Source organism: Micromonospora sp. NPDC005206, from assembly GCF_040608175.1.
Lineage (GTDB): Bacteria > Actinomycetota > Actinomycetes > Mycobacteriales > Micromonosporaceae > Micromonospora.
Window position 1 is genome coordinate 6,662 of record NZ_JBEXHU010000017.1, and the last position, 57,671, is coordinate 64,332.

The window sequence follows — 57,671 nt, forward strand, 5'->3', positions numbered from 1 at the left end:
GGGGGGGGGGCGGCGGCTCCCGGGTTGTTTTTTTGTTGGATTTTCACTCTGTTTTGGGTGTGGTGGGGGGGGGGGGGGGGGGGGCGCCGCCACCACGAAGGGTCAGCCGCAGGCGAGCGCGCCGAACGGCGCCTCGAACGCCGCCGTCACCGGCTGGCCGTCCACGCTGCCGGTGGCCTTCACCGTCGCGACCCCGGCCGGCACCGACTCGGCGCGGGTGGTGAACGCCTGGTAGGCGGACTTGCCGGGGGCGACGCCGGACACCGTGCGCGAGCCGTACGGCGTGATCAGCTCGATGGTGAGCGGCACGTCCTCGGCGTTGCGCGCGTTGACCGAGACGTAGGCGCGGGTGCCGATGCACTGGGTGCGCGCCTGCACCTCGACGTCCCACGTCGGGGTCTCCGGGGGGTCGCCCACGGTGAGGGTCAGCGTGGTCCGCGTGGCGCCGGCCTGGCTGACGTAGTCGGGCAGGATCAGGTTGCCGATGATGGTGTAGCGGCCGGGGGTGTCGACGATGTCCTCGTCGAACTCCCAGTCGACGCCGATGGCCTGGTTGTCGCGGGAGCCGTCGTTGTAGGAGACCTCCACCTTGTCCGGCAGGTGGGGCAGCTCGCCCACGTCGACGGAGCGCTCGAACGTCTCCGCGCCCTGGATCGAGATGCCGCCCGGGGCTGTCTCGGGACGCACGTACACGCGGGCCTCGGCGATCAGGCCGTACGCGTCGTTCGTGCCGTAGACCACGAACGGTTCGACGTTGGTCTCCGCGACCATCGCCGGCGTTATCTCCTGCCAGTTGAAGGCGACGGTGCCGCGCGCACCGCTGGCGTAGACCGCGTCGAGCGTGCTCGGCAGGGTGGGCACAGCGCCCACGGTGGTCCGGATGAGCACCGGAGAGCGCACCGAGTCGACGGTCTCGCCGTTGGCACGCCACCGCAGCACGCCGGTGCCGGCGCCGCTGCCCATGAGGCCCCAGATGCGGATGCGCAGATAGCTGGTCGTGACCGGTTGGAAGTCGAAGTGGTTGTAGGTGTTGGTGGCGAGCCCGTCGGCGTACGTCGAGTCCCCGGTGAGGGTGACCGGCGTCCAGGTGGTGCCGTCCGCGGAGCTCTCGATGGCGTACGTCGTGCCCGTGGGCCGGCGGGTGCCACCGTTGTCGTCGTACCAGTAGATGTCGGTCGACGACAGCCGCACCGGTGCGGTCCACCGGTACTGGATCCACGCCTCCCGCTCCGGGCTGGTGCCGTTCTGTGTCTGGCCCCAGTTGCCCCAGCCGTTCCCGGCACCCGGGTTCGAGCTGTTCGGGGTGGTGCTCTCCTTGACCCGCTGGTGGTTCTCCCACGACGCGGTGCCGCTGGTGCTGACCGTCGCCGAGGAGCCGAACTCGGCGACCACCTCCCGCTTGGCGAGGGTCACCGCCACGGTCGCCTCCGACCGCTTCTCGCCGTCGCTGGCGAAGAGGCGGAACACGTAGTCACCCTCGACCGTGCCGGTCACCCGGGTCGTCAGTGCCTTCGGGTCGGAGAAGATGACGCCCGCTCCGGGCGGGGCCGAGACGGTCTCCCAGCCGAAGGTGAGCTCGCTGTCGTAGGGGATGCCGTCGTCGGACGCCGTGCCGACCAGCCTGGTGGACAGGTTGCCGTCCGCCGAGCCGTCGCGCGCGGCGGTGACCACGGGGGCCTGGTTGGAGACCTCCGGTACGTCGCGTCCCGAGTCGAAGACCTGGACCTCGGAGATCGCCGTGTAGAACGTCGGGTTGTTGGTGAAGGCGATGCGCAGTTTGCTCGACGTCACGGTGTCGAACAACGCCTCGTTGAACTTCGCCGACGGGACGGTCGGGTTCTTGAACTGGCCCGGTACCTCCTTCCAGCCGCCGTCGCCGTCGGGCACCTGCACCCACCAGCGCGCGGGCTCGCGGTAGCCCCCGGCCTGGCGGTCGCTGACGGCGTACACCTTGACGTTGTCGAAGGATTTCGCCGACCCGAGGTCCAGCTCGATGTAGCCGTTCTTGTCGGTCGTGCCGTAGTTGCCCCAGTACGGCTCGTTGGCGGTGACGCCGTCGGTCACGGCCGCGAGCGACACGGGCCGCTCGGTCTCCTTGATGGCGCCGGGTGTGTAGTTCATCGAGGTGGTGCTCCAGCCGGGCGTGTGGAACTGCCGCCACGGCGTCGGCCGCACGCCCTGCTGGGTGTACGACGAGCTGAGGTTGGCGCCCGCGGCCAGGTTCGGCGCGTCCTCGGTGAGGTCGATGCCGGCCGTCTTCAGGTACTCGACGACGCGGGTGTCCTCGATCGGGGTGTCGACCGCGCTCGGGACGTCGGCCCCGGTCGTCGCGGTGAACGTGACGGTCAGGCCGGCCTCGGCCTGGACCTGGTTGGTGCGCGGGTCGTAGGTGAGCTTGCCGATCTTGTCGGTGCTGACCTTCTTCTCGCCGTTGAGGAACAGGCTGTAGCCGGCGCCCAGGCCATACTTGCTGCCGTCGGGGTCCCAGACGATGGTGACGTCCTGCCCGTGGTAGCGCAGGTTGTTGGCCATGAAGTGGTCGTAGCCGAATTTGATCGGCGATAGCTCGATCTTGTCGTCGGAGCGCGGCTGGAGGCCGGCCATGTCCTCGACGAAGATGTAGTTCATGTTGCCGAGCATCACGTGGTTCGGGTTGTTGCGGTTGTAGGTCTTCGCGGTCGGGTTCCAGTTGGAGTAGTACTCCGCCTGGTTCGGGGCGCGCAGGTCCGCGTTGGGGTAGATGCTCCAGGCCATCCAGTCCAGCAGCCGCTTGGCGTACGCCGGGGTGATGTACTTCTGCTCCGGGTCGTAGTGGCGCAGCGCCGAGCGGACTCCGCGGTACTGCACGGTGAAGTTGATGTTGGAGAAGTTGTTGGAGCCGCCGATCCCGTAGGCCGTCCGGTCGTACTGGTTGGCGGTGTAGAACGGGAAGATCGGGAAGTTGTCGCCGTAGGTCAGGAAGCGGTACCCGTCGACGTAGTTCTGCCACTGGTCGTACGGGATGAGGTTCTCGGCGTAGACGTCGTAGAGGTTCGACTCCCGGGCCGGGATCAGGTCGCGGGACGTCGCGGGCAGCGGGTTGGGCCGGCCGTTGGCGCTCGCCGCGCTGGTGGCGCCGTGGGAGGTGCCGGCGAGGAACATCCGCATGTCGGGGCTCCACAGCCGGTCGAGGATCGCCGCGCGGATCGCGTCGGCGCCGCCGGCCATCTCGTCGACCTTGCCCTGGTCGGCGCCGGCGAGCTGGTAGAGCTGGCGGGCGGCGTCCAACGCGCCCCACACGTACGCCGACTCGGGGCGCTCGATGGTGCGCGCCCCGGGTGCGCCGGCGTTGCTCTTCGGGTAGCCGAAGGTGATCGCGTCGGCGTCGTTGCCCGGCATGTAGTTGGTGTCGTAGGCGATGAGCTTGTCGTCGTTGCCGTCGTAGTGCTCGAGCTGACCGACGCCGTCGCCCTCGAAGTAGCGGGCGAACTTCCGGGCGATCTCCTTGCCGCCGCCGTGCACGTTGTAGGCCTCGAGCCCGGCGGTGCCGATGTACTGCGAGTAGTGGTTGTTCCAGCTCGTGTGCCCCGGGCTGTCGAGGAAGGCCGACGAGCCGGACAGCTCGCCGATGTTGAGGACCTGGCCGTACGGCAGGTAGGGCGTGCGCAGCCACTTGGTGTCCTGCAGGTGCATCGGCTGGGTCAGCGCCACGGCGTTCTGGTAGAGGTTCACCCCCTCGATCGTCGTGGGGTACTGGTAGACGTGGCCGGGCGCGTTGGCGTCGAGGGTGTTGTACCGCTCGCCCCACCAGCGGTAGACGATGGCCTTCTCCAGCGCGGGATCGGGCACGTTGATGTAGGGCACGTCCTGCGCCCAGCGGCGGTTGAAGGCGGTGATGCCGGTGCGCACGGCCGTGGCCGGCGACATCTCGGCGTACTCCTGGTAGCTCTGCACGGCCCTGGTCAGGCTGGCCGAGGAGACGGCGCCGACCACGGACAGCGACACCGAGCCGCCGGCCGGCACGGTGATCTCGCGGTCCAGGTTCGCTCCGGTACGACTGAAGCCGGCACCGGTGACGTCGACTCTGATCGAATCCCACGCCGTGTCGACGAGCCCGTTGTTGGCGCCACTGGTGATGGTGCGCGTGCCGGTCAGCGCGGCGGCGCCCGGTCCGGCCTGGGTGGCCAGCGGGGACGCGGCGCGGACGGTGAAGGTGGCCGACGCGTCGCCGGGGTTGTCGAAGTCGAGGGCGGTGACGGCGACGTTGTCCTCGGTGATGAACTTGGTCTGGTTGGCGGTGACTCCGGTGGTCCCGATCGTGTACCGGCTCTTCGCGTGGCTCGGCGCGTTGAACCGGTTGGCGTTGACCTCGGCGACGGTCTGCCCGGGCACCGTGACGGTGTACAGGTTGCCGAGGTTGTTCGGGCCACCGACGTACGCGCTGCCGGCGAAGCCCATGACGGTGAAGTTGTTGTTGCTCGCGCCGCGCATGTAGAGAGAACGGCCCCGGCTCATCAGCACCGCCGACCCGATCGTTCCGGGGACGCCCAGCACGCGGTCGAGGTAGTAGTCCGTGCCGCCGGCGGCCAGGTCCTTCTCGAAGATCGACTGGTGCATGTTCCCCGCGGTGAACGGCACGCCGGGCTTGAGCTGGTTGGCGACGTCACCGACGTTGCTGTAGGTCGGGTCGCCGATCTCCATGGCATGGTTCTGCCCGTTGGTGTAGACCCCGACGTCACCCTCGTTGCCCGGCAGGACCGGGCTGGCGGCGTGGGCCGGAGACGGTACGCCGACCGCCCCTCCCAGCACCAGCGCGCCCAGGGCGGCCCAGAGGGGCACCCTCCTCACTCTTCTATGGATCATGTCGTTTCCTCCCTGTCGTCGGTGCGGCTGAACGGGCGAGGCGCGTACGGGCGTTAGCGCTAACATCAGGGAGCCGGTCGGCCCCTGACATCTCGTCAATGCTCTGTCGGGAGCCAGACGCGCATGGTCGAGGGCCCTCGGTTGGCCCAGTCGTGGTACTCCACCAGCGCCACCTCGTCGACGCCCTCGTCGACCACCGGCGCCGACTCGGCCGCGTCGGTCCGGTACGGCCAGTCGTGCTCGCGTGGATGGACGCGCCGGCATTGCACGGTGACGCGGCCGTCGACGAGGCGGGGCGGTTGGCTGGTGTCGACGCGGAGCTCGTCGACCGTCTCGACGTCGGGCACGTCCACCGACTCCAGGGCGAGCACGAGGGGGCCGTGCTCCACCGCGACGCAGCCACGGACCGCGTCGATGCGGGCGTCCGGGTAGGTGAACCGGGGCGCCATCGGCAGGGACAGAACGACCTCGTCGTCCCGTCGCCACGTCCGGTTCTCCGTGACGAGGCCGGGACCGACCGCACGGGTTTCTCCGTCGACGGTCAGCGTCGCACCCTGGCCCGCCCAGCCGGGCACCCGCAACGACAGCGACCAGGGGCGGTCGTCGTCGCTCTCGATCCGCACCCGGACCTGCCCGCTGTGCGGGTAGTCGGTCGCGATGCGCACGCACAGGTCGCGCCCGTCGGCGAGGCGGTGCTCGACGGTGCCCGGCAGGTACTGGTGCAGTTGCAGACCCTCGTCGTCGGACGTCGCGACGTAGGCCGCCAGGCTGGCCAGGGTGCGGGCGACGTTGGTCGGGCAGCAGGAGACCTCGAACCAGGGCGCCCGCAGCGAAGCCGCCGCGCGCAGGCTGGGCCGGTCGGCGTCGGGAAGGCTGCCGAGCTCGCGGCGGTGCAGCGTGTTGGTGTAGAAGAAGCTCCGTCCGTCGGCCGACGGCGAGGTCGACACCACGTTGAACAGCGTCCGCTCGATGACGTCGGCGTACCGGGGGTCGCCGTCGGCGAGCAGCAGCCGCCACGCGAGCATCACCGAGCCGACGCCGGCGCAGGTCTCGGAGTAGGCACGGTCGGGAGGCAGCACCCAGTCCTCGCCGAACGCCTCGTCCTGATGCCGGGAGCCCTGCCCGCCGGTGACGTACGTGCGCCGGGCCAACCCGTTGCTCCACTGGGTGCGCACCGCGTCCAGCAGGCTGGCGTCCTTCAGTTCGACGGCGACGTCGGCGGCGCCGGCCGCGAGGTAGTTCGCCCGTACCGCGTGCCCTCGCAGGACCGTCGCCTCCCGGACGGGCCGTTCGTCCTGGAAGTACTCCCGCCCGAACTCCACATCGCTGAGCCGGCCGTGACCCCGCCGGTCGACGAAGAGCGCGGCCTGGGTCAGGTAGCGGTCGTCACCGGTGACCCGGGCGAACTCCACCAGCGCGGTCTCGATCACCGGGTGCCCGCAGATGCCGTCGACGCCGTCCGGCCCGAAGGTCTCGCAGACGTTGTCGGCGGCACGGCGGGCGACCTCGAACAGCCCGTCGTCCGCACCCGGACGCGTTCGGGCGCGGGCGACCGCGGCCTGCAGGAGATGACCGACGCAGTAGAGCTCATGACCCCATTCGAGGTCGGACCACCGGGGCGCCTGCCCCGGGCGACCGAACCTGGTGTTGAGGTAACCGTCGGCCTCCTGCGCCGCGGCCACCCGTCGCACGAAGGCGCGAAACCGCGACTCGAGCCCCGCATCGCCGGTCCGGCCGATCTCCCACGCCGCCGCCTCCAGGAACTTGTAGATCTCCGAGTCGGAGAACTCGCGTCCACGGCGATCGCGTGACAGGTCGCCCCGCACGGCACGGTCGAAGTTGCCGATCCAGCCCGCACGCTCGAGCCAGTGCGCGATGTGCGGCAGAGTCGCGGCGGCGTTGATCGACTGACGCTCGGCCCAGAATCCCCCCGTGATCCGGACCTGGTCCAGCCCGAGCGGCCGGAGCCGGCCACGGATCGGCAGGACAGGGGCGGCCGTAGGTGCGGTGCCGCTCATGGTCATCCTTTCATCGCGCCGGACATGAAGCCGCGCACGTAGTGTCGTTGGAGCAGCAGGAACAGGACGATGCACGGAAGGGCGAGAACGACGACGCCCGCTTCGGTCGCCCCGTAGTCGACGACACCCTGGACCTGGCCCCGCAGGTTGGACACAGCGAGCGGAAGGGTCATGCGCTCGCTGTCGTTGATGAGGATCAGCGGTGCCATGAAGTCGTTCCACGCGGTGAGGAACGCGAACAGCCCGACGGTGATCAGGCCCGGCTTCACCGCGGGCAACAGCACCCGCCACAGAGCGCTGAACGTCGAGCACCCGTCGACCATCGCGGCCTCGTCCAGTTCACGTGGCACCGCCTCGAAGGAGATACGCATCAGGAAGGTGGAGAACGGCAGCTGGAACATCGTGAGCACGAGGGCCACGCCGACGAGGGAGTTCTCCAGCCCCACCTGGTTGAGCAGCACGTAGAGCGGGATCAGCAACGTCGCGTACGGGACCATCAGGATGGCGAGCGTGACCAGGAACAGGATGTTCTTGCCGGGGAAGCGGAACCGGGCGAACGCGTAACCACCGAAGAGCGAGATCAGCAGCGTCAGGGCGACCGCGAGCAGGGCGACGAAGGCCGTGTTCGCGAGGTAGCGCCAGATGCCGGCCTGATAGTTCGCCAGCGTCTCGTAGTTGCCGAAGCCCCAGCCGTCCACCTGGTTGGTGCCGGCCCGCGGGCCCACCGAGGCGACCGCCGTCCAGAGCAGCGGAGCCAGGAAGATGAGGCCGACCGCGCCGGAGAACACCCAGTACGGCGTGCGCAGCGCGATGCCGGCGATGGTGACGCCCCTGGGTCCGCCGCGGCGACCGGGCGCCGCGGCGGGTGGCGGAGCTCCGCCGGGATCGACGCGGGAACGGGATACGGCGATCATCGGGGTCAGCTCTCCTCGGATCGGAAGGCGCGCAGTTGCAGCGCGTTGATGAGGACCAGGGCCAGCAGCACGATGAGGGAGAGGGCGGCCGCCACACCGAGGTCGTTCTGACCCTGGAACGCCACCATGTAGATGAGCTGGACGACGGTGATCGTGCTGTTGTCCGGACCGCCCTTGGTCAGGATGTAGAACTGCTCGAAGGCGAGCAGGGAACCGGTCACGCACAACACGGTCGTCAGCGCCAGGGTCGGACGCAGCAGGGGCAGGGTGATCTTCCGAAAGGTCTGCCAGCGGGTGGCACCGTCCGCGCGGGCGGCCTCGTACACGTCCGCCGGGATGCCCTGGAGGCCGACCAGCATGAGCACCATGTAGAAGCCCGCGTAGCGCCACACGATGAGGAAGGTCGTCGAGATGAGCGCCGCGGTCGGTGAACCGAGGAAGGTGACGCCGAGACGGTCCATCACCGGCGCCAGCGGGCTCGCGTACGGCGAGTAGAGCACGTAGAACAACAGGGACGCCGACGCCAGCCCGAGCGCGCTGGGAATCAGGAACGACGCACGGAGCAGGTTGTTCCACCGGCTCGACTCCTGCACGAGCAGGGCCAGCCCCAGGCCGAGGGCCAGGAGCAGCACGGTGGCGAGCACGGTGTACTTGACGGTGAACACCACCGAGTCGGTGAAGAACCGGTGGTTGACCGCCTTCACGAAGTTGTCGGGAGCGTTGATCCCCTGGTCGCCGGTCAGCAGCGGCCATCTCGACACCGACATCCTGATGACGAGCAGCAGCGGTACGGCGAACAGCGCCACGACGAACACCGCGGTCGGTGTCGCGTAGAGCCAGCCCAGCAGGGCCTGCCGGCCGCGTGGGCGGGCACGGCCCCGCGTCGCCGCACTGGGCGGGCGAGACGGTGCGGTGACTCTCATGGGAACCTCTCGGTCGGTCGACGGCGGGCGGTCGTGGACACGCGGGGACGTGTCCCGCCGCGGGCGTGTGCCGGCCCGGGAAAGCCGTTGGTCGGCACACGCCCGCGATGGGCAGCTACTGCTTGAGCACGGCGGTGATCTCGCCGTTGTCCTTCTGCAGGTCGCCGCTGCCGTTCAGCACCTGATTGCGGACGAGGGTCAGCCATGGGCTGTTCGGCGCGTTGAACGCCTGCTGGAAGTTCAGCGCGACGGGGGTGTCGCCCTTGCCGGCCGCCTCGTTGATGGTGACCAGTCGCGGGTCCTCGGCGGCGTACTTGTTGGCCGCGAGGTCGGCGCGGGACACCACGTCCTTGTTCTTCGCCAGCACCTCGACCTGGGCGTCCTCGGACATCATCCAGCCGAGGAAGTTCCAGGCCTGAGCCGCCTTCTTCGAGTCCTTCGACACGCCGATGCCGTCCCCGCCCACGAAGGTGGAGCCACCACCGCTGGGGCCGGGGATCGGGGCCACGCCGACGTCGAACGGGGTCGAGGAGAGCAGCGTCGCCGGGTAGAGCATCAGACCGACCTTGCCCTCGGTGAACGGGGCGGTCCAGGTCGGACCCGTCTCACCGGCCGAGGCGGGCAGCACGGCTCCGGACTTCCACAGGTCGTTCCACGTGCGGTAGACCTTCTGGGCGGTGTCGTCGGCGAGCTTGGACTCGGTGCCATCCTCGCTCAGCACCTCACCGCCGCCGGCCCAGACCGACGGGAACCAGGTGAAGACGAGGCAGCCTCCGCAGTTCAGGCCGGTCGCCGTGCCGTAGACGCCGTTCTTCTTGGTCGCCTGGACCGCCTTGGCGGCAGCGGCGTACTCCTCGAGCGTCGCCGGGGCCTTCTCCGGGTCCAGCCCGGCGTCCTTGAACAGCTGCTTGTTCCAGAACAGCATCGACAGGTCCAGCACGAAGGGCAGGACGTGCTTCTTGCCGTCCACCGTTCCGGCCGAGAGGTGCCCCTTGTTGATGGAGTCCTTGAAGCTCAGGCCGTCGATGTTGGCGCTGAGGTCCTGGAAGAGGCCCTGATTCACCCAGTTCGGCACGTAGACGATGTCCGCGGCGAAGAGGTCCGGAAGGCCGTCCGAGCCTGCGGCCGCGCCGACCTTCGCGACGTAGTCGTCGTTGGGAACCACGGTCAGCTTGACCGTGTTCTGGTGGCCGGCGTTGTACGCGTCGACGAGGAGCTTCGCCTGCTTCTCCAGCGGCGCGCGGGTCCACAGGGTGAGCTCACTGCCGTCGTCGACGCCGTTGGGGCCGGCCTCTGCCGCGCTCGTGCCGCCGTCGTCGCTGCTGCACGCGGCCGTGGCCACGGTCAGCGCGGCCACGAGGACTCCTGCCAGTGAACGCAGAGCGGTGCGCCTGCCCAAGGTTCTAATCATGGTTCCTCTCCTAGGGGTTCATCGTTCGGAGAAAGCCGCTACGCGGGTCCCGCGAGCGAGGATCAGTCCGGTTCCTTGGTTCGTTCGTGTCGTCGGGGCGGGCCGCAGCCGCTACACCAGAGCGATGACATCGGCCACCGCGGTCGATCACGGTGGCCGCCGGGCGGGTCCCGCGGATCGGGTCGGCAGCAGTGCGGACCGGTCCACTACGGACCATCCGGCACGTCGCGAGATCGCTGGTCCTCATCGCGCCCCCCGCCTCCCGCCGGATCCGGCGCGGCTCGTGCAGCACGTCGTTACCGCCGCGACCGGGGTGGTGGATGTCACGTTCCGCCGCTAGCGTCGCGCACGAAAACGGTTTCGGCAAGATGTCAGGCGGGTAAAACCTGAACCGCTTTCGCTGGCGTCCTTACCGTCCTACGTGGGCAGACTGGGCACCTGGCCTGCCAGGGGTCGGAGTCCGCGAGTGACTGTCGGGTTCCCTGAAAAGCTTGCGAAAAGGTTTCGGTAGACCGGCAGGCAGGTCGACCAGGTGTCCGCGGATCCACACGGCTCCGCGTCCCACGCCGTCGGTTCTCACCGACCGCCAGCGGCCAGCTCGGCGAGCATCCCCTCACAGCTGCGGACGACGACCTGCGCGCCGCGCCGCTGGGCCAGTGGGAGCAGCGGGTCCTCGGCCCGGTCCCGCCACCGCCACTGCGCATCGGCGGCGACCTCCCAGAGCCGCTGCACCGTCGCCTCGTGCTCGACGCCGAGGCGGGCCGCCAGCCCGACGCCGTCGCCACCGATCAGCCGCTGCGCCTCGGCGACCAGCTCGGCGTCGAACCCGAGCCGGCTGTTGCGTAACGCCACCAGCAGACGAAGCTCCCGAAACTCGTGCGCACCGGCGAGGATCTGCTCAATCGTGCCGACCAGCTCGTCGGCGCCCCGGACGGGCTCGGCGCGCACCAGCGCCTCCACAGCGGCCAACGCCGACCGGGCCTTCAGCGTGTCGCGGCGATCGATGAAGCAGCGGGTCATCGACTCGCGCAGCTCGGTGAGCCCGCTACGCCGGATGAGTTCGGCGGACAGCTTCACCCGACTGTCGAACCCGCTACGGACCAGGACGGCCGCCAACCGGATCCCGAAGAGCCCGAACCGATCCAGCAGTGCCGCGCGCACCTCGGGGTCCAGCCGTACCGGCAGCTCGCCACCGAGGAAACGGTCGGCGGAGAGCAGGTGCGGCTCCAGCTCCGCTCGGGGCACCCGGGCCAGCGTCGCGAGCGCCACGAAGTCCGACTCGCTGAGCATCCGACCCGCCAGACCGATCGCCCCGCTGCACGCCACCACGTTCACACAGAGCGCGCCGACCCGCGGATCCCGGTGGTGGCGGCGGGCGAGCTGGCGGGCCGTGAGCAGCCCGTCGATCCGGCCACCACCGGTCTCGTCGGCCCGGGACAGCACCATGATCACATTCACCGGCGCGGCCTGCCCGACCGCACTGTCCCGGCCGGACTCCAGCACCCGCAGATCACTGTCGCGACCATCGCGGGTCAGGTACAACACCGCGTCCGCGTCCCGCAGCACCCGGTCCATCACCGGCACGCGACCCTGCTCCCCGGTGCCGGCGACCGCCGGAGTGTCGATCAGGGTCACCTGGCGCAGTGCCCGGGTCGGCCACCGCACCACGATGTCCCGCACCTCCCCCGCGCCCCAGCCGAGGTCCACCCGCATCCCGGTCGCGGATTTGACCACCGTCAACTCCTGCGGAGGCTGGCCGGCCGGGTAGGCGGTGGCGCGCGGTTCGACGCCGTCCTCGTACCAGGTGAAGACGCCGTCGGCTCCCTCGACCGGCGCGACCTCCTCCCCCATCAGCGCGTTCAGCACCGTCGACTTGCCGGAACGCCAGGGACCCGCGACCGCGATCCGCAACGGTTGCTCCAACCGGGCCACCTGATGCCGCAACTGCCCGACGACCCGGGGATTGTCCTGGTAGAGGTCGATGGCCTGGTGCAGCAACCCCCACGCGGCCTCGTCCAACCGCAGCCCGACGGTCACGCCCGAGGCTCCAGCAGCACCGGGGCCGCGCGGGTGCCGCTCAGCTGCTGAGCCTGCTCGTAGAGCGTGGCCAACCGGGTCATCTTCAGCCGGATCTCGCGCTGCCGCTGGTCACGCAGGGCGGCATCGGTGTCCGCCTCCTGCTTTGCGCTGCGGAACGACTGGACGATGGCCTCCTGCAGCTCCTCGGTCAGCCCCGTGAAGTGGTCCCGCAGCATCCGCTGCACCTGCCGGGCGGCGTCCCGGCAGTCCCTGATCATCCGGACGAAGAAGTCGTCGACATGCCGCTGGATCGCCGTCTTGACGGTCGCCTGCCGGCGACGCAGCAACTGCTTGCTCTCGTCGCGGATGCTCTTGCCGCCGAAGAGCGCCCCGATGCCGACCGAGACCGGATTGATCATCGGCATCCCGGCCAACGTCGTCGCCAGACCGAACATCAGCATGCCGCCGTACGAGCCCTTCATGCCGGTGAACAGCTTCTGACCCGTGGTGAACCGGTCGATCTTCGGCCGTTCCAGCTCCGGCAGCCGGCCACCGATGTCCTCCGGCATCGTCATCGACCAGGGCGGCAACACGTCGTAGCCGTACCGGGCGAAGTTGGCGGCCACCCGCCGGGCTATCCAGTCACAGCGCTGGATCAGCCACTCGTGATTCGCCTCCGCCGCCTCCACCAGGCTGCGCTCCAGCCAGTCCTGGAAGGTGTCCCAGGCGACCAGCGGATCGGCCGTGTCGAACGCCTCGTCCACCGTGCGCAGGATCTGCCGGGTCCGGTCGCGCAGGTCGTACTCGATGTCCGAGAGCAGGTCGGCCATCTCGTCGGTGAGGGTGTTCTGCCACCGGGTGGAGCAGCGGCGCAGCTCGTCGACCTCACGCTGTGCCGCGTGCAGCCGGGAGATCGGCCCGGACTGCTCCGCGGCCTCCTGGGTCGCCAGCTCGGCGCGCAGCGGCGCGGCCAGCTGCTCCACCACCGTCCGGGCCACCCCCTGCACCGAGGCCCGGGCCAGCTGATCGGCCTTGCCGGACAGGTCCCGCTGCAACCGGGCGATCAGCGCGGGAAAGCCGGACTCGGCGTTGAGGCCGCGGTCGTCCGCCGCGGCCGCGCGCAGCCGCAGGGCCGCCGAGACCGGGATCACCGGCGCGGGGACACCGGCGTCGGCCAGGTGCTGGCGGTTGCGCTCGGCGATCGCGCGCCAGTCCGCCACGAGATCGGTCTTGCTCTGCACCACGACCACGTTCGGATGCGAACGCATCACGTGCAGCAGCATGTTCAACTCGGTGACCGAGAGCTCCCGCGTGGAGTCGGAGACCAGCAGCACGGTGTCCGCGCGGGTGGGAGCGGCGACCGCAGCGTTGCCGCCCAGCGCGGCGATCTCGTCGGCGCCGGGAGTGTCCACCAGCACCAGTCCGGCACCGAGCAGGGCGCGGGGCAGCCCGATCTCGACGTACGCCGGGCCACCACCGGGCCGACGCCCGACCGCGCCGGCCACCCCCGCCGCGACCTGGTCGAGCGCCACCGGCGATCGCTCGAGGATCGCCGCGGGCGCGGCGCCGGCGGGCCGGCCCGGAGCCGGTGGCGGCGCCTGGATCACGGCCGCGGACGGAACGTCGGCGTGCTGCACCACGGTCGGCAGGACGGTGGTGCGGCCGTCGCCGACCGGGCACGCCGGCGCGTTGATGATCGCGTTGATCAGCTGACTCTTGCCCTGGTTCGGCTCGCCGATGACCAGGACGCGGAGCTTCGGATCCAGCAGTTGGGCGCGCTTCTGCCGCACCGTCTGGAGCAGGTCACCTCGGCCGTGTGCGTTGCACGTGCGGGCGATCTCGTCCAGCACGTCCAACCAGATCCCCGCCATCACCGCACCAAGTGTGCGGATTTCGGCTCAATTATCAAGAGGGACCGGATGTGGAACCGGAGAGGGCCGGACCGCCCAGGGCGATCCGGCCTCCCGCTCCTACCGGGAATCCCCGTCAGAGCAGACCGCCGGTGATGCCCAGCAGTCCGTTGTCCGACGCGGCGTGCCCGCCGTCGTGCGAGTCGCCCAGCACGCCATCGGTGAGGCCGCCGGTCACGTCGCCGACCGTGCCGGTGACACCGGGCACAAGCCCGTCCACCTGGTGCGTAACGCCGCCCACCACGGACGGCACGTCGAGCGGCGGGACCACGCCGCCGACACCGTCACCGTGACCCAGGCCCAGCCCGCCCAGGGTGTCGTCGACACCGAGGGAGCCGACGACGCCGTCGAGCTGACCGCCGGTGCCGGAGAGGAGCCCACCGGTCAGGTCGCCACCGTGCAGGCCCGAGTCGGCGGTGCCGACCAGGCCGGTCGGGTTGCCCACCGTGCTGGTGACGTCACCGAGCACCGGGTCCACGATGCCGTCCACCGGCGCGACCACGTCGGCGTCGAGGGTGTGCGCCACGTCGTTCACACCCGTCAGGTCGGTGTCGAGCCCGTTCGGGCCGACGCCGAGGCCGATCCCGGGCAGCACGGTGACCCCGGCGGCGACCGTTGCCGGATCGACCGCGATGGCGCCCAGCACGCCGGCCTTGACGTCCAGGCCGGTGGGAGCACTGGTGATGCTGATCTGCTGCGCCACGCTCTGGAGCTGGCCGACCACATCGGTGGCGTCGGTCACCAGCGGGTCGAACCCGAGCTGCCCGACCGGGGACAGCGGCGCCAGGCCCTGCCCCGGGGCGTAGTCGACCACCAGCGGAACCACGTCCTGCACGTCGGCCGCGGTGATGTCGGTGAGGCCCGCGGCGTTCAGCGCGCCCTCCGGGTCGAGGTCGAAGGCCGACCGCGCGTCGGGGTTCGTCAGCAGGTCGAGCACGAAGTCGTGGAGGGTCTGGTTCGAGTCCATGTGCCGGTTTCTCCTCGGATGTGGCGTCAGCGACCGTCGTTCGTCGACAGTGACGTTATTGCGCGGAGCCACCCCGGACATCGGGGCTCGGCCCGCATCCCGTCCCGCTGCATTAGGGTCTCCGCAGCCTCGTACGTTAGGGGGACTGGGGGAAACCGTCCCGGTCAGATTAGGGTCCCGACCAGGGAGCGATCTCTGGTACGAACGTAGGAGCCCGCGGGGGTTCGCCGGGGGTGGGTCGCCGGGCAGCGCCGAAGCGGTCGCCACCGGCCGGCCAACTCACGGGGAGAGATGAGACGGATGCCGTACGTCCTGGGGATAGACATCGGAAACACCAACACCGCCGCCGCCGTGGCGCGGCGACACGGTACGACCTGGACGCGTCCCGAGGCGGTCCCCCTGCACGCCGGCTCGGCCCTCGTACCGTCGGTGCTGCACCTGTCGGAGGACGGCTCGCTGCACGTCGGAGAGCCCGTGACCGACGACGGCAGCCGCACCACCAGGGACTTCGTCCGCCGGATCGGCGATGATGTCCCGCTGCTGCTCGGCGGCGAAGCGTGTGCGCCGCAGACGCTGACCGCCGAGTTGGCGACGTGGGTGGTGGAACGGGTGTACGCCTTCGAGGGCGGCCCGGCCGACGCGATCGTGCTCAGCCACCCGGCGGGCTGGCGCCCGTACCGGCGGGAGTTGCTGCACCGGGCGCTGTTCGACCTCGGTCTGCGCAACGTGACGCTGCTGCCCCACACGGTCACGGTGGCCGAGAGCCACGCGGCGCGCGGGTTCGCGGGCACCACGGCCGCCGTCTACGCGCTGGGTGGCAACAGCTTCGAGGCGGCCCTGGTGCGCCGCACCCCGCGCGGCACGTACGAGAGCTTCGGCGTCCCGCAGGGTCTCGATCCGATCGGCGGGACCGACTTCGACGAGGCGCTGGCCGGGCACGTACGGACCGTGCTGGCCCGGGAGCTGGCCGGCACCGCACGCCGGGGCGCCCAGGCCGCCCTGCGCGGGCTCCTCGCCGAGTGCGACCGGGTCAAGCGGGAGCTGACCGTCGACCTCGCAGCCGATGTGGTGCTGGCCCTGCCGACCGGCCCGGCGCGGGTCCCGGTGACCCGGGCGCAGTTCGAGGCCATGATCCGCCCGACGGTGCAGGCCACCGTGGACCTCCTGCTCCGGACCGTGCAGGGCGCCGGCCTGGCGCCGGCGCAGCTCGACGGCGTCCTGCTCGCCGGCGGTTCCGCCCGCATCCCGCTCGTCACCGAGCTGATCACCGCGGCCCTCCCGGTCCCCGTCGAGGTGGAGCCGGACGCACAACTCACCGCTGCCACCGGGGCGGCGATGGCCGCCTGCCAGGTGGTGTCGCCGCGCCCCCGCCCGCCGGAGCCGGTACGCGAAGCAGCGCCGACCTCCGGCGCCGGCCGGGCCACCATCCCGGCGACGCGCCGCCCTCACCACGACACCATCGTCCCGGGCGATCCGCCACCCCGACCCCCGGTCCGGATCCTCCCACTGGAACTGCCGAAGGCGTCCCGCCTGGCGCTGGCCCGAAGCCGGGGACGCGAAGGATGACCTTAATGATCATGAATGACGTCGCCGGGTCCCGGCTGGTCCTGGGCAAGGGGCCGACAGCCCTGCTGGAGATGGTCGCCGAGGACCCGACCGGCCCGCTCACCGTCGGCCTGGCCGGGCCGGGCGGCCATGGCAAGACGGCGCTGCTCGCCGAGCTGGCGCGGGTCCACCAGCAGGCCGGCATCGCGGTGCGGATGGGCGTCCCGGAGCCGAGCGAACCGGTCGACCCCGACGCATTGGTGCTGGTCGACGACGCGCACCTGCTCGACGACGCGCGGCTCGGGGCGCTGCTGCGTCTGGTGGCCACCCGCCGGCACCGGCTGGTGGTCGCTTACCGCCCGTGGCCCCGGTCGGCGGCCCTCATGGAGCTGGCCGACGCCCTGCGTCGCGACGGGCGGGCCCTGCTGCTCACCGCGTTCACCCGGGAGCAGACCGCGGCCCACCTCGCCGCCGTGCCCGAGCTGGGCCGGCGGAGTGACCTGGTCGACTTCGTGCACGCACAGACCGCCGGCGTGCCCCGGGACGTCGAGCGGCTGGCCCGCGGACTGCGCGGGCCGGAGAACGGCGCCGGCGTACCGGTCGAACCACCCCGGTCCGTCGTCCTGGAGTTCGGGCCGGACCTGGAGGTCCTGCCGGCCGATGTCCGTCGACTGCTGCTCGCCGTCGCGGCGGGCGTGCCACTGCCGGTGAGCATGCTCGGCGCGCTCCTCGGCCGGGAGCCCGAGGCGGTGGACGAGTTGATCGCGACGACCAGGGCGGCCGGGCTGCTCGGCGCCGATGGCCGGCTCGCACCGATCGTCCGGCGGGCCGTCACCGCGCTCAGCCCGGCGACGGACCGCACCGCCGTCTGGCGCCGGCACACCGAGTTGCAGCTCGCGCGGGGCGGCGCGGTGCTGCCCCTGGTCCGGTCACTGCTCGCCGTCGGCGTGCTCGGTGACTGCCCGGCCCCGACGTTGGCAGCCGCCGCGGAGGAGGCACTGGCCGATGAGCCGGCCTTCGCCGCCGAGTTGTTCGCGGCCGCCACGGCGGCCGGGTGGCCAGCCAGCGCCCGGCAGGCGCTCGCCGCCGCGCTCGCCGGCAACCTCGACGGCGCCCTGCGGCTGGCGGACCGCCTCCTGGCCGCAGCCGCTCCCGCCGACCGCACCGAGGCCGCCATCGTGGCCGCGACCGCCCTGGCGCACCGCGGTCACGCCGACCGCAGCGTGGAGCTGTACCGGTGGGCGGGCACCTCCTCGTCGATCGCGTTCGCCACCGTTGGGGGGCTCGCCACCGGCGACCTGGCCGCCGCCACCGAGCCGCCGGCGGGCGACCCGGCCGGCGAACCACCCACGCTGCACGCCAGCGCCGCCCGCCTGATGGCCGACGGGGTACGGGAGAGCGTCGCCGGCACGCCCACCGGGGCGCTCTCCGCGCTCGTGCAGGCCGCCGCGCTGCTGGAACCGGACGGGCGGGCCGCGCTCCTGCCGGACAGTCCGGCCGCGCTGGCCGCCCTGACCGCCGTGCACTGCGGTGAGCTGGAGATCGCCGAACGGGTGCTGCACCGGGCCCTCGCGGCCGGTGTCGGCGGCCCGCTGATGGCGCGCCGTCACCGGCTGTTGCAGGCGTGGATCTTGATGGTCCGGGGTCAGACGCTCGCCGCGGCCGAACACCTCGCCACGGTCGCGCTCGACGGGCGACCGCTGGAGTCACGCGACCAACTCTTCGCCGCCGCGCTCCAGATGGGCATCGGCCGGCGCAACAGCGACCTCGGCGCGCTCAAGCGCGGCTGGGGGCAGGCGCTGGAGGCGGTCGTTCGGCACCCCGTCGACCTGTTCGCGCTGCTGCCGCTGGGCGAGCTGACCATCGCGGGCGCCCGGCTGGGTGACCTGGCCCGCCTGGAGCCGTACCTGCGGGAGGGCCGAACGCTGCTCGGCCGGCTCGGGGAGCCGGCACTGTGGAGCGTCCCGCTGCACTGGAGCGGGCTGCACGCCGCGATCCTGACCGACGAGCCGGCGACCGCCGACGAACACGTCGCCGCCCTGCTCGCCGCCGCCGGCCACAGCCGGTACGCGGCCGTGGTCGCCGCGGCCGCCGAGAGCTGGGTGGAGGTGCTGCGGGGTGTGGTCGACCCGGTCCGGGTGGAGGCCGCCGCCCGGGGGCTGCACGACACCGGGCTGTGCTGGGACGGCGCTCGCCTCGCCGGGCAGGCCGCGATCCGCACCTCGGACCGGCGCGCGATGACCAGCCTGCTGGAGTGCGCCCGAGTCCTGCAGGGCCGCCCGGCCGGCGCCAACGGCGGGCAGCGGCCCGCCACCGGCGAGGGCGCCACCCAGGTCGCCGACGCCACCACCGGCCCCACCCAGCAGGGGCTCAGCGACCGCGAGTACGAGGTGGCCGAGCTGGTGCTGGCCGGGCTGACCTATCGGGAGATCGGCGACCGGCTCTTCATCTCGGCCAAGACCGTGGAGCACCACGTGGCCCGGATGCGCAACCGGCTCAACTGCGCCAACCGCGCCGAGCTGCTGACTCTGCTTCGCGCGATGGTCGCCGACCGCGCCAGCAACGCGGCCGGCCAGCCGTGGCCGCAACGGACGGCCCGATGAGGCGGCGACAGGGTCCACGCCGGCCGGCCGAGCGGAGCGGAACGTGACGGGGCCCGAGGACCGGCGGACGCGGACCCGGCTCGTCGCGCTGGCGGCGATGCTGGTCACGCTCTGGTCGTACGCGGCCTACCTGAGCGTCCAGGACGCGGCTGACCTGCTGCGGGTTCGGGCCCTGGCGGACACGCTGGGCCAGCCCATCGACCGGCTGATCCTGAACCTGCAGACCGAGCGTCGGCTGACCGCCGAGACGATCGCCGGCGCTGAGGGGCCGGGGACCGCGCTGGCCGGGGCACGTGCGGGCACCGACCGGGCGGCCGCCGAGGTCCGCGCGTTCATCGAGGGCCGTGACCTCCGGCTGCTCACCGCCGGCGCGGTCCGCGACCGGGCCGACGAGCTCGGTCGACGGCTGAACGGCCTGAGCGCCGTCCGGTCCCGGGTGGACGCCGAGCGGCTCGACCGCGCCGAGGCGGTCGACGGGTACGACCAGCTCGTCGACGCGGCCTTCGCCGTGTACGGCCCGGAGTGGGGCGCGTACGAGAGTGCGCTCGCCGCCGACACCCGCGCGGTGATCGGCCTGGCCCGCGCCCGGGAGCTGCTGGCCCGGGAGGACACCCTGGTCAGCGCCGCCCTGGCCGGCGACCGGATCTCACCCGACGAGCGGCGCCGCCTGGCCGAACTGGTCGGCAACCAGCGGTACGCGGGCGCCGAGGCGACCGTCGGGCTGCCGGCCGACGGCCCGGGAGACCATCAGCGACTCACGCAGGGCCCGCGGTTCGCGAACCTGCTCGCCCTGGAGGACGTGCTGCTGCGAACGGGCAGCGCGAACCCCCTGAGCGGAATCACCGGGCCGGCCTGGCGGGCGGCCGCGGACGCCGCCCTCGGCGCGCTGCACGAGCTGGTGACGACGACCGCCCGCAGCAGTGTCGAGCGGGCCACGCCGGGTGCCGCCGTGATCGTCGCGCGTACCGGCGCCGTGGTGGGGCTCGGCCTCATCGCGGTGATCGTGGTCCTGCTGGGCTGGGCCGCCGCCGTCCGCCGGCTGACCGACCAGCTGGCCCGTTCGGGCATCGACCGCCGCTGGCCGGAGCCACCGGCCGGCGCGGCGCTCGCCGGCCCCGACCCTTCAGCGGGCGTCGAGACCTCGGCCCGGCCCCGGGGTGCCACGGCGACCGAGCACGCCACCCGGGACCTGTTCCTGCGGCTCACCCGACGCAACCAGGTCCTGCTACGTGATCAGCTCGGTCTGCTGGACGGTATGCAGCGGCGGGAGCGGGCCGCCGAGGAGGCCGACGAGCTGTTCCGGCTCGACCACCTCACCACCCGTGTCCGGCGCAACGTGGAGAAGCTGATCGCCCTGGCCGGCGCGGCGCCGGCCCGCCGGTGGCGGCATCCGGTGCCCCTGCTCGACGTCGCGCGCGGTGCGGTCGCCGAGGTGCCGGACTACCACCGGGTCCTGATCGCGCCGCACTGGCCCTGGTCGCTCGCCGGCCCCGCCGTCACGGACGTCATCCACCTGCTGGCCGAGCTGATCGAGAACGCCCTCGCCTTCTCGACGACGGAGACCACCGTCCGGGTCGCCGGCGAGCACCGGCCGCAGGGCTGCGCCATCCTGGTCGTCGACGACGGCCCAGGCCTCGACGCGACCGCGCTGGCCGGGGCCAACCGGTTGCTCGGCAACCCGCCCCCGGGCGGCCCGCCCGCCGGCCAGGCCGGGCTGTACACCGTCGCCGTGCTCGCCGCCCGCTGCGGCGCACGGGTCTTCCTGCGTCACAGCCAGCGCGGTGGGACGACCGCGGTCGTGCTCCTTCCGGCCAGGCTGGTCACGGTCACCGGAGCCGTCGGCGGACCGGCCGCGCCGCCCCCCGACCCCGCGCACCGACCGGCCCGGGCCGGAGCCGACGGGCCGGGCCCGGGCGACCACGGCGAGCTGCCGGTGCGGACCCGCCAACCCGGTCCGACCGGGCCCGAACCCGGCACCCCCGGCCCCGAGACCGTCGAGTTGCCGGTCGCGAGAGCAGCAAGGAGACATCGATGACGCATGCAGTGGTCACCGGAGACAGCCTGACCGGCGCCCTGGACCGCCTGGTCGCCCGGGTGCGTGGCGCGGAGTTCGCCGTGGTGCTCTCTCCGGACGGGCTGCCGTTGGGCGGGTCCCGGCATGTCGAGGCGAAGCTGGCCGAGCAGATCTCCGGCGTGGTGGCCGGCCTACTGGCGCTGGGTTTGGCCGCCACCCGGACCTGCGACGCGGGCGGCCTGCGCCAGATCGTGGTGCAGATGTCGCGGGCGTTCCTGTTCGTCGCCACCATCCGCAACGGGACCATCCTCACCGTTCGGATCGCCGGAGACGAGGCCGAGATCGGGGACATGGCGTACGAGGTGGCGCTGTTCGTGGGGCAGGCCGAGCGGCACCTGCCCGTCACCCTGGAACCAGCCTCCGCGGCGAGGAGCGGGGACACAGGTGCACACCTCCGACACCGCTGACGAGGCCTGGTACGACGACGACGCCGGCCCGGTGGCGCGTCCCTACACGATGACCGGCGGGCGCACCGCATCCGATCGCGGGCGATTCGACCTGATCTCACTGGTCGTCGCCCGGCGGGGCGTCACACCCGATGCGCCGCTCTTCCCCGAACAGGCGCGGATCGTCGAACTGTGCCACCATCCGATGTCGGTGGCTGAGGTCGGCGCCGAGTTGGACCTGCCCCTGGGGACCGTCCGGGTTCTCCTCGGTGACCTGCTCGCGGCCGGGCTGATCGAGACGCACGAACCGCCGGCGCTGTCGGAGCTGCCGACCGCGGACCTGCTTGAGGCGATACTCGTCGGGCTTCGCGCGCTGTGAACTGGACGGTTGGCCCCCGACCGGGGGGCGCAGGCGCGTGTCCGGTGACGAATTGAACGGGAGACCTGTAGTGCCGGCAACACCGCCCCAGCCACGGCGAACTGTGGTGATCGTTCTGCTGGACCGGATCGTGGCCGTCGCCGCGTCCGTACGGCTGGTGCTCACCGGCCGGGGCGACGTTTCCCGGGCCACCTGGGTGGCCGTCATCGCGGCCCTCGGGGTGCTGATCGCCACGGCGGTCTCCGTCATCGGGGTGCTGCGCACGCCGGAAGGGCTGACACCGGTGGCCCTCGACCCGCCGCCATCCGCCGACCAGGTGGGCACTATGCCGACCGACACGCCCAGGGCGGGGCAGGCGAGACCGGCGGCCACCAGCCCGACGAGGCCGGTGCCCCCGCAGGCCACGGCAGCCCCGCCGACCCCTGAGCCGTCGACGAGCACGACCGCGCCGACCCCCGTGACGGCCCCACCCACACCGGCCGCCCTGCGCGCCGACTTCGCCATCGCGGAGAACGCTCTGCTCAGCTACGGCGCCGCCGTGACCATCAGCAACCCCGGCGAGGCGCCGGTGGCGCGGTGGAAGCTGGCCATCACCCTGCCCAGGGAATCGCTGCGCGTCAGCTCGGTCGAGGGCGCGACGGCCAGCCAGGACGGTGCGGTGTGGACGTTCGTGCCCGACGGCAGCGCCGGGCAGGTGCCCGGCAGCCCCTCGGTACGGGTGACGTTCCGGGTCAACGGCTCGTCGATCGGCTCCACCCCCACGGCGTGCACCATCGACGAGGTCGCCTGCACCGGCCTGCCGCACTGACCGGCCTTCCCGGAGGCGGGCCGGTCCCTCGGTAGGGGTTTCCCCACCGCCGAGATCATGGGTCGCCGTGTGGTCCGGAAACGTCGCCTCGACCAGGCTTTCCGCTATGCGAAACAGCGATGTGACCCCCGCTCGCGGGCTGGTCGTCGAGGTGCTCGACGTGACGAAGACCTATGCCGGCGGGGGCGGTGTCCGGGCGTTGAATGGCGTGTCGGTCGCCTTCGAGGCCGGTTCGTTCTGCGCCGTGATGGGCCCGTCGGGCTCGGGCAAATCGACGCTCCTGCACTGCGCGGCGGGCCTGGATCGGCCGGACAGCGGCCGCGTGCTCCTCGCCGGTCAGGACATCGGCGGGCTGCGTGAGCCCCGGCTCACCGAGGCACGGCGGCAGCGGGTCGGGTTCGTCTTCCAGTCGTACAACCTGATGGACTCGCTGTCGGTCTGGCACAACGTCCTGCTCCCACAACGGCTGGCCGGAACACGACCGGACCGGGACTGGGCGCGGGAGGTGATGCGCCGCGTCGGGCTCACCGGGCGGGAAGACGACCGGCCCGGCCAACTGTCCGGCGGTCAGCGGCAGCGGGTCGCGCTCGCCCGCGCGCTCGCCAGCCGGCCGGAGGTCATCTTCGCCGACGAGCCGACCGGCGCGCTGGACCTCTCGACCGGCCGCGAGGTGCTCGGTCTGCTGCGTGAGGCCGTGGACCAGACCGGCACGACGATCGTCATGGTGACGCACGACCCGGCCGCCGCGGCGTGGGCCGACCGCGCGGTGTTCCTCGCCGACGGGCGGATCGTCACCGAACTCGCCGACCCGACCGCCGAGAAGGTCGCGGCGCAGATGACGGCGGTGACCGTCCGATGATGCGGCTCGCTCTCGGCACCCTGCGCCAGCACCGTGGCGCCTACGCCGGCACGTTCTTCGCCGCGCTGTTGGCCGTGGCCCTGCTCGCCGGCGGCGGCCTGCTGCTCGCCTCCGTGCTCACCGCGAAGCCGCCGGCCGACCGGTTCGCGGCAGCGCCGATCGTCGTTTCGGGCGACCGCGACGTGACCCTCGAGAAGGTCACCACCAAGCAGAAGAAGGACAAGGTCAAGGTCAAGCGGAAGGTCAAGTCCGAACGGCTCACCGGGGCCGGCTCGCTGCCGGTGGACCTCGCCAGCCGACTGGGTGGCCTCCCGGGTGTCGCGGCCGCGGTCGCGGACGTCGCCTTTCCGATCCAGGCGAGTACGCCGGACGGACGTCCACTGCACGGCGCCGACGAGGCTCCGGTGATCGGACACGGCTGGGCCTCCGCACCGCTGACGCCGTACGCGCTGCGCGTCGGCGAGGCGCCCGGCCGGGGCCAGGTGGTCATCGACGCCGACCTGGCTCAGCGGTCGGGCACCGTGGTGGGTGGGCGTCTCGTCGTCACCACGAAGACCGGGGTCCACACCATGGTCGTCTCCGGCGTCGCCGCGCCGGCCGGCCGGGACGGGCTGCCCGCCCAGGGCGCGCTGTTCGTCGCCGACGGCGAGGTGGCCGCGGTGTCCGGGCTGCCCGGTCCGACCGCGGTGGCCGTCCTCACCCGACCCGGCACCGACCCGGTCGCGCTCCGCGACGCCGTCCGGGGGGTTGCCGGGAACGCCAAGGTGCTCACCGGCGCCGACCGTGTTCGGGCCGACCTGCCCGGTGCTCTGCCGGACTACATCGGACCCATCTCGATCTTCGGGTTCGTCATCGGCATCACCGCGTTCGCGGCCGTCTTCGTCCTCACGGGCACGGTCACGCTCGGCGTCCGCCAGCGGCTGCGCGAGCTGGCCCTGCTGCGCACGGCCGGCGCGACTCCCGGTCAGTTGCGCCGCCTCCTCGGCGTGGAGAGTCTCCTGCTCGCCGGGGCCGCCGCGCTCCCCGGCGCGCCGCTGGGTGTGGTGTTCGCCCACGTGGTGGCCGCCCGGTTCCGCGAGCTGGGCGCGGTGCCGGCTCAGTTCGTCGTACGGACCAACGTGATCGTGCTCGTCGCCGCCGCGGCAGCCGGGATGCTGGTGACCTTCATCGGTGCCCGGATCGCCGGACGTCGAGCGGTGCGGATCGCCCCGACGCAGGCACTCGCCGAGACCGCGAGCGCACCGACCGGCGGACTGGTCCCCCGGACAGGCGTCGCGCTGGTGACCACGGCCGGCGCGATCGCCCTGCTCACCTTCGTTCCGCTCGACGGGCCGCTCGGAATGGGCATGACCTTCGTGTCGTCCGCCCTGCTGCTGTGCACGGTCGCGGCCCTCGGACCGCTGCTGGTCCGGGCGCTGACGACGCCCGTGTCCCGCCTCGTCGGCGCCGGCGGCGCGACCGGCTGGCTGGCCGGCCTGGTCACCCGGGCCGAGCGGCGACGGGTCGCGGCGGTCGCTGTCCCGCTCGTGCTCATGTTCGCGATCAACGCCACCATGCTGCTCAACAGCGCCCTGCTGGGCCAGCTGGCCGGGCGGGAACAGGCGGAGCGGACCGCGGCCGCGACGGCGCAGGTGACCGCACCGGGCGGGCTTCCGCTCGGTACCGTCGAACGGCTCGTCGCTCTCGACGGGGTGACCGGTGCGGCGGCGACGCTGCCGACCCGGGCGATCGTCGAGCAGGGTGGCAAGCCCGAGGACTTCGCCGGCCAGGGCCTGCTGATCGCCGGCACCGAGGCCGCGCTCGACCTCGACCTGCGCGCCGGGACGCTGCCCGGCACGGGCACGTTCGCCGCCAGCGAGTACCTGACCGGTCAGTACGGCTGGCGGATGGGCGACGACGTGCGGATCTGGCTCGCCGACGGCCACCAGGTCGACCTGCGTCTCGCCGGGGTGTACGCCCGGGCTCGTGGCTTCGGCGACCTGGCGCTGCCCGCGGACCTGGTGGCGGCACACGACCCACGCGGACTGGTCAGCACGGTCGGGCTGCGCTACCGAGGCGACGTCCCGGGCCGGATCGCCGCCTCGTGGCCCGGCCTGCGGCTGACCCCCACGCTCGGTGCGGCACCCGCCGGTGACGCGCAGAACCAGCAGGGCGCCTGGGAGCTCATGGTGGTCGTCTCCCTCGGCTTCACGGCGATCGCGGTCGTCAACACCTTCGCCATCGCCACCGTCGCGCGCCGCCGCGAATTCGCTGAGCTGCGGCTGGCCGGGGCGACGACCGGGCAGCTGCACCGGCTGGTCGACCGCGAGGCGGTGATCACGGTCACCGTCGGGCTGGTGCTGGGCGCACTGGTCACCGGGATCGTGGTCGGCGCGTTCAGTGCCGCGCAGGACGGCACGTTGCGGGTGTTCGTCGACGCTGGCACGTACGCGGGGATGCTCGGCGGTGTCGCGGCACTGGGGCTGGTCGCGGGTGCCGTGCCGGCCCGGGTCCTGCTGCGGCGGCGCAGCCTGCCGGCCCTGAACGACGGACGCTGACAGGTGCTTCCGAACGGATCGCCGCTCGGACCCGTCCTCCGGATCGTCCGGGGCCGGGTCCGGCCGGTGGCCGTGGGGGGTGCCGCCGATAGGATCGCCAGGATGATCCGCACAACCGCGTCGGCGCTGGCGTACCTGCTCAGCAGCCTCGTCGCCGGTGTCGTCGGCCTCGCCTGGAGCCTCGCGTCCACCCTCGCCGTCGGCCTGCTGTCGGTCACGCAGCTCGGTGGCCCGGCGTTCCTCGGCGCCACCTGGGTCACCCGGCGCCTCGCGGACCTGGAGCGGCACCGGGCCGGTTGGGTGCTCGGCTCCGCCATCGCCGCGCCGTACCTGCCGATCGAGGGCGGCAGCGTCCGGCAGCGGGTCCGCGCGGTCGCCGTGCAACCGGCCACCTGGCGTGACCTGGCCTGGCTGGTCGCGGTTTTCCCGCTGGGCCTGGCGGGCGGCATCGCCACCATCGTGGTCACCGTCGTCGATCTCGCCGCCGTCGTGGCGCCGGCGTGGGCGTGGGCCGTGCCGAACCCGCACGCACCGTTCCCGATGCGTCCGCTCATGACGACGGTGCCGGGCCGGTTCGGTCTGACCGTCCTCGGCGTGCTGCTGTTGCCGGTCACCGCGTGGTTTCTACGGACCGCCGGACGCGCCCAGGCCCGCGCGGCCCGGGGCCTGCTGGCGCCCGGCGCGCACCGACAACTCGTCGAGGAGGCCGCTCGCCTCGCACAGACCCGCCGTCGGGTCGTCGACGCCCAGGCGGCGGAGCTGCGTCGGATCGAGCGGGACCTGCACGACGGCGCCCAGGCCCGGATCGTGGCCGCCGGAATGACGCTGGCGCTGGCCGCCCGCAAGCTGCGGACCGGTGCGCCCGCCGCATCCGACGTGGACCTCGCCCGCCGGCAGCTCGACGACGCCCTCACCGAGCTGCGCCGGCTGGTGCGCGGCATCCACCCGCCGATCCTCACCGATCGGGGGCTGCACGCCGCTGTCGCCGCCCTGGCCGGCGACAGCCCACTCGCCGTCGAAATCCGGGGCGACCCGGACGACCGGTTTCCACCAGCGGTCGAGTCGGCGGCCTATTTCGTCATCGCGGAGGGTCTCGCCAACGCGGGCAAGCACGCCGAGGCCCGGACCTGCGTCGTCACCCTCGCCCGAGGCGCCGGTACGGTCACCGTCACGCTCACCGACGACGGGCACGGCGGCGCCGACCCGGCCGGCTCCGGGCTCGACGGCCTGCGGCGCCGCGTCGAGGCACTCGACGGCCGGCTCACCATCACCAGTCCACCCGGCGGTCCCACCGTCCTGTCCGCGGAGCTGCCCCACTGATGCGTATCGTGATCGCCGAGGACCTGTTGCTGCTCCGGGACGGCATGGTGCGGCTGCTGACCGACACCGGCCACACCGTCGTCGCCGCCGTGGACACCGCACCCGCCCTGCTGGCGGCCGTCACCGAGCACCGGCCCGATCTGTCCATCGTCGACGTTCGGTTGCCGCCCGGCTTCCGCGACGAGGGGCTCCGCGCCGCCCTGACGCTGCGGGCCACGGACCCGGACTCCAAGGTGCTCATCGTCTCCCAGTACGTCGAACGGGCCTACGCCGTGGAGCTGCTCGCCGACGGCCGGGGCGGCGTCGGTTACCTCCTCAAGGACCGGGTCACCGCCCTGGACGACTTCCTCGACGCGGTGCAGCGGGTCGCCACCGGTGGCACCGCCCTGGACCCCGAGGTGGTACGGCAACTGTTCACCCGCAACAGCCGCAACCACGGCATCGACGGGCTCACCGCACGGGAACGTGAGGTGCTCGGCCTCATGGCCCAGGGCCTGTCCAACGCGGCCATCTGCGCCGCGCTCGTCCTGGCGCCGGTCTCGGTGGAGAAGCACATCACCAACATCTTCGCCAAGCTCGACCTGCCGCCGGCCGAGGACGCCAACCGACGTGTCCGCGCGGTCCTCGCCTACCTCAACCACTAGCGACTCCCCGCGGGCCCCGGCCCCCGCTCCCGGTCGGTACATCCAGCGTTCGGGCGGCAGCCACGCTCGATTGATCATGAGTTCGGGTCCGCTTCGTACCGTCCCGAGCATGACTGTCCTATCCGCATCATCGCCGCTCGGCCGCGCCGCGACGAGGCTCGTCGCCGTGCGTAGCCGGACCACCGCCACCATCGCCGCGCTCGCCATCACCGGCGCTGCCGTCGCGGTGGCCGTCGCGACGTCGTCGCCCGCCACCGCGGAGCCGGGCAACGTCGTCGTCTCGGAGAACTTCTCCTCCGGGTCGCTGCCCGCCGGCTGGAACGCGGTCGACGGCGCCTGGAAGGTGGAGAACGGCCGGCTGTACGGAACCTCCGCCAGCTCGGGCGAGAACAACAAGATCACTTTTGGTCGGCACCTGGCCGACTTTCGCCTCGAGGCGACCATGCGCTTCGAGTCGGTCTCCGCCGCCACCCGCTGGGCGTCGCTCGGCATCGACGTCCCGGCCGACGGCGCCACCCCGTGGTGGATCGCCACCATGCGCAGCGGCACCACCGCCGCCAACGGTCTCGAGTTCGCGCAGCGGACGACGGCGAACGCCTGGGTCGTGACGAACACCGCCTCCGCCCCGTACGCCGCCGGCACAGGTCGGGACGTCCGCGTCGCGGTCGAGGTGCACGGCAACCAGGCCCGCTGGATCTTCGACGGGCGGGAGGCGATGCGCACGAACAGCCTCCAGCGCTCCGCCAACGGCGTCCAGGCGCTCTTCGTCAACGGCGGCACCGTCTCGTACGACGACGTCACCGTCACCGAGCTGCCGCCGAACGGCTACATCCGCCCCGAGGGCAGCCCGTTCACGGTGATCGCGCACCGCGGCGCGTCCGCCGCCGCGCCGGAGAACACCCTGGTCGCGCAGGAGATCGCGCGCAAGGGCGGCGCCGACTGGATCGAGAACGACGTCCAGCCGAGCAAGGACGGCATCCCGTTCATCCTGCACGACGGCACGGTCGACCGGACCACCGACGGGACCGGCAACATCCGCGACCTGACCGCCGCGCAGATCAAGGCGCTCGACGCCGGCTCCTGGTTCGGTCCGCACTATGTGGGCGAGCGGGTGCCGACCCTGGCCGAGCAGCTCGCGGACCTGCGTACCCGGGGCGGCAACCTGCTGCTGGAGATCAAGGGCCGGCACACCCGGGACGAGGTCGCGACGATCATCCAGGTGATCCGGGACGAGCAGATGATGGGCCGGGTGTTCGTCCAGAGCTTCGAGGTCGACGCCCTGAAATACACCTACGAGCTCGCCCCCGAGCTGCCGCTCGGTCTGCTCCGCAGCAGCCTCGACGCCGATCCGGTGGCGATCTCCAGGGAGCTGCACCTGACCGCGTACAATCCGGACGGCAACGCGCTGCTGGCCAAGCCGGAGGTCGTCGCCCCGCTGCACGCCGCCGGGGTCGCCGTGATGGCCTGGACGATGGAGTCCGCCGGCCTGTGGCAGCGGTTGGAGCGGATCGGCACCGACGGTGTCATCACCAACCGGGCGTCCGAGCTGGTCGGCTGGAACTCGGCGTTCATACAGCGGGCCTCGGCTGATCCGACCGTGCAGATCACGTCGCCGGTCGACGGGGCGCGGCTCGACCGGGCCCAGTCCCCGGTGATCGCGGTCGCCGCCACCAACGCGGACACCGTCACCGTCACGCTCGACGGCAGGAAGTCGGCCGCCGGGCACAAGCTCGACCTGGGCACACTGACCGCGGGCAGGCACACCGTCCGTGCCGAGGTGACCGGTCCGGAGGGCACCGCGACCGCGACCAGCACGTTCACCGTGACGGTGAGCCAGGCCGGCCTCGGCTACCTGGTCCTCACCTCGGGCGCCGAGCCGGCCGCGATCAACGCCATGACGGTCAAGCTGGTGCACGCGCAGTACGCCCAGCTGGCCACCTACGCCGAGCGGCAGGCCGGCAAGCTGGTGCCGGCAGCGGTCGCCAGTGTCATCGCCGCCGACGCTCGGACCCTCGCGTTGAAGTAGTCCGTCGCCACACCGGGTGTCCCCGCCGTCGCGACGGCGGGGACTCCCGTCGCCGGGGCTGGCCGATGCTGCCGTGATCCAGTCCGGCCGGCGACAGGTGGGGCGGGGAACTCCTCGTGCCTTCGGCGTGTGAGGATGCGGCGCATGCGTGCGGTGATCTTCGACGAGTTCGGTGCCCGACCCGAGGTCCGCGACGTCCCGGACCCGGCGCCGCCGCCCGGGGGCGCGGTCATCCGCGTCGAGGCGACGGGGTTGTGCCGCAGCGACTGGCACGGTTGGCAGGGACACGATCCGGACATCCGCCTGCCGCACATACCCGGTCACGAGTTCGCCGGCGTGGTCACGGCGGTCGGCGCCGGCGTGCGCGGCTGGCGGCCCGGCGATCGGGTCACGGCGCCGTTCGTCTGCGCCTGCGGGCGGTGCCCGGCCTGCCTCGCCGGCGATCAGCAGGTCTGCGAGCGGCAGACGCAGCCGGGCTTCACCCACTGGGGCTCGTTCGCGGAGTACGTGGCGGTGCGGAACGCCGACGTCAACCTGGTCCGGCTTCCCGACGAGCTGGACTACCCGGCCGCGGCGGCGCTCGGTTGCCGCTTCGCCACGGCGTTCCGGGCCGTGGTCACCCAGGGGCGCGTCGCGGCGGGCGAGTGGGTGGCGGTACACGGTTGCGGCGGGGTGGGCCTGTCCGCGGTGATGATCGCGGCGGCCTGCGGCGCGCGGGTGGTGGCGGTCGACGTCAGCCCCGGCGCGCTCGAGCTGGCCAGGAACTGCGGGGCGGCGGTCTGTCTGGACGGCAGCACCCTGACCGGGCCCGGCGCGGTGGCCGCCGCCGTTCGGGAGGCGACCGGCGGCGGCGCCCACCTGTCACTCGACGCGTTGGGCAGTCACGGCACCTGCGCCGCGTCCATCGAGAGCCTGCGCCGGCGGGGGCGGCACGTGCAGGTCGGGCTCCTCCCCGCCGCGCAGGGCCGACCGGCCCTGCCGATGGATCTCGTGATCGCGTTCGAGCTGGAGCTGCGGGGCAGTCACGGCATGCCCGCGCACGCCTATCCGGAGCTGCTCCGGCTGGTCACCGCCGGCGTGCTGCGCCCCGCCGAGCTCGTCACCCGCACCATCGGCCTCAGCGAGGTGCCTGACGCGCTGGCCACGATGGACCGGCCCGCCCCCGGCGGGATGTGCCTCATCCGGCCGACGACGCCGCGCTGAGTGGGCCCTCGTTCCCGCTGCGATCCAGCGCGGACACGCAGTAGGTGAGCGCACGGTCGGCCGGGGCGGTGCGGTCGACCCAACCCGTACCGCGGGCGGTGCCGACGAGCCGGGCCCCGTCGCCGTCCACCCGGTAGACGGCGAAGCTCGTGGCGTCGTCGCCACGCCAGCTCAGCTCCATTCCGGTGTCCGCGCGCCGTACGCCGGTGACCTCCGGCGCGGCCGGGGGCGCCGCCGGCAACCGTGCCATGGTGGGCACCAGCGCCGGGCCGGCGTAGTGCGCCGCGCTGTACCGGCTGACCGCCCCGAGCTTGTCCGCGCGCACCTGCCGGGCGCTGAAGTGCACACTTCCCTGCACCCCGTACCGGCGGTTCAGGGCGAGCTGGCGGTCCAACTCGGCCGGGTCGCGCCACGCGCCGCGCTCGCCCACCCGGTAGTCGGCCTGGCCGATGTAGAGCTGCACCCGGGTGCCCTTCACGGTGGCCGCCCACCACGGCAGGAGCTTGGCGTAGTCGGCCTTGTCGAACCCGATGTGCCAGTAGAGCTGCGGCACGATGTAGTCCAGCCACTGCTCCCGTACCCAGAGGCGGGTATCGGCGTAGATGTCGTCGTAGCTCTGCAACCCGGCTGTCGCGGAGCCGGCCGGGTCGTTGCGCTTGTTGCGCCAGATGCCGAACGGGCTGATGCCGAACTTCACCCACGGCTTGATGGCCTTGATCCGCTCGCTCATCTCCCGGACCAGCGTGTTCACGTTGTCGCGGCGCCAGGCGTCCCTGTTCGCGAAGCCTCCGCCGTAGCGGGCGAACGCCGCGCCGTCCGGGAAGTCCTGGCCGGCTTCCGGGTACGGGTAGAAGAAGTCGTCGAAGTGCACCCCGTCGACGTCGTACCGCTGGACGGCCTCCAACATCGAGTCCTCGACGAAGGCGCGCGCCTCAGGGATTCCCGGGTTGAAGTAGAGGCGGCTGCCGGGCCGGTCCGCGCTGGGGTAGGTCACCACCCAGTCGCGGTGTCGCCGCAGCGGGTGTGTCGGCGCGAGCTGGTCCAGCTTCGGACCCGGCCCGCCCACCGTGGCCGGCTGCCCGCCGCGGTACGGGTTGAACCAGGCGTGGAACTCCAGGTTGCGGGCGTGCGCCTCGGCGACCATGAACTCCATCGGGTCCCAGCCGGGGTCGCGCCCGTCGCGGCGTCCGGTCAGCCACTCCGACCACGGCGCGTAGCTGGACGGCCAGAGCGCGTCCCCGCTCGGCCGCACGTGCGCGAAGACGGCGTTGTGGTTGCGCCGTACGGCGAGGTCCAGCCAACCCCGGAACTCCGCCCGCGCCGTCTCGGCCGGCAGTCCGCGGCGGCTCGGCCAGTCGATGTTGTTCACGGTGGTGATCCACATGCCGCGCAGCTCGCGGGGCGCCCGGGCCGGCTGGCCGGCACAGGTGGGGATGCCGTCCGCCCGGCCGGCGCCGGGTGCCGGGCTCACGGCGGCCGCGCCGGCCGGCCGCGCGTCGCCAGAGACCCGATCCCGCAGTGACCAGGCGCCGATCGCGACGGCCACGGCGATCGCGGCGACCACGGCGATGAACACCTGGACGCGAGGGCGGCGAACGGCGGCAGCGGGCGGATCGGCGGCGGGCATCGGCTCAGTCTGCCGAGTCCGCCGGCCGGGTGAAACCGGTGACCCGTTACTTAACGGTCAGCTAAGGCTGGCCGGCTGCCGGGCCTCGTCGCCGCGCGGCGACGAGGCCCGCCCGCGTGTCAGCAGTAGAGGTTGGCTCCGGCCGGCACGCCCAGGATGCCCACGAACTGCTGGTACCTGGTGACCCGGCTCTGCACCTGGCCGGGGTTTCCGCCGTTGCACTCGATCGAGCCGTTGATGCTGCGGATGGTCTCGCCGAAACCGGCGCCGTTGACCATCGCGTTGTGGGCGGTCATGCTGCCCGGCCCGTTCTGGGTCATCCAGTACCAGATGGCGGTCTTCCAGGCCACCGCGGCATCGTTCTGCACCAGCCACGGGTTGGTCAGCAGGGGCAGTCCGAGGGCGTTTCCGGCGGCGTTGTAGTTGAAGTTCCAGCTCAGCTGGATCGGCCCGCGCCCGTAGTAGGCGGCCTGCCCCGCCGGGCAGCCGTACGGCTGGCCGGGGTCGCAGTAGTGCGGGTAGTTCGCGGTGTTCTGCTCCACGACATGGACGAGTCCGCCGGTCTCGTGGTGCACGTTCGCCAGGAAGGCCGCCGCCTCCTGGCGCTGGACGGTCGCGCTGCCGGTCCTGGTGAACGCCGAGTAGGCGCTGAGGGCGGCGACGAGCCCGGAGTACGTGTAGAAGGGGTTGCGGCCTGGGAACATCTGGTTGAACTGGGCCTCGCTGACCACGAAGCCGCCGGGGTTGGTGGGCGGGTTGGTGGGCGGCGTCCCGCTGCAGGTGTAGGGCTCCCAGTACCAGGTGCTGATGACGGGGTCGTAGCCGGGATTGTCGTGCTCGGCGATGTAGTACAGACCGTTGGTGTACCGCACGATGCTGCCGGTGGCGTACCAGGTGCCGGCGACCCAGTTCGGGTGGTTGCAGCTGCCCGTGGGCGGCGGTGTGGTGCCGCCCCCGCAGGCGCCGAGGTCCTGCCATACGCCGGTGGTGCCCGGCGGCGCCTCGTTCTGCGTCCACCACTTCGCCTGGTAGTTGCGGCCGTTGTGGGAGACCTGGGCGCCTCCCGTGTAGACGGCCGAGGCCTGCCACGACGCTGCGCAGGCCGCAGCGGATGCGGCGGTCGCCGGGATGATTGCCACCAGTCCGCCGGCGACGACCAGTGCCGCAAGTGCGACCAGGGCCCGCAGTCTCGACATGGGATCACTCCTTCCTGGGATACCACGTGCCGATGACTCGGCAGTACATCGACAGGAGTGACTGTAACACCTACTGTTCACAATCCTTACTAATTCCCGAGGCGAACCACCGCACGGACCGGGCACGGGCGCACGGGATGGCGGCTGCCGATCCCCGGTGGTCTGGGTAGCCTGGACGCCATGATCTTCATTACCGCCAAGTTCCGGGTTCTGCCCGAGCACGCTGACCGGTGGCCGCAGATCGCCGCCGAGTTCACCGGGGCGACCAGGGCCGAGCCGGGCTGTCTATGGTTCGACTGGTCCCGCAGCCTGGACGACCCGACCGAGTACGTGCTGGTCGAGGCGTTTCGCGACGACGAGGCCGGCGCGGCGCACGTGCAGTCCGCCCACTTCCGCAAGGCACAGCAGGACCTGCCGCCCCACCTGGCCGAGACGCCGCGCATCGTGAACGCCACCGTGCCGCAGCAGGACTGGTCGCTGCTCGGCGAGATGGCCGTCCCCGAGGGTCGCTGATCACCACCGGCGCACCGCCGCTGCCCCGGCGTGTGTCCCACGAACGCGCGGAGCAGCGTCCATCGCCACGCGTTTCCGGGCCGGCAGCCAGGGCGGTGACGGCGCACGCGGGTGGCCCGGCCGTCGCCGGCCGGGCCACCCGCTCGGCGTACGGTCAGCCGCCGAGACTCGCGGCGGCCGAGGCGATCGTCGAGGCGAAGTAGCTCACCTGGGTGTAGACGCCCGGGTAGTTGGGCCGGGCGCAGCCGTTGCCCCAGCTGACGATCCCGACCTGGACCCAGGCGTTGCTGGCGTCGCGGCGGAACATCGGGCCGCCCGAGTCTCCCTGGCAGGTGTCCACGCCACCGCTGGCGTAGCCGGCGCAGATCTCCTGTGCGGGGATGATGTCCCCGCCGTAGTAGGAGTTGCAGGTGGAGTCGCTGACGAACGGGACGGTCGCCTTGAGCAGGTACCGCTGTTGCGAGCCACCCTCGCGGGCGGCGCCCCAGCCGGCGACGGTGAAGGTGCCGCTGTCGTACGCGGTGGTGTTCGCGATCTTCAACGTGCTCAGCCCGGTGACGGGGGTGGCCAGCCGGATCAGCGCCCAGTCCCTGCCGTTGCCGTTGTAGCCGGGAGCCCGGTAGACGTAGTTCGACCGGACGGTGATCCGGCTGGACGACTGGAGGTCGACCACGCCGAGCGTCGCGGTGATGCTGGTGTTGGTGCCGGTGGCGCCCACGCAGTGCGCCGCGGTGAGCACCAGCCGCGAGCTGTACAGGGCCCCGCCGCACCCCATCGAGAGCCGGACCATGAAGGGGAACTCGCCCTGGGCGGCCCGGGTGCCACCGACGACGTTGGGCGTCGGAGTGACGTCGGCCGCGGCCGCCGGGGCCGCGACAGTGAGGCTGCCCGCGGTCACCGCGGCCAACACGGTGGCCAGGAGGCCGGTGAGGGTACGCCAACGGACCATGCATTCCTCCGCATCAGGACGGCACGCCTCGTGAGCGCACCTGATTCACGATGCGGTCATCATATTGAGATCAATGGATCGGATAGGACATCCTCTCTGGGTCGTACCGCCGGCGCTATGGATCCCGGCGGGGCCGGCCGCTCCGATCCATCCACAACTCCGGTCAGAGCCGGTGGCGGACCCACACGTTCGGTTCGACGTAGACGCCGTGGTCATGCTCGACGTCGCAGCGGACCGGGACGAGCGCGCCCGGCACGCGCACCGGGCCGGTGCGGTCGAACGGCAGGCCGGTCCACCGCCGCCACTCCTGCAACGTGCCCGGGATGGTCATCGACCGGGGCGCCACGGACTCGATCACCCCGCCAGCACGGACGTGCGTACGCAACCACGGGTCCACCGGCAGGCCGTCGTCGCGGACCCGGAAGGCGTACCGGTCCATCGGCTCATCGGGAACCGCGTGCTTGCCGCTGGGGCGTACCGGCGCGACCAGGGTGTGGTAGCCGAGCCGGCGGGCGTTCTCGCGCATCGCGTCGAGCATCCGGGCGGACAGTCCCCGACCGCGAGCCTCGGGGCGGATGCAGATCTCCAACGCGGACACCGTGTTCGTCGGCATGCCGGCGAGGCGGTTGATCGTCGCCCGCTGCACGACCCGGTCCCATCCGCCCGGCGGCAGTCCCTCCTCGGTCCAGGACAGCGGCACGCTGTAGGCCCGTGCCAGCGCCCGGCCGGGCTCAGCGGGGTCGATGGCGAGCAGGACGAACTCCGGGTACAGCTCGTTGGCCACCGCGTAGTACAGCGAAGCCATCGGATCCCAGCCCATGAACTCCGGCCAGGCGCCGTCGAAGTCGTCCAGCAGCGGCGCGAGCTCGGGGCGCTGCGCGACCGTCACGATTTCAAGATCCATCCGGCGGACGATAGCGGACCGACAGGGCGACAGCACCCGAGTTTTCTCCCCGCGGGTGCACGCTCACGGACGTTGGTGAGGCGTGCCGGTGCTCTCTCGGCGGATCAGCCGGAACGGCGTCTGCACGGTCAGCGGCGCCGTGACCTCGGTACCCTCGATCCGGGCGACGAGGCGGCGTACCGCGAGACGGCCGATCGCTTCCTTGTCCGGCGCGATGGTGGTGAGGGTCGGTGTGCTGAAGCGTCCCTCCTCGATGTCGTCGATGCCGATGAATGCGACGTCCTCCGGCACCCGGTGGCCGGCCTCGGTCAACGCCCGCAGCGCGCCGACGGCGACCAGGTCGTTGTAGCCGAACACCGCGTCCGGGGCTACTCGTTCGAGTCGGTCAACTCTCCCGGGCAGTACCTGCGGCACCAGAACTCGCGGGTACGCAACTCGCCGAACGACGGCTCCGCGCTCACCCGCGCCGACGCCACCTGGTGCGCACGGGTGGGCTTGACCGGCACCGGCGTGTCGCTGGGGTCGTACAACTTCCGGGGCAGGTACCTGCGGCACTACAACTCGGAGGTATGGCTCAGCAACGGCGCCGGCGGCGACCCGTACAACACGCCAACGCTGTGGGCCGCCGACAGCACCTGGACGATTGCCGCCCCCTGGGCGCCCTGACCGGCCAGAGGCCGCGACAGGGTCGTCGCGGCCTCCGCTGACCGGGGGGTCCGGCCTTGCCGGACCCCCCGGTCAGCCGGCCACCCGCGCGCGGCGGTCAGAGGGTCGTCTCGTTGGGCAGGCCGAAGAAGTCGTGCCACTTGACGCCGCCGAGGAAGGCGGTGCCGGCCGAGAGGCCGACGTAGACGTCGTTGAGGCTGCCCCTGGTGAAGGCGATGATGTCGTCCCTGCCGTCGCCGTCGTAGTCACCGAGGTAGGGGAACTCGCCGGCCAGGCAGAAGAAGTCGTTCCACTTGACGGTGGTGCCGGCGAAGGAGGTGCCGGTGGAGACGGCCGCGTAGACGTCGGCGTCGGCGTTGCAGGTCAACGTCACGATGTCGTCGCGACCGTCACCGTTGATGTCCCCGACTCGCGGCTGTTCCGTCCCGACGGCGAACAGGTCATGCCACGTCTGCGCGGCGCCGAACGAGGATCCCGTGGACAGGGCGACGATCACGTCCGAGGCCGTGGCCGGCCCCTGGGTGAAGGTGATGATGTCGTCCCTGCCGTCGCCGTTGACGTCGCCGAGGGCCGGATACTCGCCGGCGATCGAGAAGTACTCGTGCCACTTCAGCGCCGTACCGGTGAACGACGACCCGGCGGACAGCGCGACGTACACGTCCCCGGCGCCGTCGTGCGTGAAGGCGATGATGTCGTCGCGGCCGTCGCCGTTGACGTCCCCCACCGCGGCGACCTCGGTGTTCGGCGCGAACCAGTCGTGCCACTTCGTGGCGCCCGCGAACGACGACCCGGTCGACAGTGCCACGTACACGTCGGCGAGCGAGCCGTGGGTGAACGCCACGACGTCGTCGCGCCCGTCGCCGTTGAAGTCCCCGGACAGCAGCGTCTCGTCGCTCAGCCCGAAGAAGTCGTTCCACTTCACCGACGTCCCGGCGAACGAGGTCCCGGTGGACGGCGACACGTACACGTCGTTCAGCGACCCACGGGTGAACGCGACGATGTCGTCGCGGCCGTCCCCGGTGAAGTCGGTCGGCGAGCCGGCCAGGTACCGGCTGCCGGGCGACCCGCCGCAGTTGTCACTGACCAGGTACTTCTGGTTGTACTGCGACGGGTAGGGGGCGAGCGAGACGCCGTTGATGGCGATCGTCTGCCCGACACCGTTGTAGAGCTGCTCGTAGTGGACGTGCGGCCCGGAGGAGTTTCCCGTGCTGCCCGTGATGCCGATCTGCTGGCCCTGCTGGACGTACGCGCCGTTGGGCACGGAGTAGGCGCTGAGGTGGAAGTGGTAGGTGGTCCAGCCGCCGCCGTGGTCGATGACGAGATAGTTGCCGGCTCCGCTGGGCTGCGAGTAGTGCCGCGCCACCCCCGCGGCGGAGGCGACCTGCGGGGTGCCTCCGGTGGTGGCGCCGTCGGCGCGGACGAAGTCCAGCGCCTGTCGGACCTCGGCGCTGCGGTGGTCGTACGTCCACCGCTGCCCGCAGGGGAACGGCGCCTTGAAGGTCGGTGCGGCGAACGCGGGCGAGGGCGACGCCACCACGGCGGCCAGGACCGCCGCGGCCAGGGTGAGAAGCGCGACCAGGGCGCTACGCGCGGGGGTACGCGAATGCCGGATCATGGCGTGACTCCTGTCGGGGCTCAGAGGGTCGTTTCGCCGTTGAGGCCGAAGTAGTCGTGCCACTTGGTGCCGCCGAGGAAGCCGGTGCCCGTGGAGAGCCCGACGTGGACGTCGTTGGTGGCGCCCCTGGTGAAGACGATGATGTCGTCCCTGCCGTCGCCGTCGAAATCACCGAGGTAGGGGAACTCGCCGGCCAGGCAGAAGAAGTCGTTCCACTTCACCGTGGTGCCCGCGAACGACGTGCCGGTGGAGACCGCCGCGTAGACGTCGGCGTCGGCGTTGCAGGTGAACGTCACGATGTCGTCCCTACCGTCACCGTTGATGTCCCCGACACGCGGCTGCTCGGCGCCGACGGCGAACAGGTCGTGCCACGTCTGCGGTGCACCGAACGAGCCGCCAGTCGACAGGGCGACGATGACGTCGCTCGCGGCGACCGGCCCCTGGGTGAACGTGATGATGTCGTCCCTGCCGTCGCCGTCGACGTCACCGATCGCCGGGAACTCCCCAGGGATCGAGAAGTACTCGTGCCACTTCACGCCGGGCCCGAAGCCGGTCCCGGTGGACAGCGCCACGTACACGTCGGCGTTGGTGTCGTGGGTGAAGGCGATGATGTCGTCGCGACCGTCCCCGTTGACGTCGCCGACGGCCGCGACCTCGGCCCCCGGCGCGAACCAGTCGTGCCACTTCACTCCACCGCCGAAGCTCGTGCCGGTGGACAGGGCCACGTACACGTCGGCGAGGGTGCCGTGGGTGAAGGCGATGACGTCGTCCTTGCCGTCGCCGTTCACGTCTCCGGTGAGCAGGGTTTCACCGGTGAGACCGAAGAAGTCGTTCCACTTGACGGAGGTGCCTGCGAAGGAACTCCCGGTGGAGGTGGCCACGTAGACGTCGTTGAGGCTGCCCTGCGTGAAGGTGACCACGTCGTCCCGGCCGTCACCGGTGAAGTCGGTCGGTGATCCCGCCAGGTACCGGCCCCCCGACCCACCGGCGTTGACCAGGGAGATGTAGTAGTTCCAGTTCCAGTTCGGCCCGGGATCGGTGTGGTCGTTGCCGGGCATCTCGTTGTGCCCCTTGATCGCGTTGCGGTTCTTCGGCAGCCCGTACCTGTCGCAGAGGTAGCGGGTCAGCGCGGCCGACGACCGGTACATGGCGTCGGTGAACCAGGCCGGGTTGTCCACGAACCCCTCGTGCTCAATACCGACGGAATACGGATTCGCCGAGCGCGCGTGGTAGGCCGTGTCGCCCTCGCGGACCATCTGGGTGATCTCACCGTTGCTGGACTTCACGACATAGTGCGCGCTCACACCCGCCGACGGGTTCTGGAACCAGCTCACCGTGCCCGCGTACGACCCCTGGGTCACGTGCACCACCACCGTGGTGATCCGCGACGACCGGCCCGCCTGGTAGTTGCCGCCGTAGGCGGGGACCCACCGGGCCGGTCCGTACTCCGGTACCGCCGCGGCGGCGGCGACGTTCGGGCCGGTGGCGCCCGCGGGGGCGACCCGCGCGTAGCGGCCCAACTCGGGTCGGACCGGGTACGGCGCGACCCATACCGAGCCGGTCACGATGCCGGTTCGCAGGAGGTCGTATACGTGGTCGGCGTAGAGCCGGGCCGTCGCGTCGTTGACGGCGGCGCTGTACCGCGCCACGACCGGATACCAGGCGGAGAGCCGGTCCCGTGCACCCGCCGTCAGGCCTTCGCTGTCGGCCAGGTCGCGGAGCACCGCGGCGCCGCCCCGGACGTTGGCGGAGGTGACCGAGCGCAACCGGTCGACCGGCTCACCGGTGAGCGTGGCCGCCCGTTCGAGACTGTGCTGGGTGGGGTTGCTGACGAGGTGCATGACGCCGTAGCCGTTGGCCTGGCTGGGCAGTCCGCCGTGCTCCTCCAACCGCGACTCACCGTAGGCGACGGCGATCAGCAGGTCCCGTGGCACGTCGTACTCGCTGGCTGCGCGGTCGAACGCCGAGGCGAGTGGACCGGGGGCGACGGGTTGGGAGGCCGCCGCCGGCGCGGCCGTCATCTGGCCGGCGAGTGCCGCCGTCAGGAGCAGGGCGCAGGCGCGCCGCGAGAGTCTGGTCAGTCGCATGGGAGCCTCCAGTTCGCCGGTCACAGCGTCGTCTCGCCGTTGAGGCCGAAGTAGTCGTGCCACTTGGTGCCGCCGAGGAAGCCGGTGCCCGTGGAGAGCCCGACGTGGACGTCGTTGGTGGCGCCCCTGGTGAAGACGATGATGTCGTCCCTGCCGTCGCCGTTGGCGTCGCCGAGGTAGGGGAACTCGCCGGCCAGGCAGAAGAAGTCGTTCCACTTCACGGTGGTGCCCGCGAACGACGTGCCGGTGGAGACCGCCGCGTAGACGTCGGCGTCGGCGTTGCAGGTGAACGTCACGATGTCGTCCCTACCGTCACCGTTGATGTCCCCGACACGCGGCTGCTCGGCGCCGACGGCGAACAGGTCGTGCCACGTCTGCGGCGCACCGAACGAGCCGCCGGTCGACAGGGCGACGATGACGTCGCTCGCGGCGACCGGCCCCTGGGTGAACGTGATGATGTCGTCCGCGCCGTCGCCGTTGACGTCACCGAGGGCCGGGAACTCGCCGAACGGGCTGAAGTACTCGTGCCATTTCAGGCCGGGTCCGAACGAGGCACCGGTGGAGAGGGCGACGTACACGTCGCCGGCGGGATCGTGGGTGAACGCCACGATGTCGGCACGGCCGTCGCCGTTGACGTCACCGACCGCGCCGATCTCCGCGCCCGGCGCGAACCAGTCGTGCCACTTCAGGCCACCGCCGAACGAGGTGCCGTTGGACAGCGCGACGTAGACGTCGCCGGTGTTGCTGTGGGCGAAGGTGACGATGTCGTCCCGGCCGTCGCCGTTGACGTCGCCGGTCGAGGCGGTCTCCCCACCGATGGAGAAGAAGTCGTTCCACTTCACGGAGGTGCCGGTGAAGGAACCGCCGGTGGACGTGCCCACGTAGACGTCGGCGAGAGTGTTCTGGGTGAAGGTGACGACATCATCGCGGCCATCGCCGGTGACGTCGGTGGCGGATCCACCGGCGATGGCGTGGGTACGGGCCGCCTCGTTGAGCTGGGTTCGAGCGGTGGCCGCCACCTGGTCGTACCGGTCGGGGAAGCCCGACCGTTGAACGCACTGGGCGACCTGACCCGCGCTGTAGCCGGGGTTGTTGCGGTCGCAGACGATCGCCCTGGTCACGTACTGGGTGCTGGCGTAGACCGGGTCCATGATCTGCTCCGGAGTGCCCCAGCCGTAGTCCCAGCGCTGCTGGAACACCCCGAGCGACGACTTGTCGCCACACGGCAGGTTGTTCATGTGCGACTCGACCCAGCCCGCCTCGAAGGCGGACAGCGTCACCTTGTCGTTGGCGTTGTGGGCCCGCGCGACCCGGTAGACCACCAGGGTCACGGCGGGGTCGCGGTTGGCGGGGATGGAGGGGCAGGCCAGGATGCCGATCGGGTCGGCGTCGGCCGGCGTCGCGGTGACCGTCGCCGCGGCCACGCCGAGGGCGACCAGCAGGGCCAGGAGAGTACGTCGCACGGTGCTCCTCGCAGGGTCGGGGGGGTCAGCTCGGGGCTTCGCGTACCGGTCTCCGGCGCTGATATCGATTGCCGAGTGTGCCATCAGGGCGATGATTCCTGTCAATGCGTTCCGAAGATTTCCTTCACCATGCAGGCGGCAGCGGGCAGGTATTGACATCGATGGTGGCTGCAGGTTTACTCGCCGGTAATCGATGTCCGGCCGCTCACCAGCAGAGGACCCGCCATGGGTATGCGTCGCCGCTCGTTCATCGGTCGTGTCGCCGCGGTTGGCGCCGCCAGCGCCCTCGGGGGCGCCGGGGCAGTCCTGACGGCGCCCGGGCCGGCCCAGGCCGCCGTGTGGAAGAAGCGGTTGACCGGCGCGGACCTCGACACCAACAGCCGGTGGCGGGTCGCCGGCACCGACCTCGGCATCCCCTACGTGCTGGAGAACGGGTCGATCGGCTACCTCTTCGGTGACACCTTCGACACGCCGTGGCCGGAGGGCCCACCCCTGCCGAACGACTGGCGGTCACCGGTCATGTTGCGCTCCGCCGTCCACCCGGGCGCGCCGGGCGGAGTGGTCTTCGACAGCGCGGCACGGGTCGCGGGCAACGGCCGGGCTCCCGAGCTGATGCACAACGGCCACCACGGCATCGGCATCGACGGTCTCCCGGAGGTGACCGTCATCCCCAACGACGGCATCAGCTTCCCCGAGACCGGCCGGCAGCTCATCTCGTACATGAGCATCGAGAACTGGAACTCGGCCGGCCCGGCGGGACCCCACTGGAAGTCGCGCTACGCGGGGTTGGCCTACTCCGACAACGGCAACGACTTCGTCCGTACGCCCCTGAAGTGGTGGAACAGCTCGGACAACAAGGATCCGTTCCAGATGTGGACCATGCAGCGCGCCGGTGATCACGTCTACGTCTTCTCCGTACGAGCAGGCCGCCAGAACGGCCCGATGATGCTGCGTCGCGTCCGGTGGGACCGCCTCTTCTACCCCGAATCGTATGAGGGGTGGGGTTGGAACGGCACGAGCTGGGGCTGGGGACGGCCCTGCACACCCATCCTCACCGGCCGCTTCGGCGAGCCGTCCGTACGCCGCCTGGGCGACGGCACCTGGGTCATGTCGTACCTGAACTGCCAGACGGGGTGTCTGGTCACCCGGACCGCTCCGGGGCCGGACCAGGTGTGGACGGCGGAGAAGATCCAGGTCACGAGCTGGCAGGAGCCTGCCCTCTACGGTGGGTTCATCCATCCCTGGTCGAGCCGCGACGCCAACGACCTGCACCTGATGGTCTCGAAATGGACTCGTACGCCGGACGGCCGCAGCACCGCCTACCACGTCAGCCAGTTCGTCGGCTCGGCCTGACCCCGGTGACCCGGCGGGTACTCCTACTGCTTGAATTGGATTACCAGCCGTCGAGCCATTAGGGGCCATGCGTGACAGCCTCCCTCCCGTCGGGCGAGGCCGCGCACGACGCCCGCCGCGCACGGCAGTGGTTGTCCGGGCACGCCCGAGGCGAAGGCGTGGACCGCCGGCAGCTGATCGAGCTGGGCACCGCGATGGGCGCGCTCGCCGCCGCCGCGGGCGAACCTCGCCCCGCCGGTGTCGCGCCCGAGCCGACCGCTGGTGCGGCGATCGTCAAGCCGCTCCCCCCGGGCCTGCTCACCCACCACGACAGCAACGCCGAGATGCGGTGGGAGGCCATGGCGGGGCAGGGCCACGTGGTCCCGATTGACCGGTTCTTCGTCCGCAACCACACCAGCACCCCGCGGGTGGATGTCGACACGTGGCGGTTGCGTCTGTTCGGCACCGGCCTGCGGGGCAGCCCGACGCGGGACGACGCGGTCGAGTTCGACTACGACGACCTGCGGACCATGCCCGCCGAGGAGACCACGGCCCTGCTGGAGTGCGCGGGCAACGGCCGCCGCCACTTCGCCTCCCAGCAGGCCCACGAGACGCCGGGGGTCGCGTGGGGTCTCGGCGCGGTCGGGGTGGCGCGCTGGCGGGGCGTACGACTCTCGACCGTGCTCCGCCACGCCGGCCTGACCGACGCCGCGGTCGACGTGCAGCCCGAGGGCCTGGATCCGGACTACGTGACCGGCGGGGTGAACCTCGGCCGGGTGCGCCGACCACTTCCCGTCGGCAAGGCCCTCGACGACGTGTTGCTGGCGTACGAGATGAACGGGACGACACTGCCGGCCGACCACGGCTTCCCGGTGCGGTTGGTGGTGCCGGGCTGGATCGGTATCGCCTCGATCAAGTGGGTCGGCCCCGTGGAGGTCTCCGCCACAGCCCTCTTCTCACCGTGGAACACCCAGTTCTACCGCATGTTCGGCCCCGGTCATCCCGCCGACGGCGACCCTCTGACGACCCAGACAGTCAAGAGCGCCTTCGAACTGCCCTGGGACGCACGCCTGCCGGCAGGCGTGGACGTGCTGCTGCGGGGACGATCCTGGTCCGGAAACGGGCCGATCCGGTCCGTCGAGATCAGCACGGGTGATCGCGACGACTGGCAGCCAGCCACCCTGGAACGCCACGACGAGGGCGGGGCCTGGCAGCGGTGGACGGCCGTCTGGCGCCCGCCGGGGCCGGGCCGGTGGACCGTGCGCGCGCGGGCCACGGACGTCACCGGGGCCGGCCAGTCGGAACAGGCCCGTCCCAATGCCCTGGGGTACGTGTTCGACGGCATCGTCCGGCACCCGGTGACGGTCGACTGACCCCGGCGGCACGGCGGTACCCGTACACCGCGTTTCGCAGTTGTGGAAACGTGGGTCCGGTCCGCTTTCGGCGCTGTCGCTCGCCCACCGGAACCGCGCGTCGCGGCCCCTCGCTCCCACCACGCGGCGGGCAACCGATGCGGCGTCACCTGCCGTCGTGGTGGTCGTTTCCCCGGTCATGAGGGAAATGCGGCGACCTGTTATCCCCACCGTCCGTCGTGGTCGGTCCGATCGGGTCCGTCTCCGTTCGGTTGGCCGCAACGTCGCGGCCAACCAGGACCGGCACGGCGCTCGGCGCCGGCTCCCGGGCACCCCGATCCGGGCCGCTCAACTGCGCCGACGCAGGCAAGGACCGGCTCGCAACTTGCATCCGGCCGGCATTGACCCGTCCGTTGCACCACGCAATTACGACGTCCAATAAATAGACGACTGCCAATCTTGACTTGTGCAGCTCGTCAGCGCACCGTGAAGAGTAAGAGGCAGATCCGCGCCATTATCGGCCCGACTGACGCGGTTCGCTGAATGGGGGCGCTGCCGATTTCACGCCGCGCGCAACAGGAGGCGTTACATGCGGTTGAATCCGTTCACCGGGACCTATCTCAGCGATCCGGCCAGCGTGTGGCGACGCATTCTCGACGATCCCGCCGGGGTGCACTACGCCGAGGATCTGGGCCTGTGGTTGATCAGCAGGCACGAGCACGTCCGGCGCGCGCTCGCCGATGCCGGGACCTTCGGCAACGCCCTCACCCTCGCTCCGGTCTACGAGGTCTGCCCGGAGGCGATGAGCGTCATCATGCAGATCGACGCGCCGCCCACCACCGCCGCCGCGGATCCGCCCGTACACCCCCGCACCCGTCGGGCCCTGCGCGCGACCTTCGCGAACACCCCGGACCGGGTCGAGGCCCAGTACGGCCCGATCGTCCGTCGCCGGGTCGACCAACTGGTGTCCCGGCTGGTCGCCCGCCAGGGCCGGCAGGTCGATCTCGTCCCGGAATTCGCCACCGCGCTTCCCCTGCTGGTCGTCCTGGACATCCTCGGAGTGCCCGACGCCGACATCAGGCGGATCCGGAGTTGGGCGGACGGCCAGATCGCCCTCATCTGGGGGCGGCCCGATCCGGAGGAACAGGTACGCCTGGCGCAGGGTCTGCTCGAGTTCTGGCACTACTGCCAGGAACTGGTCCGCCAACGGGCCAACGGTGGGCACCTCGGCGACGACTTCATCAGCCGGGCCCTGACCTACCGCGACGACGTGTTGACCGTGACCGAGGTGGCGAGCCTCGCCTTCAACCTCCTGGTCGCCGGCCACGAGACCACCGCCGGGCTGCTCTCCCACGCCCTCGACCAGGCGCTGTCCAGCCCGCAGCGGTGGCGGGCGATCGCCGCCGACCCGCTGTCCGTCCCCGCGTTCGTGGCCGAGACGCTCCGGTTCGCACCCGCCATCGACGGCTGGCTCAGGGTGACCCGCCGACAGGTCACCCTGGGGGACGTCACCATACCCGCCGGGGCACGCTGCCTGCTGTTGATCGGAGCCGCCAACCGGGACTCCGTGGTCTTCGCGCACCCGCCTCCGCACAGCACGCCCCCCGCTGAGCCGGACAGCTCTACGGAGGCGCCGACCGAACCGGCCGGGCTCCCCGCCAGGGAGCCCGGCCGGGCCGCGTCTCAGTGGTGGCGGCCCTCGCTCACCCGGTACGTGCGCAGGTTCGGGTCGGCCTTGATCTGCGCCTCGGTGTACTTGATCGTGTCCCAGCCCTTGCCGGAGTAGAGCGCGGTCTGGTCGCCGTACCAGGGGGAGTTCGGGTTGGTCGACTGGGAGTAGGTCAGGATCTGCCGCCCGGACGGCCCGTGCGGGCCCAACTCGACGGCCATCACGAACGACGAGCCGTGCACCACCTTCGGGTAGCCGACGCCCGGCACCCGGTTGTTGATGATCATGTTGAAGATGCCGGCCTCGGCGCGTCCACCATGGATCGGGATACGCCGGTCGCCGCGCGGCTCGGTCTGGATGTCGCCGAGACGGGCGTCGAGCGGGATGCCGGCGAGGCGCTGCACGGCGTCGGCGAGCGCGGTGCGGACGCCCGGGTTGGTGGTGTCGAGCCGGCGCGGCGTGCGCACCGGGTCGCTGACGGCGAAGGTGTCGGCGAAGCGCAGCCCGTTGGCCAGGACGAACTCGGTGAACAGGTGCGCGCCGCGGCTGTTCAGGTCGGCGTGCAGGTCCCAGCGGGCCAGTGCGGTGCAGGCGGCACGCAGGTCGACGGTCGCGCCGTTCGACGCGGTGCCGGTGGGCTGGGCGGTGCAGAGCGCCACCAGGTCGTCGCGGACCAGCTCACCGCCGTACACCCGGTTGCCGAAGACCGTCCGCCACAGCCGGTCGGCGGTGAACCCGCGCCCCGGCAGACCGTCGGTGCCGGCGAGGCGCTGCTGCACCTGGTCGAGGCCGAGACGGGTCCGCAGGCTGCGCGGGGTGCGTTCGTCGCCGATGATCCGCGCGTAGCCCTCCAGCGGGGCCTGCGGGTTGGCCAACCAGTAGCTGTCGTTGGAGTTGGTGACGTAGTCGGTGCGGAAGCGGACCGGCAGGTTCGCCGGGCCGAGGATGCCGGGCACGGCGGCGTCCGGGTCGGCGCCGAGCGCGCAGGCCGACCGGGAGCCGTCCAGGACGGCCTGGCCGCTGCTGGCGTAGAGCGGCTGGAACGGCGCCGGGATGCAGGCGGCGGCGAGGGCGTCGGTCACCCGGGGCACCACCGAGTGGTCGGCGTAGAGCGCCTCACCGCGGGCGTCGGCGGCGATCACGTTGACCCAGGGCAGGAACTGGTAGCGGTCGAGCACCCGCTTCAGGTCGCGGACCGTCTCGGCGCGGCCCATCTGCAACCAGCCGTCGAAGGCCCGGTTGTTGGTGGCGTTGATGTCGGTGATGGCGTACGCGGTGCCGGCGGTCCAGTCGAAGGTGCCGGGCACCACCACGACCGGCCCGAAGTGGGTGTCGTGGAAGGTCCGGCTGACCGGTACCGTGCCACCGCTCGGGCCGGGCACCTGGACGGTGACCGTGCGGGTGGTCATCTGTCGCGGCTTGCCGTCCACGTAGTACGACGTGGGGTCGCCAGGAACCAGCGCGAGGCGGTGCCACACGAACCGCCGGGCGGTGGAGACGGTGTGGCTCCACGCCATGGTGCGATTGTGCCCGATCTCGACGATCGGGTCGCCGATCAGCGCGGCGCCCTCGACGTCGTACCGACCCGGCACCTTGAGGTGCATCCGGTAGAAGCGTTCCGCGCCGTCCCATGGAAAGTGCGGGTTGGCCAGCACCATGCCGCCCCGGTTGGCGGTCGCCGCCTCGCCGAGCCCGTAGGCGTTGCTGCCCACCCCGGCGGGCGCGCCGTCTTTCGCGGCGAGCACCGCGGCCGCGCCGGGCGCGTCCTGGGCGGCGGCCGGGCCGGTGGCGGTGGGCGGTGCGGCGGCGACGATCCCATCGAGCACCGCCCGGGAGCCGGCCCGGACCATGCTGGCCCAGGTGGTACGCCAGATGTCCAGCTCGGTGAGCGGGCGCACCCACGGCTTGGCCCGGCACGCCGGGTCGGTGAGCTTCGCCGCACCGGTGCGGCGCAGGTAGGAGTTGTAGCCGGCGACGAAGCCGCGGATCTGGTCGCGGACGTCGTTGGACGGCGAGTGCACGCCGTCGCGGCGGCCGTCGAGCAGCCGCTGCACCGTCCGGTCGTCGATGGCCTTGCGGAAGAACAGGTCGCTGCGCACGTTCGCGTCGGTCGGGCCGGTCGCGCCGAAGTAGCGGGAGCGCTCGCCGTTGACCGTCACCACCTTCTCGGCGATCACGCAGAGGTTGTCCTCCGCCTGCACGTACCCCACCCCGAAGCCGAGGTTGGCGTAGCTGGTGGCGGTGATGTGCGGGACGCCGTAGGACGCGCGGCGGATCTCGGCCGAGTAGCCGCGATCGCGCTGGTGCGCGCCGGCCGGGGGTGTCGTCAACCCGGCCATGACCAGGCCCAGGACCACCCCCGCCGCGCCGAGGCGTTGTGCTGCTGTCACCGCGTCCTCCCCCCGTCGCGTCCCCCAGACGTCGTTGCCGGAGAGACATTCACGTTGGTCGGCATTCTCGTCGCTGCCGTGCCGTTCCGTACACCCCGGCGCGCCGACCGCGCGCCGTGGTGCGTTCAGTGGCAGCCCGCCGGCGCGCGGCGGCGAGGCCGCCACCGCCTCGGCGACGCGTCGGGCCTCGGGGTCGGTGGCGTGTCGGCACCCGTGTCGGCGGCGTGTCAGGACGGTGTCAGGCGACCCGCGCAGGCTCTACGACATGACAACTGACCTGGTGATCGAGGCCGAGGGCCTCGTCAAGACCTTCGGGCGGACGAGAGCGCTTCAGGGCGTGGACCTCGCCGTGCCCCGGGGGACGGTGCTCGGGGTGCTCGGCCCCAACGGCGCCGGCAAGACCACCGCCGTACGCATCCTCTCCACGCTCCTGGCCCCGGACGGCGGCAGCGCCCGGATCAGCGGCTTCGACGTCGTACGCGACGCCGAGCGGGTCCGGCAGACGATCGGCCTCACCGGCCAGTACGCCTCGGTCGACGAGGACCTGACCGGACGGCAGAACCTGGAGCTGTTCGGCACGCTGATGGAGCTGGGGCGCAACGGCTCCCGACGGCGGGCCGCCGAACTGCTCGAATGGTTCGATCTGACCGCCGCCGCAGACCGGCAGGCCAAGACCTACTCCGGCGGTATGCGGCGGCGCCTGGACCTGGCCGCGAGCCTCGTCGGCTCGCCGGATGTGATCTTCCTGGACGAGCCGACCACAGGGCTCGACCCGGCCAAGCGCGAGGACATGTGGGACGTGGTCCGATCGTTGGTCACGAACGGCTCGACCGTGCTGCTCACCACGCAGTACCTGGAGGAGGCCGACGCGCTGGCGGACGCGATCACGGTGATCGACCACGGCCGGGTCATCGCGTACGACACACCCGAGGGGCTCAAGCGGGTGGTCGGCGGCCAGACCCTCGAGGTCCGGCCGTCCGACCCCGCGCACCTGCGGCGGGTCGCGGCGATCCTGTCCGAGGTCGGCTCCGGCGCGCAGGCCGACGAGATCCGCAAGGGCGTGCTCGCGGTGCCGGTCACCGACGACGAGGCCCTGATCGAGAGCGTCGCGCGGTTCGCCGCCGCCGGCATCGCGGTCACCGAACTCTCCCTGCACCTGCCGAGCCTCGACGAGGTGTTCTTCACCCTCACCGGGCGTACCGCATCCGAGGACGACACCACCAGCCTGAAGGAGGTCGCCGCATGAGCACCCTGGTCGGCCCAGCACCCGCGAAGAGCCCGGCGCTCTCGACGGCCGTTCCGAACCCGCGACCGTTCCGGCTCGTCCGGCACTCCCTGGCGCTCGCCAAACGCAGCCTCATCAAGACCTGGCGTACCCCCGAGGCACTCATCGACGTCACGCTGCAACCGGTGCTGTTCCTGGTCATCTTCGTGTACATCTTCGGCGGCGCGGTCGCCGGGTCCACCCATGACTACCTGCAGTTCCTGTTGCCCGGCATCCTGGCGCAGACCATCGCCACCGGCGCCATCGCGATCGGCGTCAACCTGAACACCGACATCGCCAAGGGCATCTTCGACCGGTTCCGGTCGCTGCCGATCCCCCGCTCGGCGCCGTTGGTCGGCGCGGTCCTGGGCGACGTCGTACGGTACGTGATCGTCACGATCTCGACCCTCGCGATCGGTTACGTGCTCGGCTTCCGGATCGACTCCGACCCGCTCCGGGCGGTCGCCGGTTGCCTGCTCGCGGTGCTGTTCGCGCTCTGCCTGAGCTGGCTGCCGGTGTTCGTCTCGATGAAGGTGCGTACCCCGGGCGCCGTGCAGGGCCTGATGTTCGCGTTGATCATGCCGCTGAGTTTCGCGTCGAACGTGTTCGTCAGCGCCGACACCCTGCCGGGCTGGATGCAGGCGTTCGTGGACGTCAACCCGATGACCCACCTGGTGGCCGCGGTGCGCGGGCTGTTCCTCGGCACACCGGTCGGCTCACACGTGTGGTGGACGCTCGCCTGGTGTGCCGGCTTCGTGGCGGTGTTCATGCCGCTGGCGTTGCGCGCGTACCGCAAGAAGATCTAGCTAGGCGAGCAGGTCGTCCATCAGCTCACGGACCCGGGCGATGACCGCGGCGGCCGGCCGCTCGCGCCACACGGCCAGCAACGGCTCACGCTGCTCCTCGTCCCCGAGGGCGGCAGTGAGCCGTTCGGCGTCACCGGGCGGGGCGAGAAACCCGAAGGTGGCTCCGACGCGCGCCCCGAGCGCGAACAGTTCCCGCACGGTCGCTATGTCACCCCGGTACGCCGCCAGTTCGGCACCACCCAGCGCCCACGACCCGATCACCGGCAGGTCCCTCGTCGACAGCGCCTCCTCCCGGGCGAGCCTCAGCAACGCGGTCGCGGTAGTGTCGGCGTCCTCCCCGGAGCCAGGTCGCACCTGGGCCACCCGCAGCTGGAGGACCGCCACCGCGACCCGGAGGATGACGCGGGGCTGCGGTGGCCCGCCGGCCCACCCGGCCAGCCTCCGGGTCACCCCGTCGGCGTGGGCGAGCGCCTCGTCGTACCGCTCGCGTTGCCACGCGAGGTGGGCCAGCCCGAGGCGTGCCAGCGCGGAGTCCATGTCCTCGGCCTCGCCCGGCGTCGCCGCCTCGCCCAGCCGCCGCTCGGCTTCCGCGTCGCCGGTCAGGGCAAGCTGCGCGTCCAGCCGTACCCGGGTCGACCGGGCGTCCTGCGCCGCGCCGATCAGTTCCATGTGCCGGATGCTGCGCGCCAACCACTCGGCCGAGTCGGCGCCCCCGCGTGGAATCAGGAACTGCCCGATGGCCCCCGCCGCCATCGCCATGCCCCAGTGGTCACCGGCCACCTCGAAGCGGCGGTACGCCTGCTCGGCGTCGACCACCGACGGCTCGGCCATGCCGCCGTTCTCCTGGATGGCGGCGCGGGCGAAGTGGCCGAGGCCCTGCACGTACGGGTCCGGGTGCGCGATCATCTCGGCGGCGCCCTTCATGCCCCGGTCCGTGTCGGAGGCGTCGAACGCGGGCAACGCCGACGCGAGAACGATCTGCCGGGGCGACATCTCCGCGGGCCGCTCGGCGAGGAGCGTTCGCAGGGCCCGTCTGGCGAGTACGGCGAGCCGGAGCTCGCCGCCGATACCGGCGTTGACGCCGATCACCAGGCACATCCAGGCCAGCCGGTCGGCGTCGGGCAGCGGCCGGCCGGCGGCCCGTCCGCGCAGGATCGCCGATGCCCGCCTCCGGTCCGGGTCCTCGACGTGCAGCAGACCCCGCGCCCAGCCGACGACCTCGAGGTGCAGGCCGCGCACCGACCAGAGGTGGAACAGCGCGGTGGCGATATCGACCGTGGCCGGCTCGTCACCAGACCCGAGAGCCCAGCGCAGGCCCGCGATCAGGTTCTCCTGCTCGGCGGCGCAGCGGGCGAGCGCCTCGATCTGGCCGGGCCCGACGAACCGGTCCGCGACCGCGACCGCCTGCTCCCGGGCCCAACCGACCAGGCCGGCTATGGCCGGATCCCGGTCACCGGCCGCGTCGAGCCGGGCCTCACCGTACTCGCGGACGGTTTCGAGCATCCGGTAGCGGGGCGGGTCGTCCCCCTCGACCAGGGTCAGCAGAGACTGTTCGACGAGCGTCGCCAGGCCCCGTCGTACGTCCGGGGCCCGCGCGACCGCGGCGGCGAGGTCCGCGGTGAACGCCGCGGGAATGACCGCGAGCCGTTGGAGCAGTTCGCGGTCGTCGGGCGCGAGCAGTTCCCGGCTCCAGTCGACCATCGCCCACAGGCTCGCGTGCCGTTCCGGCAGGCCCCGCAACGCGTCGTCGAGCAGCGCGAACCGGTCGGTCAGCCCGGCGAGCACGTCGTCGATCGGCATGTGCCGCAGTCGCGCGGCGGCCAGTTCGAGAGCCAGCGGCAGGTTGTCGAGCCGGTGGCACAGCGCGAGCGCCCGTTCGGTGTCCCAGGTGGGCACCGCCCCTCCGGCCCTCGCCCGGGCCTCCACCAGCCCGAGTGCGTCGTCGTCGGACAACACGGTCAGGCGGTGGACCAGCTCGCCGGCGAGGCCGAGCGGGGCCCGGCTCGTCGCGAGGACGGCGACCTCGGGCGGGACCACCGCGATCAGGTCCGCGACGACGGTGGCCGCCGCGTCGAGAACATGCTCGCAGTTGTCGAGCACGATCAGCCCGTCGAGGTCCGGCGCCACGGCGCGCAACCGTTCCTCGGGGCTGAGCACCCGCCGTTCGAGGCCCAGGTTGCCGCCGGTCGCCGAGGTGTCCGCTCCGCCGAGTGCCGCGAGCACCGTGGGCAGCACAGCGTCGGGCGAGCGCAGGCCGGCGAGTTCGATCACCCGTACCGTCTGCCCGGCCGCCGCCGCGCGCCGCGCCACCTCGGCCGCGAGCCGGGTCTTACCCGCGCCGCCGGTCGCCACGATCGTCACCAGCGGCGCCTCCGTCAGCGCTCCGCCGACGGTCTCGACGTCCCGCTCCCGGCCGACGAGGGCGGTCACCGGCCGCCGCCACGCGGCGGGCAGGGCGATCCGCGCCGGAGGCCGGGGTGGCGCCACGACGGCCGGGCTGGTGAGTTCGCCGCGCAGCAGCGCCAGGTGGACCTGTGTGATCACGGGCGACGGGTCGGTGCCGTAGCGGTCCGCCAGTTCGGCACGGAGTCGCTCGACCACCTCCAGCGCGTCCGCGTCCCGGCCCTGGGCGGCGAGCACCCGGACGAGCAGGGCCGCCGACGGCTCGTCCGGCGGCGTACGCGCGACGAGCCGGCGCAGGTCGGCCTCGTCGAACGGCCCCGCACCGGCGAGGGCGGCCTGTGCGCGCAGCGCGGCGACGTCCGCGAACAGGCGCGCTTCCTCGGCGGTGACGAGTTCCGGGACCTCGGGGAACAGTGCGCGGGCCTGGTCGGCCGAGTGGCGGGCGCCCGAGGCGTCACCGGTACGGAGCACGGCACGCCCCCGCTCGACGAGCGTCCGTGCCTCGACCGCGTCGACGGAGATCTCCTCGGCGGGCAGGCGGTATCCCCCCGGAACCGCGACCACGGGCAGCCCGAGACGGCGTACCCGGGAGACGAGCGCCTGGACGGCGCCGGTCGCGTCGTCGGGCGGCGTGCCGTCCCACACGGCGTCCACGAGCAGGGTGGTGGAGACCGCCCGCCCCCGCGCGTCGACGAGCGCGCGGACCACCGCGGCGAGTCGCTCCCCCCGGACCGGCCGGCCGTCGACGGCGAGTGGCCCGAGGATGGTGATCTGCACGGACCCAGCATCCCCCACCTCGTCCATCGAGCCGCCGGCAACCCGCTGGTGGTCATCGGCCGCCATGCGGCAGGGCTAGGGGGTGTGCGCCGAGGTGGCGGCGGGCCGGCCGCGGAACAGGCCGAGCCGGAGCGCCCGGAGCAGGGTGCCGGGCCGGCTCAGCGTCGCCGGGTGATCGAGCATGGTGGTGACCCGGCCCAGCCGGGCGTTGAGCACCGGATCGGCCAGCGACGTCCGGAAGACCAGGTCACCGAACCATTTGGTGACCTTGTACCCGGGTGGGTACGGGCCGTCGACGTGTGGGAGCTCGATGTCGGCCGAGGTGGAGATCTGCCAGGCGGCGTCGACGATCACCCGCACCTGGTCGAAGTACGTCCGCGCCGCCTCCTCGTGCAGTTTCGGGCCGGAGCGCAGGTACGCCGACAGGCAGGACGCGTGCAGCATCGCGGAGGTCATGCCCTGGCCGTACACCGGGTTGAAGGACGCGATCGCGTCTCCGGCCGCGACCAGTCCGGCGGGCATCCGGTCGAGCTTGTGGAAGTCCCGGCGTCGGCTGTCCGCCTGGTGGTACGTGACCACCCCGCCGAGCATCTCGCCACGTTCGGCGATGTCGCCGAACATGTGCGGATAGTGCTGGCGGCAGCGGGCGGTGAAGTCGGCGACGTCGCGGCTGGGCCGGTCCTCGTCGTAGCCGGCGACCAGCATGATCCAACGGCCACCCTCGACCGAGTTGATCCCACCGATCCGGGCGGAACGGCCCTTGCCGGCCATGGTGTGGTAGACCACCACCCAGGTGTCGCTGACCGTCGGGTCCTGCTTGTAGAGCGCGGTCGCGTAGTTCAGTTTGATCGGCATCCGCCGCATCGGCGGGCGTGGCCACCCGTTGTCGGCCAGCCAGTCGCTGAGCCGGCTGGATCGGCCCATCGCGTCGACCACGAGGTCAGCCGGTTCGACGATCGGCTCGGTCCCGCCGTCCGGCACGTACCGTGCGCCGGTGACGCGCCGGTCGGCGAAGACCAGGCCGTCCGCCCGGCCGTACACCATCCGGATGTTGTCGACCGCGAGGGTCCGCCGCCGGACCAGCGCCTCCAGGAACGGACGTGTGGTGATCAGCATCGGGCCGGTGCCGGATGGCGCCGGCGGCAGCCCCAGCACGCCGTTCACGAAGATCTTCGCCGCGCCCTGGTCGGTCGGCGGCGGTGGGGCGCCGAGCGCGAGCGCCTCGTCGACGATGCCGGGAAACCAGCGTTCCAACTGGATCTGACCGGAGGGCAGCAGCGCGTGCACCTGGCTGCCCTGCGGCACACCGGGGCGCGGCCGGTCATCCACATCGGACGAATCGCGCTCGATGACGAGCACTTCGTCGGCATGGTCACTCAACACCCGAGCCGCCATGAGCCCGGCGATGCTGCCACCGAGCACCACCGCCCGCCGCATGATCACCCTGGTCTCGGTCGGGCGTTCCGCTGTCGCTATCTCCGAGAAGAGCCGGGACGGCGAGGGGGGCATACGGTCGCTCCTCGGGTGGTCGGGAAACCTCGGCATCCACGACCGTAACCACCAGACCCGCCGCAGTCAGTGGCAGCGGATCCGCATTTTCTCTTTGGTATTCACCGAGCTGCCGTCCGCCACCGGACACGGACCGCGCTCAACGACGTCGATGCGCGGGGCGCGGCGGGAAAACGCAGGTCGGGACTCGTCTTGACAGATCATCCGATGGTTAGGTTAGCCTAACCTCATGCAGAAGGAGTTGGCGTCGGCCACCGGGGAACACCGCCTGTCGGGCGTCGGCCTCCGCCTGGGTTACCACGGCGTGACCGTGGTGCACGGCGCGGCGATCGGCCTCCGCCGGGGTGCGGTGACCGCGCTCGTCGGGCCCAACGGCAGCGGCAAGTCCACCCTGCTGCGCGCCCTGGCCCGGCTGCACCCGATCGAGGCCGGCATGGTTCACCTCGCCGACGGCGGCGCGGCGGCAAGCCTGCCGGCCAGGGAGTTCGCCCGTCGGGTCACCCTGCTCGCCCAGAGCCGGCCGGTACCCAGCGGGGTCACCGTCCGGGACGTGGTGGGGTACGGGCGTCACCCCTACCGGGGACGCTGGCGGGCAGAGGATCCGAACGGTCCCGTCGCCATCGCCCGGGCCATGGACGTCACCGGCGTCACCGCGATGGCGGACCGTCCGGTCGACGAACTTTCCGGCGGCGAGTTGCAGCGGGTGTGGTTGGCCACCTGTCTGGCCCAGGACACCCCGGTCCTGCTCCTCGACGAGCCCACAACCTTCCTCGACCTGCGCTACCAGGTGGAGATCCTCGACCTGGTCCGTGACCTCGCCGACGACCACGGCGTCGCCGTCGGCGTCGTGCTGCACGACCTCAACCAGGCAGCCGCCGTGGCCGACGAGGTGGTCCTGCTGCACAACGGCCGGGTCCGCGCCACCGGCACCCCGGCCGCGGTGTTCACCGAGAACGCCCTGACCGAGACCTACGGGATCCGGATCGAGGTGAGCACCGACCCGCTCAGCGGGCTGGTCACCACCCGCCCCGTGGGACGGCACCTGACCCGCACCCCGGTCTGAACGACCACCCCGCTCCGTACCAGAGAAAGATCGTCATGACCCGTACCCGTTTCACCGCCCTCATCGCCGTGGTGGCCGCACTGTCGCTCAGCGCCTGCGGCACCACCGAGAACACCGCCACCCCCGAGGCCGCGGCCTCGGCGGCCGGCGGGCCGGTCACCGTCACGGACAGCCGCGGCAAGGACGTCACCCTCAAGGCCCCGGCGACCAAGGTCGTAGGCCTGGAGTGGGGTGAGGTCGAGATGCTGGTCAGCCTGGGCGTCCAGCCCGTCGGCGTCGCCGACCCCAAGGGCTACGGCACCTGGGTCAGCGCCGCCAAGCTCGACCCGGGTGTCAAGGACGTCGGCACGCGCGGCGAGCCGAGCGTCGACTCGATCGTCGCCCTCCAGCCCGACCTGGTGGTGATGGAGGACGACCGGGGCGGCACCCTGGTCAGCCAGCTTGAGAAGTACGTCCCCGTCGTGGTCGCCAAGGGCAGCGACGCCAAGGACAACCTCGGCCGGATGCGCACGGAGCTCACCATGATCGCCAAGGCGGTCGGCAGGACCACCGAGGCGCAGAAGCTGCTCGCCGACTTCGACGCGGCCATCGCCGACGGCAAGAAGAAGATCGCCGACGCTGGTGCCGCCGGCCGCCCGTTCGCCATCGCCGACGGCTGGAAGGAGGGCAGCACCGTGAGCATCCGGATGTTCGGCCAG

At 71.9% G+C, this 57,671-nt stretch carries 40 protein-coding genes (1 of these 40 cut by a window edge); 21 read left to right on the top strand and 19 right to left on the bottom strand.

The genetic code is table 11. From position 1 onward, the window contains the following. Positions 1–102: 102 nt before the first annotated feature. The 8 genes from ABZU69_RS24960 to ABZU69_RS24995 form a co-directional block, all read right to left on the bottom strand. Positions 103–4,827 (bottom strand): Ig-like domain-containing protein, encoded by a 4,725-nt coding sequence (locus tag ABZU69_RS24960; protein WP_354966765.1) that lies wholly within the window; start codon positions 4,825–4,827, stop codon positions 103–105. Between the two features lie 110 nt (positions 4,828–4,937). Then, positions 4,938–6,860 (bottom strand): beta-L-arabinofuranosidase domain-containing protein, encoded by a 1,923-nt coding sequence (locus tag ABZU69_RS24965; protein WP_354966766.1) that lies wholly within the window; start codon positions 6,858–6,860, stop codon positions 4,938–4,940. A gap of 2 nt (positions 6,861–6,862) precedes the next feature. Then, complete coding sequence (locus ABZU69_RS24970) at positions 6,863–7,774, bottom strand: carbohydrate ABC transporter permease (RefSeq protein ID WP_354966767.1); 912 nt, start codon at positions 7,772–7,774, stop codon at positions 6,863–6,865. 5 nt (positions 7,775–7,779) lie between these two features. Next, a complete protein-coding gene (locus ABZU69_RS24975) occupies positions 7,780–8,697 on the bottom strand; it encodes a sugar ABC transporter permease (RefSeq protein ID WP_354966768.1) in 918 nt (305 codons plus the stop codon). Between the two features lie 115 nt (positions 8,698–8,812). Next, on the bottom strand, positions 8,813–10,054 hold the full coding sequence (locus tag ABZU69_RS24980; RefSeq protein WP_354966769.1) for a sugar ABC transporter substrate-binding protein: 1,242 nt from the start codon (positions 10,052–10,054) through the stop codon (positions 8,813–8,815). Between the two features lie 630 nt (positions 10,055–10,684). Further along, on the bottom strand, positions 10,685–12,145 hold the full coding sequence (locus tag ABZU69_RS24985; RefSeq protein WP_354966770.1) for a GTP-binding protein: 1,461 nt from the start codon (positions 12,143–12,145) through the stop codon (positions 10,685–10,687). Next, the gene (locus tag ABZU69_RS24990) at positions 12,142–13,998 is read right to left on the bottom strand and encodes a dynamin family protein (RefSeq protein WP_354966771.1); all 1,857 of its coding nucleotides are present in this window, start codon (positions 13,996–13,998) and stop codon (positions 12,142–12,144) included. The genes ABZU69_RS24985 and ABZU69_RS24990 overlap by 4 nt, the downstream gene beginning before the upstream one ends. Before the next feature lie 115 nt (positions 13,999–14,113). After that, positions 14,114–15,004 (bottom strand): IniB N-terminal domain-containing protein, encoded by an 891-nt coding sequence (locus ABZU69_RS24995; RefSeq protein WP_354966772.1) that lies wholly within the window; start codon positions 15,002–15,004, stop codon positions 14,114–14,116. Between the two features lie 300 nt (positions 15,005–15,304). Between ABZU69_RS24995 and ABZU69_RS25000 the strand changes: the two genes are divergently transcribed. The 12 genes from ABZU69_RS25000 (at position 15,305) to ABZU69_RS25055 (ending at position 31,388) form a co-directional block, all read left to right on the top strand. Further along, positions 15,305–16,570 (top strand): Hsp70 family protein, encoded by a 1,266-nt coding sequence (locus tag ABZU69_RS25000; RefSeq protein WP_354966773.1) that lies wholly within the window; start codon positions 15,305–15,307, stop codon positions 16,568–16,570. Between the two features lie 5 nt (positions 16,571–16,575). After that, positions 16,576–19,152, top strand: a complete 2,577-nt coding sequence (locus ABZU69_RS25005; protein ID WP_354966774.1) for a LuxR C-terminal-related transcriptional regulator — start codon at positions 16,576–16,578, stop codon at positions 19,150–19,152. 43 nt (positions 19,153–19,195) lie between these two features. Next, positions 19,196–21,187 carry a nitrate- and nitrite sensing domain-containing protein gene (locus tag ABZU69_RS25010; RefSeq protein WP_354966775.1) on the top strand — a complete coding sequence of 664 codons (1,992 nt, stop codon included), beginning with the start codon at positions 19,196–19,198 and terminating at the stop codon, positions 21,185–21,187. After that, positions 21,184–21,633 (top strand): roadblock/LC7 domain-containing protein, encoded by a 450-nt coding sequence (locus tag ABZU69_RS25015; RefSeq protein ID WP_354966776.1) that lies wholly within the window; start codon positions 21,184–21,186, stop codon positions 21,631–21,633. Before ABZU69_RS25010 ends, ABZU69_RS25015 begins: the two co-directional genes overlap by 4 nt. Further along, positions 21,611–21,991 carry a DUF742 domain-containing protein gene (locus tag ABZU69_RS25020; RefSeq protein ID WP_354966777.1) on the top strand — a complete coding sequence of 127 codons (381 nt, stop codon included), beginning with the start codon at positions 21,611–21,613 and terminating at the stop codon, positions 21,989–21,991. The genes ABZU69_RS25015 and ABZU69_RS25020 overlap by 23 nt, the downstream gene beginning before the upstream one ends. A gap of 106 nt (positions 21,992–22,097) precedes the next feature. Further along, positions 22,098–22,799, top strand: a complete 702-nt coding sequence (locus tag ABZU69_RS25025; RefSeq protein WP_354966778.1) for a cellulose binding domain-containing protein — start codon at positions 22,098–22,100, stop codon at positions 22,797–22,799. 106 nt (positions 22,800–22,905) lie between these two features. Next, positions 22,906–23,658 carry an ABC transporter ATP-binding protein gene (locus ABZU69_RS25030; RefSeq protein ID WP_354966779.1) on the top strand — a complete coding sequence of 251 codons (753 nt, stop codon included), beginning with the start codon at positions 22,906–22,908 and terminating at the stop codon, positions 23,656–23,658. Next, positions 23,658–26,195: an ABC transporter permease gene (locus ABZU69_RS25035; protein ID WP_354966780.1), complete on the top strand. Its 2,538-nt coding sequence runs from the start codon at positions 23,658–23,660 to the stop codon at positions 26,193–26,195. The genes ABZU69_RS25030 and ABZU69_RS25035 overlap by 1 nt, the downstream gene beginning before the upstream one ends. A gap of 102 nt (positions 26,196–26,297) precedes the next feature. Beyond that, on the top strand, positions 26,298–27,515 hold the full coding sequence (locus tag ABZU69_RS25040) for a sensor domain-containing protein (RefSeq protein ID WP_354966781.1): 1,218 nt from the start codon (positions 26,298–26,300) through the stop codon (positions 27,513–27,515). Next, complete coding sequence (locus tag ABZU69_RS25045; protein WP_354966782.1) at positions 27,515–28,159, top strand: response regulator transcription factor; 645 nt, start codon at positions 27,515–27,517, stop codon at positions 28,157–28,159. Before ABZU69_RS25040 ends, ABZU69_RS25045 begins: the two co-directional genes overlap by 1 nt. Positions 28,160–28,268: 109 nt before the next feature. Further along, complete coding sequence (locus ABZU69_RS25050; RefSeq protein ID WP_354966783.1) at positions 28,269–30,185, top strand: glycerophosphodiester phosphodiesterase family protein; 1,917 nt, start codon at positions 28,269–28,271, stop codon at positions 30,183–30,185. Positions 30,186–30,329: 144 nt separating this feature from the next. Then, positions 30,330–31,388, top strand: coding sequence for a zinc-dependent alcohol dehydrogenase family protein (locus ABZU69_RS25055; RefSeq protein ID WP_354966784.1), 1,059 nt, complete (start codon positions 30,330–30,332; stop codon positions 31,386–31,388). On the opposite strand, the gene ABZU69_RS25060 is transcribed toward ABZU69_RS25055, so the two are convergent. Further along, the gene (locus ABZU69_RS25060) at positions 31,363–33,015 is read right to left on the bottom strand and encodes a family 10 glycosylhydrolase (RefSeq protein WP_354966785.1); all 1,653 of its coding nucleotides are present in this window, start codon (positions 33,013–33,015) and stop codon (positions 31,363–31,365) included. The two genes, ABZU69_RS25055 and ABZU69_RS25060, sit on opposite strands and share 26 nt — an antisense overlap. Positions 33,016–33,134: 119 nt before the next feature. Then, positions 33,135–34,211, bottom strand: coding sequence for a glycoside hydrolase family 19 protein (locus ABZU69_RS25065; RefSeq protein WP_354966786.1), 1,077 nt, complete (start codon positions 34,209–34,211; stop codon positions 33,135–33,137). A gap of 180 nt (positions 34,212–34,391) precedes the next feature. Between ABZU69_RS25065 and ABZU69_RS25070 the strand changes: the two genes are divergently transcribed. Then, positions 34,392–34,724 carry a putative quinol monooxygenase gene (locus ABZU69_RS25070; RefSeq protein ID WP_354966787.1) on the top strand — a complete coding sequence of 111 codons (333 nt, stop codon included), beginning with the start codon at positions 34,392–34,394 and terminating at the stop codon, positions 34,722–34,724. 154 nt (positions 34,725–34,878) lie between these two features. On the opposite strand, the gene ABZU69_RS25075 is transcribed toward ABZU69_RS25070, so the two are convergent. The 3 genes from ABZU69_RS25075 to ABZU69_RS25085 all read right to left on the bottom strand — a co-directional run bounded on the left by ABZU69_RS25075 (position 34,879) and on the right by ABZU69_RS25085 (position 36,934). Next, positions 34,879–35,673, bottom strand: a complete 795-nt coding sequence (locus ABZU69_RS25075) for a serine protease (RefSeq protein ID WP_354966788.1) — start codon at positions 35,671–35,673, stop codon at positions 34,879–34,881. A 163-nt stretch (positions 35,674–35,836) separates the two neighbouring features. Next, a complete protein-coding gene (locus ABZU69_RS25080) occupies positions 35,837–36,577 on the bottom strand; it encodes a GNAT family N-acetyltransferase (protein ID WP_354966789.1) in 741 nt (246 codons plus the stop codon). A 63-nt stretch (positions 36,578–36,640) separates the two neighbouring features. After that, on the bottom strand, positions 36,641–36,934 hold the full coding sequence (locus tag ABZU69_RS25085) for a substrate-binding domain-containing protein (RefSeq protein ID WP_354966790.1): 294 nt from the start codon (positions 36,932–36,934) through the stop codon (positions 36,641–36,643). On the opposite strand from ABZU69_RS25085, the gene ABZU69_RS25090 reads away from it, so the two are divergent. Beyond that, a complete protein-coding gene (locus tag ABZU69_RS25090) occupies positions 36,872–37,243 on the top strand; it encodes an AbfB domain-containing protein (protein WP_354966791.1) in 372 nt (123 codons plus the stop codon). The genes ABZU69_RS25085 and ABZU69_RS25090 overlap by 63 nt on opposite strands. A 97-nt stretch (positions 37,244–37,340) precedes the next feature. On the opposite strand, the gene ABZU69_RS25095 is transcribed toward ABZU69_RS25090, so the two are convergent. Genes ABZU69_RS25095 through ABZU69_RS25105 form a run of 3 tightly spaced genes read right to left on the bottom strand, consistent with a single transcriptional unit; the run spans position 37,341 to position 42,408 of the window. After that, positions 37,341–38,858 carry a VCBS repeat domain-containing M23 family metallopeptidase gene (locus ABZU69_RS25095; protein WP_354966792.1) on the bottom strand — a complete coding sequence of 506 codons (1,518 nt, stop codon included), beginning with the start codon at positions 38,856–38,858 and terminating at the stop codon, positions 37,341–37,343. 20 nt (positions 38,859–38,878) lie between these two features. After that, positions 38,879–40,945, bottom strand: a complete 2,067-nt coding sequence (locus ABZU69_RS25100; protein WP_354966793.1) for an N-acetylmuramoyl-L-alanine amidase — start codon at positions 40,943–40,945, stop codon at positions 38,879–38,881. Between the two features lie 20 nt (positions 40,946–40,965). After that, complete coding sequence (locus ABZU69_RS25105; RefSeq protein WP_354966794.1) at positions 40,966–42,408, bottom strand: VCBS repeat-containing protein; 1,443 nt, start codon at positions 42,406–42,408, stop codon at positions 40,966–40,968. A 225-nt stretch (positions 42,409–42,633) separates the two neighbouring features. Between ABZU69_RS25105 and ABZU69_RS25110 the strand changes: the two genes are divergently transcribed. The 3 genes from ABZU69_RS25110 (at position 42,634) to ABZU69_RS25120 (ending at position 46,878) form a co-directional block, all read left to right on the top strand. Continuing rightward, a complete protein-coding gene (locus tag ABZU69_RS25110; protein WP_354966795.1) occupies positions 42,634–43,761 on the top strand; it encodes a DUF4185 domain-containing protein in 1,128 nt (375 codons plus the stop codon). 71 nt (positions 43,762–43,832) lie between these two features. After that, a complete protein-coding gene (locus tag ABZU69_RS25115) occupies positions 43,833–45,113 on the top strand; it encodes a sulfite oxidase (RefSeq protein ID WP_354966796.1) in 1,281 nt (426 codons plus the stop codon). A gap of 568 nt (positions 45,114–45,681) precedes the next feature. Next, positions 45,682–46,878: a cytochrome P450 gene (locus ABZU69_RS25120; RefSeq protein ID WP_354966797.1), complete on the top strand. Its 1,197-nt coding sequence runs from the start codon at positions 45,682–45,684 to the stop codon at positions 46,876–46,878. Here ABZU69_RS25120 and ABZU69_RS25125 read toward each other — a convergent pair. Continuing rightward, positions 46,776–49,100 carry an acylase gene (locus ABZU69_RS25125; RefSeq protein ID WP_354966902.1) on the bottom strand — a complete coding sequence of 775 codons (2,325 nt, stop codon included), beginning with the start codon at positions 49,098–49,100 and terminating at the stop codon, positions 46,776–46,778. The genes ABZU69_RS25120 and ABZU69_RS25125 overlap by 103 nt on opposite strands. Positions 49,101–49,416: 316 nt before the next feature. On the opposite strand from ABZU69_RS25125, the gene ABZU69_RS25130 reads away from it, so the two are divergent. Together ABZU69_RS25130 and ABZU69_RS25135 are read left to right on the top strand one after the other, a co-directional pair. Next, a complete protein-coding gene (locus ABZU69_RS25130) occupies positions 49,417–50,397 on the top strand; it encodes an ATP-binding cassette domain-containing protein (protein ID WP_354966798.1) in 981 nt (326 codons plus the stop codon). After that, on the top strand, positions 50,394–51,221 hold the full coding sequence (locus ABZU69_RS25135) for an ABC transporter permease (protein ID WP_354966799.1): 828 nt from the start codon (positions 50,394–50,396) through the stop codon (positions 51,219–51,221). The genes ABZU69_RS25130 and ABZU69_RS25135 overlap by 4 nt, the downstream gene beginning before the upstream one ends. Here ABZU69_RS25135 and ABZU69_RS25140 read toward each other — a convergent pair whose 3' ends face one another. Further along, positions 51,222–54,467, bottom strand: coding sequence for a BTAD domain-containing putative transcriptional regulator (locus ABZU69_RS25140; RefSeq protein ID WP_354966800.1), 3,246 nt, complete (start codon positions 54,465–54,467; stop codon positions 51,222–51,224). It lies immediately after the preceding gene. Positions 54,468–54,476: 9 nt separating this feature from the next. Next, positions 54,477–55,910 carry an FAD-dependent oxidoreductase gene (locus tag ABZU69_RS25145; protein WP_354966801.1) on the bottom strand — a complete coding sequence of 478 codons (1,434 nt, stop codon included), beginning with the start codon at positions 55,908–55,910 and terminating at the stop codon, positions 54,477–54,479. Positions 55,911–56,139: 229 nt separating this feature from the next. On the opposite strand from ABZU69_RS25145, the gene ABZU69_RS25150 reads away from it, so the two are divergent. Beyond that, entirely contained in the window at positions 56,140–56,973 is an 834-nt protein-coding gene (locus ABZU69_RS25150; protein WP_354966802.1) for an ABC transporter ATP-binding protein, read from the top strand. Between the two features lie 35 nt (positions 56,974–57,008). Further along, positions 57,009–57,671 carry the 5' portion of an iron-siderophore ABC transporter substrate-binding protein gene (locus ABZU69_RS25155; protein ID WP_354966803.1) on the top strand. Its footprint extends 321 nt past the window's final position, so only the first 663 of its 984 coding nucleotides appear in the window; it begins with the start codon at positions 57,009–57,011; its stop codon lies off the right edge, out of view.

What these genes read in the sequence shown, in the direction of transcription:
- ABZU69_RS24965 (WP_354966766.1), bottom strand. Translation starts at nt 6,860, where the DNA reads ATGAGCGGCACCGCACCTACGGCCGCCCCTGTCCTGCCGATCCGTGGC.
- ABZU69_RS24970 (WP_354966767.1), bottom strand. Translation starts at nt 7,774, where the DNA reads ATGATCGCCGTATCCCGTTCCCGCGTCGATCCCGGCGGAGCTCCGCCA.
- ABZU69_RS24975 (WP_354966768.1), bottom strand. Translation starts at nt 8,697, where the DNA reads ATGAGAGTCACCGCACCGTCTCGCCCGCCCAGTGCGGCGACGCGGGGC.
- ABZU69_RS24990 (WP_354966771.1), bottom strand. Translation starts at nt 13,998, where the DNA reads ATGGCGGGGATCTGGTTGGACGTGCTGGACGAGATCGCCCGCACGTGC.
- ABZU69_RS24995 (WP_354966772.1), bottom strand. Translation starts at nt 15,004, where the DNA reads ATGGACTCGAACCAGACCCTCCACGACTTCGTGCTCGACCTGCTGACG.
- ABZU69_RS25000 (WP_354966773.1), top strand. Translation starts at nt 15,305, where the DNA reads ATGCCGTACGTCCTGGGGATAGACATCGGAAACACCAACACCGCCGCC.
- ABZU69_RS25005 (WP_354966774.1), top strand. Translation starts at nt 16,576, where the DNA reads ATGATCATGAATGACGTCGCCGGGTCCCGGCTGGTCCTGGGCAAGGGG.
- ABZU69_RS25015 (WP_354966776.1), top strand. Translation starts at nt 21,184, where the DNA reads ATGACGCATGCAGTGGTCACCGGAGACAGCCTGACCGGCGCCCTGGAC.
- ABZU69_RS25030 (WP_354966779.1), top strand. Translation starts at nt 22,906, where the DNA reads ATGCGAAACAGCGATGTGACCCCCGCTCGCGGGCTGGTCGTCGAGGTG.
- ABZU69_RS25035 (WP_354966780.1), top strand. Translation starts at nt 23,658, where the DNA reads ATGCGGCTCGCTCTCGGCACCCTGCGCCAGCACCGTGGCGCCTACGCC.
- ABZU69_RS25040 (WP_354966781.1), top strand. Translation starts at nt 26,298, where the DNA reads ATGATCCGCACAACCGCGTCGGCGCTGGCGTACCTGCTCAGCAGCCTC.
- ABZU69_RS25045 (WP_354966782.1), top strand. Translation starts at nt 27,515, where the DNA reads ATGCGTATCGTGATCGCCGAGGACCTGTTGCTGCTCCGGGACGGCATG.
- ABZU69_RS25050 (WP_354966783.1), top strand. Translation starts at nt 28,269, where the DNA reads ATGACTGTCCTATCCGCATCATCGCCGCTCGGCCGCGCCGCGACGAGG.
- ABZU69_RS25055 (WP_354966784.1), top strand. Translation starts at nt 30,330, where the DNA reads ATGCGTGCGGTGATCTTCGACGAGTTCGGTGCCCGACCCGAGGTCCGC.
- ABZU69_RS25060 (WP_354966785.1), bottom strand. Translation starts at nt 33,015, where the DNA reads ATGCCCGCCGCCGATCCGCCCGCTGCCGCCGTTCGCCGCCCTCGCGTC.
- ABZU69_RS25065 (WP_354966786.1), bottom strand. Translation starts at nt 34,211, where the DNA reads ATGTCGAGACTGCGGGCCCTGGTCGCACTTGCGGCACTGGTCGTCGCC.
- ABZU69_RS25070 (WP_354966787.1), top strand. Translation starts at nt 34,392, where the DNA reads ATGATCTTCATTACCGCCAAGTTCCGGGTTCTGCCCGAGCACGCTGAC.
- ABZU69_RS25075 (WP_354966788.1), bottom strand. Translation starts at nt 35,673, where the DNA reads ATGGTCCGTTGGCGTACCCTCACCGGCCTCCTGGCCACCGTGTTGGCC.
- ABZU69_RS25080 (WP_354966789.1), bottom strand. Translation starts at nt 36,577, where the DNA reads ATGGATCTTGAAATCGTGACGGTCGCGCAGCGCCCCGAGCTCGCGCCG.
- ABZU69_RS25095 (WP_354966792.1), bottom strand. Translation starts at nt 38,858, where the DNA reads ATGATCCGGCATTCGCGTACCCCCGCGCGTAGCGCCCTGGTCGCGCTT.
- ABZU69_RS25100 (WP_354966793.1), bottom strand. Translation starts at nt 40,945, where the DNA reads ATGCGACTGACCAGACTCTCGCGGCGCGCCTGCGCCCTGCTCCTGACG.
- ABZU69_RS25110 (WP_354966795.1), top strand. Translation starts at nt 42,634, where the DNA reads ATGGGTATGCGTCGCCGCTCGTTCATCGGTCGTGTCGCCGCGGTTGGC.
- ABZU69_RS25120 (WP_354966797.1), top strand. Translation starts at nt 45,682, where the DNA reads ATGCGGTTGAATCCGTTCACCGGGACCTATCTCAGCGATCCGGCCAGC.
- ABZU69_RS25125 (WP_354966902.1), bottom strand. Translation starts at nt 49,100, where the DNA reads ATGGCCGGGTTGACGACACCCCCGGCCGGCGCGCACCAGCGCGATCGC.
- ABZU69_RS25130 (WP_354966798.1), top strand. Translation starts at nt 49,417, where the DNA reads ATGACAACTGACCTGGTGATCGAGGCCGAGGGCCTCGTCAAGACCTTC.
- ABZU69_RS25135 (WP_354966799.1), top strand. Translation starts at nt 50,394, where the DNA reads ATGAGCACCCTGGTCGGCCCAGCACCCGCGAAGAGCCCGGCGCTCTCG.
- ABZU69_RS25140 (WP_354966800.1), bottom strand. Translation starts at nt 54,467, where the DNA reads ATGGCGGCCGATGACCACCAGCGGGTTGCCGGCGGCTCGATGGACGAG.
- ABZU69_RS25145 (WP_354966801.1), bottom strand. Translation starts at nt 55,910, where the DNA reads ATGCCCCCCTCGCCGTCCCGGCTCTTCTCGGAGATAGCGACAGCGGAA.
- ABZU69_RS25150 (WP_354966802.1), top strand. Translation starts at nt 56,140, where the DNA reads ATGCAGAAGGAGTTGGCGTCGGCCACCGGGGAACACCGCCTGTCGGGC.